This is a genomic window from Streptomyces sp. NPDC002564 (genome assembly GCF_042889645.1).
Lineage (GTDB): Bacteria > Actinomycetota > Actinomycetes > Streptomycetales > Streptomycetaceae > Streptomyces.
The window spans coordinates 560729-618399 of sequence record NZ_JBIARE010000001.1; the positions used below are offsets into that span (position 1 = coordinate 560729).

Below are 57671 nucleotides of genomic sequence, written 5' to 3' on the forward strand. Positions count from 1 at the left end.
GAACGACAAGCTGAACCGCAAGAAGAACAAGGCGGACGCCCGGGTCCAGGCGGGCGCCGCGTCCGTCGACCCCAAGACCGGCAAGGTCCTCGCCATGTACGGCGGCGAGGACTACGTGAAGCACTACACGAACAACGCCACCCGCCGCGACTACCAGTCGGCGTCCACCTTCAAGCCGCTGATCCTCGCCGCGGCCCTGGAGAACGGCTCCACCACCCAGGACGGCAAGCCGATCACCGCCGGCACGGTCTACGACGGCACCAGCGAGCGCCCCGTCAAGGGCGGCGACGTCGCCTTCGCGCCGCCCAACGAGGACGACGTCAGCTACGGACCGGTCACCGTCCAGAAGGCGATGAACAAGTCCGTCAACTCCGTCTTCGCGCAGATGGGCGTGGACGTCGGCATGCCCAAGGTGATGGAGACGGCGGGCAAGCTCGGCATGGACGTCAAGGGGCTGCCCGCCGTGCCCGCCCAGACCCTGGGCTCCATGGGCGCGAGCCCGCTGGAGATGGCCGGCGTCTACGCCACGCTCGACAACCACGGCAAGAAGGTCACCCCGGCCCTGGTCGGCTCCGTCGAGCACAAGGACCGCACGGTCGACCTGCCCGACCCGATCGGCGAGCAGGTGATCAAGCGCGGCACCGCCGACTCGATCACCTCGGTCCTGACCGGCGTGGTCGACGACGGCACCGGCCGCGCGGTGCGCAACTCCGCGCAGGACGTCGCGGGCAAGACCGGTACGTCGGACGACAACAAGTCGGCCTGGTTCACCGGCTACACGCCGAAGCTGGTCACCTCCGTCGGCCTCTTCGGCGAGGGCGCCCAGGGCACCGACGAGCAGCACAAGCAGGTGTCGATGCGCGGCGCCGCCGGCCTCCCGCGCATCAACGGCTCGGGCTTCCCCGCCGAGATCTGGTCGGCCTACACCTTCGACGTGATGGGCTCGCCGAGCGCGTTCTCCCTCGACACGGACATGGGCGCGGCCGTCGCGCCGCCCCCGGACCCGACGTCCGCGCCCCCGAAGGAGCCGACGAAGGAGCCGACGAAGGAGCCCACCAAGGAGCCGACGAAGACGCCGACGCAGACTCCGTCGAAGACGCCGACGCAGACCCCCACGCAGACGCCGACCCAGACGCCGACCCAGACCCCGACGACGGGGCCCGACCCCACGGAGTCGGGCGGCATCCCGGACGACCCGGAGGACGGTCTGCTCGGCCGCGACTGATCCCGTGGCCCGCGCCGCGTGAGCCGCGCCGCTCCGCGTACGACGAAGGCGCCCCGGACCGAAAGGGTCCGGGGCGCCTTCGCGTGCAGGTGCCGGGCGTTCAGTTCCGGTTCAGCTCGAACCAGACCACCTTGCCGGTGCTCAGCCGGGTCGCGCCCCAGCGCCGCGCCATCTTGTTGACCAGGTACAGGCCGCGGCCGCCCTCGTCCGTGGCGCGGGCCTGGCGCAGCCGGGGCAGTTGCGGCACGTCGTCGCCGACCTCGCAGCGCAGCACGTCGGTGCGCAGCAGCCGCAGCGTGATCGGCCGCGACGCGTACCGCACGGCGTTCGTCACGACCTCGCTGACCAGCAGCTCCACCGAGTCGGTCAGGTCCTCGAGGCCCCAGCGCACCAGCGCGCTGCGGGCCAGCCGGCGGGCCCGCGACGGCGTCGCGTTCTCCGGCTCCAGGAACCAGTACGCGACATCGCTCGGCGCGATGCCGTCGAAGCGGGCGGCGAGCAGCGCGATGTCGTCGTCCCGGTCGCCGGGGCCGAGCATGTCGAGCACCTCGTCACACAGCGCCTCGAGGGGCGGCGGGTGGTCGGGTCCGGTCAACTGGGCCGTGGCCGCGAGCCGTTCGCGCAGCTGCTCTATGCCGGTCCACACGTCGCGCAGCCGGGACTCGACGAGTCCGTCCGTGTACAGGAGCAGGGTGGCACCCGCGGGGGCGTCCAGCTCCACGGCCTCGAAGTCGACGCCGCCGACCCCGATCGGGGCGCCCGGCGGCACCCGGAGGACCTCGGCGCGGCCGCCCAGGTGCAGCAGGACCGGCGGCGGGTGACCGGCGTTGGCGATGGTGATGCGGTGCGAGACCGGGTCGTACACCGCGTACAGGCAGGTGGCCATGCGGTCGGAGCCGAGCCGCTGGGCCTGCTCGTCCAGGTGGTGCAGGACCTCCTGGGGCGGCAGGTCGAGGCCGGCGAGGGTCTGCGCGGTCGTCCGCAGCTGGCCCATGATCGCCGCCGACGTCATGGAGTGCCCCATCACGTCGCCCACGACCAGGGCGACGCGGCTGCCCGGCAGCGGGATCGCGTCGTACCAGTCGCCGCCGACCCGGGCCGTCTCGGCCGCCGGGAGGTAGCGCGAGGCCAGCCGCACGCCGGTCGGCCGCGGCAGCGTCTCGGGCAGCATGGTGCGCTGCAGCTCGTCGGCGATGTACGCCTCGCGGCCGTACAGGACCGCTTTGTCGATGCCGAGCGCGCTGTGCGTGGCCAGTTGGGCGGCGACCAGCAGGTCGTCCGCCTCGAACGCGGCCCGGTCCGGGCGGCGCAGGAACACGGCCGCGCCGATCACCCGGCGCCGCCCCCGCAGCGGCGCGAGGATCGCCCGGTGACCGGCGGGCAGGGTGCGGCCCTCGCCGAGCAGCTCGGGCAGCGCGGCACGGGCCGCGGCCGAGTCGGCGAAGACCGGCCGCACCCCGCGCAGCACCTCGGCGAGCGCGCCGCCCGGCCGCACCTCGCACAGCTCGGCGCTGCCCATCACGTCCGTGATGTCCGGCGGCACCACCTGCAGCGCGGGCAGCGGGGCGCCGCTCTCGGTGTCCGGCTCCTCGCCGCTCTCGTCGATGGACCGCAGCCGGTCGGTGCGGCGCAGGCGCAGCACCAGGGGTCCGGTGGGCCGCTCGTCGCCGACGGGCAGCGGGTCGCGCAGATAGACCAGGATCGCGTCGGAGAAGGTCGGCACCGTCGCCCGGCACAGCCCCATCACGATCTCGTCGAGGTCGATGCCGCGTGCGATGCGCCGGGTCGCGGCCCCCACGAAGCGCAGCCGGTCGCCGTCCCGCCGCATCGCCACCGGACCCGCGCCCGGCGGCCGCGGCTGACCCGAGCGCCGCTCGCCGGCCTCCGGGGATCCGCCCGGCTGCTGCGGCACACCGGCCTCGGGCACCGGGCGGGGCCGGTGCGGGTCGGGTTCGGCGGCCGAGAACGCCGAGGACTGGGCGTGCTCGCCGGAGGGCGTCGCGGCCGCGTCGGGGCGCGCCTCGTCCTGCGGTGCCTGCGCGGCGGGCCCCGCCCCGGCGCCCTCCCGGGGCTCGGGGGAACGCAGCAGCGCCCCGCGGGGATCCGCGGGGGCGGTCGTCCCGGCACCTGGTGCCTTGCGGCCCTCGTGGGGGGTGAGGTGCTCCGTCACGCGTTTCGAATCCGTCCGTCCGGGGCTGCGCGCCGTGCGCGCCGTCCAGCGTTGCACGTTGCTCAGCCGCGTCGGCAGTGCAGAAAGATCTGGTACTCGGGTGGTGCGTCGGTGCTCGCGGGGGCGTACGCGTACGTGTCCTCGCCGGTGATCTCGAAGCCCGCGTCCCGTACGACCTGCCGCAGTTCGTCCCGCAGGTAACCGGATACCCGGATTGTGTGCCCCAGGAACGGAATTGCCGCGTCGTCCAGATCGGCCTCGACCATGGACAGCTCCATCAGGCCGCCGGGCCGCAGGAGCCCGTGCAGCAGCCGCAGTGCCTCGGGGATCTCGGTCCGCGGCAGCATCAGGAGGGCGAAGAAGCACGCGATCCCGTCGAACCGGCCGACACCGCCCGGACCCTCGGCCCGGAGGTCCGCGATGTCCAGTTGCCGGAACTCGGCTGCCGGGACGTTCTTTCCCGCCAGTTCCAGCATGCCCGCCGAGATGTCCGTGCCGAGCACCGAGTGGCCGGATCCGGTCAGCTGGCGCGCGGTCGGCAGACCGGTGCCGCAGCCCACGTCCAGGACGCGGGAGCCGGCCGGCAGCCCCTCGGCGAGCCGGCGGCCCGCGGCGAGCTGGCCCTCCTTGTGCGGGAAGGCGTCGTCGTAGTGCTGCCCGATGGCGTCGAAGGCCTCGGCCTGCCCTCTTCGGTCCTCGCTCACGTTCCGCCGCCCCTCGATGACTTCCTGTCAGGCACCGCGCAGACCCGCGGAGTTGCTGCTGTGCGCCCTTGCGGAGGACGATCCTACGTTTGAACCACGGGGGCGCATCAAGGGTCTCATGAGGACACATGCGCGGGCGTACGGTCCCAGTCATCCGGCAGGGACGGTACGACCCAGGACGGATCGGGACGCCAGTGCTGCCAGCCGTCCGAAAAAGGCGCCCCCCAGGCGGCGATCACGTCGAGTGCCGCCCGCCCGGCCGCCCGCACCTCGGCGGCCTTTCCCGCCTCCATCAGACCCACCCTGCGGGCCTCGGCGAACTCGTCCTCGTCGTGCCAGCGCCAGCTGCGGTCCGGCCGCACGGAGATGTCCAGAAAGTGATCCTCGGAGTCGACACCTCCGGACCACCGGGCCCGCGGATCCTCCAGGTTCACGTACCAGTTCTTGAACCGCCAGCCCGGCTCCCAGAACAGCCAGACCGACCACGGCTCGCCGGGCCGGGCCAGCTTCAGGACGCCGGTGCCGGACCAGCGGCCCCTGCGGACCGCGCGCGGCTTGGTGTAGCGGGTGGCGAGCGGCTCGCGGTGCAGCGGCGTGCCGTCGGCGATGACCGGCTTCACGCACTCGGTGCCCGGCGCCATCCACACCGCCAGCACGTCCTCGTCGTCGCGCACCACGGTGACGGGACGACAGATGTGCACGCGATGGCCGGAGTTCTCCCGGTACCGCCACAGGATGTGCTCCCCGGGCGCCCACCGCGCCACTGGGCCACCGGCCGTCGTCGTCCCGTCGAGGTCTGTCATGGACAGATACTAGACGCCGCCCCGGCGCACGACCGGGGCGCGCGCTCAGGGGCGCGTCATGCGCAGCACGTCCAGCGCCTCGTCCAGTTGCTCCAGGGTGAGGTCGCCGCGCTCGACGTAGCCGGAATCGAGCACGACCTCGCGGATCGTGCGGCGCTCGGCCAGCGACTTCTTGGCGACCTTGGCCGCCTCCTCGTACCCGATGTACTTGTTCAGCGGGGTCACCACGGACGGCGACGACTCGGCGTACTCCCGGGCGCGCTCGCGGTGCGCGGTGATGCCGTCGACGGTGCGGTCGGCGAGCAGGCGCGCGACGTTGGCGAGCAGCCGGATCGACTCCAGGATGTTCTTGGCGATGACCGGCAGCATGACGTTGAGCTCGAAGTTGCCCGCGGCGCCGGCCGCGGCCACCGTCGCGTCGTTGCCGGTGACCTGCGCGGCGACCATCAGCGCGGCCTCCGGGATGACCGGGTTGACCTTGCCGGGCATGATCGAGGAGCCGGGCTGCAGGTCCGGCAGGCTGATCTCGGCGAGGCCGGTGCGCGGCCCCGACGCCATCCACCGCAGATCATTGGCGATCTTCGTCAGGCTCACGCCGATGGTCCGCAGCTGCCCGCTGGTCTCGACGATGCCGTCCCGCGCGCCCTGCGCCTCGAAGTGGTCGCGCGCCTCGGTCAGCGGCAGGCCGGTGGCCCGCGCGACCTCGGCGATGACGGCCGCGGAGAAGCCGGGCGGCGTGTTGATGCCGGTGCCCACGGCGGTGCCGCCGAGCGGCAGTTCGGCCAGCCGGGGCAGCGAGGCGCGCAGCCGCTCGACGCCGTGGCGTACCTGGGCGGCGTATCCGCCGAACTCCTGGCCCAGGGTCACCGGCGTCGCGTCCATGAGGTGGGTGCGCCCCGACTTCACGACGTCCGCGAACTCCTCGGCCTTGCGCCCGAGCGCGGCGGCGAGGTGCTCCAGGGCGGGGATCAGGTCGCCGGTGACCGCGCCGGTGGCCGCGATGTGGATCGAGGACGGGAAGACGTCGTTGGACGACTGCGAGGCGTTCACGTGGTCGTTGGGGTGGACGTCGCGGCCGAGCCGTTCCGTGGCGAGCGTGGCCAGGACCTCGTTGGTGTTCATGTTCGACGAGGTGCCGGAGCCGGTCTGGAAGACGTCGACGGGGAAGTGCGCGTCCCAGCGGCCGTCGGCGACCTCGGCGGCCGCGGCGGCGATGGCCTCGGCGACGTCCTTGTCGAGCACCCCGAGCTCCGCGTTGACCTGGGCGGCGGCGGCCTTGATCCGGGCGAGGGCGGCGATGTGGGCCCGTTCGAGGACCTGTCCGGAGATGGGGAAGTTCTCCACCGCGCGCTGGGTCTGCGCACGCCACTTGGCGTGCGCGGGGACCCGTACCTCGCCCATGGAGTCGTGCTCGATCCGGTACTCGCCGGTGCGGTCGTCGCTGGCGTCGCTGGTCATGCTCTCGAACCTACCTCTCCGTCCACACCCCGTAAAAAGTTGAGCACTTGTCTTGTTCCAGGTATTCCCAAGCGTGCTACCCACCAGTAAAAACCCTGGGTAACACCACACCGGGGAGGCGCAATGAAGCGCATCAGGCGCAGTGGCCGGGGTCGGCTGCGATGTTCGTTCGCGGCCGCCGTCGCGATGACTGCCGTGCTCGGCACGGCCGCGGCGGTACCCGCCCAGGCGGCACAGGACGACGGGGCGAAGGCGGCGCCCGCCGCGACACCGCTCCCGCCCGAGCTGGAGAAGATCAGGGCGCAGGAGGCCACCGCGCTGTACGGCAGCCCGGCGGAGCGCCCGATGGCCGAGCGCAAGACCGGGCTGATCTCGCTCGGCGACAGCGAGATCTCCGGCGAGGGCGTCGGCACGTACGAACCCGGCACCGACGGCCCCGACAACTGGTGCCACCGCTCGCCGGACGCCGCGATCCACCGCACCGGCATCCCCGCCGACGTGACGTACAACGTCGCGTGCTCGGGGGCGCAGACCGTCAACATCAGGATCGGCGGGCAGAAGCAGTACGCCGACGAGCTGGTGCAGAGCGACAACCTCGCCGTCAAGGCGCGCAACACGAAGATCAAGACGATCCTGCTCGTCATCGGCGCCAACGACGACCTGCAGTTCGCCCCGGTGATGACGGACTGCGTGACCCGCTACCTGCTCAGCCAGGGCGCCTGCGCGGGCAAGTACAACGACGGCTGGCAGGCGCGCGTCGACGCGCTCGTGCCCAAGGTCGAGCAGTCCATCCGCGACCTGAAGACCGTCATGAAGGACGCGGGCTACCAGGACGGCGACTACAAGCTCGTCGCCATGGGGTACCCGAGCCCGATCGGCCCGGACTTCCGCGACAACCCGAAGTTCCCCGGCAAGCTGGCCTGCGGCGGCCTCGGCTACGACTCCGACACCGAGTGGGGCCGCAACATCGCGGTGCCCGCCTTCGAGACCGGCATGCGCAAGGCGGCGCGGAACGCGGGCGCCACCTACCTGGACAACTCCCGCCTCTTCCACGGCCACGAGGTCTGCATGGAGGACACCTGGGCGCGCGGCCTCTACATCGAGCTGTCCAACCCGTTCCCGCCGGACTCCAACTCGGTGCGCCAGTCCTTCCACCCCAACGCGCGCGGCCACGCGGCCTTCGCGTCCTGCCTCACCCAGATCTACAACTCCGGACAGCGTGAGGGCAGTTGCGCCGACCCGGCGAGCACCGGCAGCCCCAAGCTGTACCCGGGCGCCTGGGACGACGCCTACCGGCCGCTGAAGAACGAGGCGACCGGCACCTGCGTCGACGTCGACGCGTCCAAGAGCCGCAACGGCACCAGGGTCCAGGGCTGGGACTGCACCGGCAACCGCAACCAGACCTGGTGGTACGACGGCGCCTCCGGCGGGCAGCAGTCGCTGCACACCGGGCTGACCCAGGACCGCTGCCTCGACGTGCCCGACGGCTCGTACAAGGCCGGCACCGCCGTCACGCTGTGGAACTGCCACGGCGGCGCCAACCAGAAGTTCCTGCGCCAGTCCGGCACGGTGCGCCCCGCCGCGGACAGCGGGCTCTGTCTGACCCTTGCGGGGGCCAAGGAGCCGGTGCGGCTGCAGAAGTGCGACGGGTCGGCGGGCCAGCGGTTCGCCTGACGCCCCCGCCGGTCCGAGCGGGTGCGCCGTCGCCGGTCGCGCGGTTTCCCGCGCCCCCCGGCGGGGCGCACCCGCTCGCGTCCTACGCCAGGCCCGGGCCGCGCACCGGGATGTGCGTGAACGTCGGCTCGGGGGCCGGGTCCTGGAAGAAGTCGTTGCCCTTGTCGTCGACGACGATGAAGGCCGGGAAGTCCTCGACCTCGATCTTCCAGACCGCCTCCATGCCGAGCTCCTCGTACTCGACGACCTCGACCTTCTTGATGCAGTCCTGCGCCAGGCGCGCGGCCGGGCCGCCGATCGAGCCGAGGTAGAAGCCGCCGTGCGCGTCGCACGCGTCGGTGACCTGCTTGCTCCGGTTGCCCTTGGCGAGCATCACCTTGGAGCCGCCCGCCGCCTGGAACTGCTCCACGTAGGAGTCCATGCGGCCGGCCGTCGTCGGGCCGAAGGAGCCGGACGCGTAGCCCTCGGGGGTCTTGGCGGGGCCGGCGTAGTAGACGGGGTGGTCCTTCAGGTACTGCGGCATCCCCTCGCCCGCGTCCAGGCGCTCCTTGATCTTGGCGTGTGCGATGTCGCGGGCCACGACCAGCGGGCCGGTCAGCGAGAGGCGGGTCTTGACCGGGTGCTTGGTGAGCTCGGCGAGGATCGCGTCCATCGGCTGGTTCAGGTCGATCTCGACGACGTCGCCGGACTCCTCCAGGTGGGAGTCCTCGGTCTCCGGCAGGAAGCGCGCCGGGTCCGTCTCCAGCTGCTCCAGGAAGACGCCCTCGGCGGTGATCTTCGCGGTGGCCTGGCGGTCCGCCGAGCAGGACACGGCGATGGCGACGGGCAGCGAGGCGCCGTGCCGGGGCAGGCGCACCACGCGCACGTCGTGGCAGAAGTACTTGCCGCCGAACTGCGCGCCGATGCCGATCTTCTGCGTCAGCTCGAAGACCTTGTCCTCCAGCTCCTTGTCCCGGAAGCCGTGCCCGGTCGGCGAGCCCTCGGCGGGCAGCTCGTCCAGGTAGTGCGCGGAGGCGTACTTCGCGGTCTTCAGGGCGAATTCGGCGCTGGTGCCGCCGACGACGATCGCCAGGTGGTACGGCGGGCAGGCCGCCGTGCCCAGGGAGCGGATCTTCTCCTCCAGGAACTTCATCATGGAGGCCTCGTTCAGGACGGCCTTCGTCTCCTGGTAGAGGAACGACTTGTTGGCCGAGCCGCCGCCCTTGGCCATGAAGAGGAACTTGTAGGCGCCGCCGTCGGTCGCGTACAGCTCGATCTGGGCCGGGAGGTTGGAGCCGGTGTTCTTCTCCTCCCACATGGTCAGCGGGGCCATCTGCGAGTAGCGCAGGTTCAGCTTCGTGTACGCGTCGTAGATGCCGTGCGCGAGCGCCTTCTCGTCCTCGCCCTCGGTGAGGACGTGCTGACCGCGCTTGCCCATCACGATCGCGGTGCCGGTGTCCTGGCACATGGGGAGCACGCCGGCCGCCGCGATGTTCGCGTTCTTCAGCAGGTCGAGCGCCACGAACTTGTCGTTGCCCGAGGCCTCCGGGTCGTCGACGATGCGCCGCAGCTGCGCCAGGTGCGCGGGCCGCAGGTAGTGCTGGATGTCGTGGATCGCCTCGGCGGCGAGCGTGCGCAGCGCCTCCGGGTCGACCTTGAGGAATGTCCGCCCGTCGGCCTCGAAGGTGGAGACGCCTTCGGAGGTCACCAGCCGGTACGGGGTGGTGTCCTCTCCCAGGGGAAGCAGATCGGCGTACTCGAACGCCGGGTTGGGCGGGCGGGAGCTTACAGACATTGCGGCCATTCCTCACTCGGCAGACAGCGGCGCGGCCTCCATTGGCAACGCGCCAACCAGCGTAGAACGCCCGGATCGGACCGGTCCTGTGAGGTAAGGCTCAGTAAAGGTGATCACGGCGGACGGCGGGCGGCGGCCGGATGTCCGCGGGGCTGCCGGGCGCTCGCGAAGTCGGTGCCGATGGTCGTGACAGAAGTCGGTGCCGATGGTCGCGATACAGGGGTAGTCGCGATCTATCGCGTTTGGGTACGCTGCTGTCGTGGACCTCGAAAAGCAGCCCTCAGCGCTCCGTGCCTCCGACGCCGACCGGGACCGCACCGCGGACATCCTCCGCGAGGCCCTGGCCGAGGGCCGCCTCACCGCAGAGGAGCACTCCGAGCGGATCGACGGCGTGTACCGCGCCAAGACGATGGCCGACCTGGAGCCGCTGGTCCGCGACCTGCCCGCCGCCCACCAGCGGGCGCAGGGCGCGGCGGACGCCCCCGAGCCCGCGCCCTCCCGCCCCTCCCCGGGCGTCGTCCCGCCGGTCGCCGACGAGAACCTGGTGGCGGTGCTCAGCAGCTCCGCGCGCCGGGGCCGCTGGCGCGTCGCCCGCCGCACCCATGCGTACGCGATCTTCGGCAGCGTCGAGATCGACCTGAGCGAGGCGATCTTCGAGCAGCGCCAGGTGGTCATCAAGGCGGTCGCCGTCTTCGGTTCGGTCGAGATCCGCGTCCCGGAGAACGTCTCGCTGCGCGGCCGCGGCGCCGGTGTCCTCGGCAGCTTCGAGGTCGACACGCTCGACTCCCCGGACCAGGACGCTCCGGTCGTCTATGTGGACGGCACGGCGGTGCTCGGCAGCATCGAGGCGCGGCCCCGGCGCGGCAAGATCGTCCGCGACCTGCACCGGCAACTGCGCAAGCACCTCGGCTGACCGGCGCGCGACGGCCGACGGGCGCCCCCGGAGCGGGACGGAACTTCCGAGCATCGGAACTCAGTGCATAGGCGTGCACACAGCGGGTAGAGGTTGCTGCATCGTCTCTCGCTCGCGAATCCGTCGTCAGGAGTAGACCGTGCTGCAACCGTCGCATCAGTCTCCGCAGGTGGCCGCCGTTCCGGCGCAGCGGGTGCCAGTGCGAGATCGGGACGATGACGCCCCGTGGCACACCGAGGCCGTGTGCCGTCGCGACGAGGCAGGGCTCTTTTTCGCGCCGTCCAAGGAGCCGACCGCGGCCCGGCTGTCCCGCGAGGAGGCGGCCAAGCGCGTCTGCGCCCGCTGTCCCGTGATGGTCGAGTGCCGCGAGCACGCCCTGCTGCAGCCCGAGCCGTACGGCGTCTGGGGCGGCCTGACCGCCGCCGAGCGCCGCGTGGTCCTGGCCCGCCGCCGCAGGCGTGACCTGGAGCTGAAGAAGGCCGGCCACGCGGGCATCGCCGCCGCGGGCTGACGGCGCCCCGCCCGGGCCAGCCACCGGACACGCCGAAGGGGGCGTCCCCCGCACGGGACGCCCCCTTCGTCATGCCTGCCGGGCCGCTCGGACCGCGTTCCGCCTACTTGGCGCGGTCGAAGTCGACCGCGCTGTACGCGCGCAGCTTCGAGAGCCGGTGGTCGGAGTCGATCTTGCGGATCGTGCCCGACTTGGAGCGCATGACCAGGGACGACGTCGAGGCGTTGGCCGCGCGGTAGCGGACGCCCTGGAGCAGCTCGCCGTCGGTGATGCCGGTCGCGACGAAGAAGACGTTGTCGCCCTTGACCAGGTCGTCCGTGGACAGCGTGCGGTCCAGGTCGTGGCCCGCGTCGATCGCGCGCTGCCGCTCCGCGTCGTCCTGCGGCCACAGCTTGCCCTGGATCACGCCGCCCAGGCACTTGATCGCGCAGGCCGAGATGATGCCCTCGGGGGTGCCGCCGATGCCCATGAGCAGGTCGACGCCGGTGCCCTCGCGGACGGCCATGACCGAGCCCGCGACGTCGCCGTCCGAGATGAACTTGATGCGCGCGCCGGTCTCGCGGATCTCCTTGACGATGCCCTCGTGGCGCGGGCGGTCCAGGATCATGACCGTCACGTCCTCGGGGGAGGAGTTCTTGGCCTTGGCGACGCGGCGGATGTTGACCGAGGCGGGCGCGTTGATGTCCACGTAGTCCGCGGCCTCGGGGCCGGTGACCAGCTTGTCCATGTAGAACACGGCGGACGGGTCGAACATCGCGCCGCGGTCGGCGGCGGCCAGCACGGCGATGGCGTTCGGCATGCCCTTGGCGGTCAGGGTCGTGCCGTCGATCGGGTCGACGGCGATGTCGACCTCGGCGCCGGTGCCGTCGCCGATGCGCTCTCCGTTGAAGAGCATCGGGGCCTCGTCCTTCTCGCCCTCGCCGATCACGACGACACCGTTCATCGACACGGTGGAGACGAGGGTCCGCATGGCCCGCACGGCGGCGCCGTCGGCGCCGTTCTTGTCGCCGCGGCCCACCCAGCGGCCCGCGGCCATCGCGGCGGCCTCGGTGACCCGGACGAGCTCCAGGGCGAGGTTGCGGTCGGGGGCCTCGGGGGAGACCTCGAGCTCGGACGGGAGATGATGCTCGGTCATCGAAGAGCACCTTTCTGCTGCAAAAAACGGCGGCGCGCCCGTAGGGCGTCCTTGGAAGGGCGGTGGCGAGACGGGAGGGCTGCCGGACGAGGGATTGTGCATGACTCTATCCGTAGGCCGACAAAATGAGCAGTGGGCCCCACGCATGAGCGGCCCCGGTGGCCGGGGAGAGACCGGGGGAAGGGGCGTGTCCGGCGCCTGAGACCATGGGGGCGTGGCAGGAAGACAAGGCACTCAGACCGTCAAGAACATGCTGTGGTCGTTGGTGGTGATCGCCCTCGTCGCGGGCGTGATCTACCTCTTCATCCCGCATGACGAGTCCAAGACCCCCAGCAAGCGGGTCGACTACCGCGTGGAGCTCCTGACGGCCCGGCGGGCCGCGGACTATCCGGTGGCGGCGCCCGAGGGGCTCGGCAAGGCGTGGACGCCGACCTCGGTGCGCTTCAACGGCGAGGACCACGACACCTGGCACCTGGGCTTCCTCGACCCGGACGAGCAGTACGTGGCGATCGAGCAGTCCACCGCGAAGCCGGCCGCCTTCATCAAGAAGGTCACGCACAACGCCAAGCGGACCGAGGACGCCGACGAGATCGCGGGACGCACCTGGCAGCGCTACAAGGGCCCGAAGTACGACGCCCTGGTGATCAGCGAGCAGGGCGGGACGACCGTGATCACCGGCACCGCCTCCTTCGACCAGCTGGCCAAGATGGCCGAGTCGCTGAAGATGGCCTGATCAGGATCGCCGCAGGGTCGACGCGACCCGGGCGTGCGGGCGATGCGGCCCCGGCATGCGAAAGGGCCCCCGGCAGTGTGCCGGGGGCCCTTTCGCATGCCGTCGGATCAGACCGTGGTGACGACGTCCTCGTAGGACAGGCGCGGGGAGCGGGGGAACCAGGCGTCGTCGCCCGGCTTGCCGATGTTGACGACCATCAGCGGGGTGTGGTCGTCGTCCAGGAACTCCTTCTGGAGGCCGGCCGGGTCGTAGCCCGTCATCGGGCCCGCGGCCAGACCGGCGGCGCGCACGCCCACGATGAAGTAGGCGGCCTGCAGCGAGGCGTTCAGCGCGGCGGCCTGCTCGCGGACCGGACGCTCGGTGAAGAAGGCGTCCTTGGCCTGCGGGAAGTGCGGGAACAGCGCCGGGAGCTCCTCGTGGAACTCGTTGTCGGCGGAGAGGATCGCGACGAGCGGCGCGGCCGCCGTCTTCGGGCGGTTGCCCTCGGCCATGTGCTGGACCAGGCGCTCGCGGGCCTCGGGGGAGCGGACCAGGGTGACGCGCAGCGGCGACTGGTTGAAGGCGGTCGGGCCGTACTTGACCAGGTCGTAGATCGCCTGGACCTGCTCGTCGGTGACCGGCTCGTCGGTGAAGGTGTTCGCGGTGCGGGCCTCGCGGAAGAGCAGGTCCTGGGCGGCGGGGTCAAGTGCGAGAGACATGGATCAACCTTCTTGAGCGTACGGGGGTGTCTGCCGGGCCCGTCTCCGAGCCCGCGACACGACAGTACGCCGATGCTGTTCAACTTTCAATCAAAACTGGATGTGCGTGATCCGGTTCACAAACCGCAGGTCAGCGCTGTTTCGTCGGGAGAGGGGCGCCGAGGGCCGGGGCGGGGCCGGACCTGGGCGCCGCGGAGCCCCGGGCCTTCCTAGGCGTCCGTGCCCCCGCCGTCCCCGGCGCCCCCGGCGTCCTCGGCCAGCTCCGGGCCCGCCAGGGCCGCGTCGAGCCGGGCCCGGGCGCCGTCCAGCCAGCGCCGGCAGACCTTCGCCAGCTCCTCGCCGCGCTCCCACAGCGCGAGCGACTCCTCCAGAGTCGTCCCGCCGGTCTCCAGGCGGCGTACGACCTCGATCAGCTCGTCCCGCGCCTGCTCGTAGCCGAGCGCGTCCGTGGAGCCCGTGGCCTCGTCAGTCTTGCTGGTCATGCGCCCACCCTAATGCTCGGCAATGTCATCATTCTGTGCGGTTTCCGCAGGTGCGGTATCTGCAGGTGCGGATGCCGTCGACGCGGATGCCGACGACACGGATGCCGTCGACGCGGATTCCACCGCCCGTACGGTGAAGGTGCCCTCGGCGACGCGCGCCCGCAGTTCCTCGTCGGCGGTCACGTACGCCGGGTCCCGGACCACGGAGCCGTCCGGCCGCTGCAGCACCGCGTACCCCCGCTGGAGGGTCGCGGCGGGGGAGAGCGCCACCACGCGCGCGTGGGTGTGCGTCAGCTCCGAGCCCGCCCGGTCCAGCAGGTGGCCGAGCGTGCGGCGGCTGCGGTCCACGAGCGCCGCGACCTGCTCCTCGCGCTCCTCGACCATGCGGTGCGGATGCTCCATGCACGGCCGGGCCAGCGCGTGCGCCAGACCGCGGGCCTCGCGGTCCAGGAAGGCGTCCATGCTGCGCCGGGCGCGGTCCCGCAGCCACTGCACGCGCTCGTACTCCTCGCCGACGTCCGGCACGACCTTCTTCGCGGCATCGGTCGGGGTGGAGGCGCGCAGGTCCGCCACGTAGTCGAGCAGCGGATTGTCGGGCTCGTGGCCGATCGCGGAGACCACCGGCGTCCGGCAGGAGGCGACGGCCCGTACCAACTGCTCGTCCGAGAACGGCAGCAGGTCCTCCACGCTGCCGCCGCCGCGCGCCACGATGATCACGTCGACCCCGGCCGCCGCGTCCAGGTCCTTCACGGCCTGCACCACCTGCGGGACCGCGTGCACGCCCTGCACGGGCACATTGCGCACGTCGAAGCGGACGGCCGGCCAGCGGTGCCGCGCGTTCTCCAGGACGTCGCGCTCGGCGGCCGACGCGCGGCCCGTCACCAGGCCGATGAGCTGCGGCAGGAACGGCAGCGGCTTCTTGCGCTCGGGCGCGAAGAGGCCCTCCCCGGCCAGGCTCTTCTTCAACTGCTCGATCCGCGCGAGCAGCTCACCGACGCCCACCGGCTTGATCTCCGCGGCCCGCAGCGACAACTGCCCCCGCGGCGCGTACCACTCGGGCTTGGCGTGCACCACGACACGGGCACCCTCGGCGACGACGTCCGCCACCGCGTCGAACACCTGGCGGTAGCACGTGACGCTCACGGAGATGTCGTGCGACGGATCGCGCAGCGTCAGGAAGACCACGCCGGCGCCCGGCCTGCGGGACAGCTGCGTGATCTGCCCCTCGACCCAGACCGCGCCGAGCCGGTCGATCCAGCCACCGATGAGCCGGGACACCTCGCCCACGGGGAGCGGGGCGTCCGCGGACGTGTTCAGAGCCATGCGCCGAGGGTATCGGGCGGGTCCGACAAGCCCTCGCGCCCGCGCTACGCCGCCTCCGCCCTGCCGCGCCGCTGGACGAACAGGACCACCAGACCCACCGCCAGCCACACCGCGCCGACGACCTGGGCGGAGCCCGCCGCTTCCCAGATGACCGCCACGACGATCGCCGCACCGAGGACCGGCACCAGCACGTGCCGCCACCACGCGAAGCCGTCCTCGCGGTGGCGGACCGCGAACCAGCCCACCACGCTCGCGTGCAGCAGCAGGAACGCCGTCAGCGCGCCGATGTCCACCACCGACACCAGGTGGTCCATGCCGTCGTCCCTGCGGGCCGCCCACACCGCGGCCACCATCGTCACCACGGCCGCGCACAGCAGCGCGATCCGCGGCGTCCCGGAGTCCGTCCTGGACAGCGCCTTCGGCAGCCGCCGGTCCCGGGCCATCGCGAACAGCAGCCGGCCCGCCGCGGCCTGCCCGGCCAGCGCCGCGAACGCCGCGCCGATCGCCTTGCTGACGGCCACCAGCTTCGACAGCCACTCCCCGGCCGCCGCCTCGGACGTGTCGTAGAACGCCGTCCCCTGCTTGACCGGGTCCGCGGCGAGCTGCGCCGACGACATCGGCTCCAGGAGGGCCACCAGATACGTCTGGAGGATGAAGAGGAAGCCCGCGAGCGCCAGGCAGACGAGCACCGCCCGCGCGACCTTCGCCGACCCGCCCGTCACCTCCTCCGCGAACGTCGCGATGGCGTCGAAGCCCAGATACGACAGGACGGCGATCGACACCGCGCCCACCACCGCCGACAGCGCGAACGCGCCCTGCGAACCGTCACCCGTCAGCGGCGAGAGCCAGTCGCGCTGCGCCCCGTCCCTGACCAGGACCACCACGGCCGCCACGACGAAGACGAACAGCACCACGATCTCCATGGCGAGCACCGCGAAGCCCACCCGGGCCGCCGCCCGCACGCCCCACAGGTTCAGCGCGGTCGTGATCAGCACCGCCAGCGCCGTCCACACCCACCGGGACACCGAGGGCACCAGCGAGTTCATGGCGATCCCGGAGAAGAGGTAGGCGACCGCCGGGATCAGCAGGTAGTCGAGCATCGCCATCCACCCGGCGACGAACCCGGGGCCGTTGCCGAGCCCCGCGCGCGCGTAGGCGAAGACGGACCCCGCCTGCGGGACGACCTTCACCATCTGCGCGTAACTGAACGCGGTGAACGCCATCGCGACCGTCGCGGCCAGATAGACGAGCGCGACCGCGCCGTGCGACTTCGCGTCGAGCGTCCCGAAGACGCCGACCGGCGCCATCGGGGCGATGAAGAGCAGTCCGTAGACCACGAGGTCGCGAAAGCCCAGACTGCGCCGCAGCCCCTCGCCCCCGGCGGGCTCGGCCCCCGCGGCATGGGCTCCCGTACTGGCGGACTGTCCGGACATGGTGCCTCCGTAGATCAACGCAGGCCCCCAGTCTCTCGAACCGGGCGATCTTTGACGCGCTGGACGCGGCCTTACGATGGTGTGCATGACTGCAACGCCTGGCTCCCGCCGTGTCCTGCTCGCCGCTCCCCGTGGCTACTGCGCGGGCGTGGACCGTGCCGTGATCGCCGTCGAGAAGGCCCTGGAGCAGTACGGGGCCCCGATCTACGTCCGCCACGAGATCGTGCACAACAAGTACGTCGTGCAGACCCTGGAGAAGAAGGGCGCGATCTTCGTCGACCGGACGGAGGAGGTCCCCGAGGGCTCCATCGTGATGTTCTCCGCGCACGGCGTGGCCCCGACCGTCCACGCGGAGGCGGCCGAGCGCAAGCTCGCCACCATCGACGCCACCTGCCCGCTGGTCACCAAGGTCCACAAGGAAGCCGTCCGCTTCGCCAAGGACGACTTCGACATCCTCCTCATCGGCCACGAGGGCCACGAGGAGGTCATCGGCACCTCCGGCGAGGCCCCCGACCACATCACCCTGGTCGACGGCCCCGACGACGTCGCCAACGTCGAGGTGCGCGACCCCGACAAGGTCGTCTGGCTCTCCCAGACCACGCTCTCCGTCGACGAGACGATGGAGACGGTCGACGCCCTCAAGGGCAAGTTCCCGAACCTCCTCTCGCCGCCCAGCGACGACATCTGCTACGCCACGCAGAACCGCCAGACCGCGGTGAAGAAGCTCGCCGAGGACGCCGAGCTGGTCATCGTCGTCGGCTCCAAGAACTCCTCGAACTCCATCCGGATGGTCGAGGTCGCCCTGGACGCGGGCGCCGCCGCCTCGCACCTGGTCGACGGCGCCGACGAGATCGACGAGGCCTGGCTGGAAGGCGTCACCACAGTCGGCCTGACCTCGGGCGCCTCCGTGCCGGACGTGCTGGTCGACGGCGTCATCGAGTGGCTCGCCGAGCGGGGCTACGCGGACGTGGAGACCGTCAAGACCGCCGAGGAGTCCATCACCTTCTCGCTCCCCAAGGAGCTCCGCCGCGACCTGCGCGCCGAGGCCGCCGAGCTGTCGCGGGGCTGAGCGCCCCGTACCGTTGGGTCCATGCAGATCTTCGGTGTGGACATCGGCGGATCAGGGATCAAGGGCGCGCCCGTTGACCTGGACCGTGGAGACCTGGCACAAGAGCGGCACAAGGTCCTGACCCCGCATCCGGCCACGCCGGACGCGGTGGTCGAGGGCGTGCGCGAGGTCGTCGAGCACTTCGGCTGGACCGGCCCGGTGGGCGCGACCTTCCCCGGCGTCATCACGGACGGCACGGCGCGCACCGCCGCGAACGTCGACAAGAGCTGGGTCGGCACGGACATCCGCGCGCTGGTCTCCGACCGGCTCGGCGGTGCCCCCGTCACCGTCCTGAACGACGCGGACGCGGCGGGCGTCGCCGAGATGCACTTCGGCGCGGGCCGCGACCGCACGGGCACGGTCATCCTGCTCACCCTCGGCACGGGCATCGGCAGCGCCCTGTTCACGGGCGGCCGCCTCGTCCCGAACAGCGAGCTCGGCCACTTGGAGCTGCGCGGCCACGACGCGGAGAAGAAGGCGTCGTCCAAGGCCCGCGAGGACGAGGACCTGAGCTGGGAGCACTGGGCGCGGCGCGTCCAGAAGTACCTGGCGCACGTCGAGATGCTGTTCTCGCCCGAGCTCTTCATCATCGGCGGCGGCGTGAGCCGCAAGGCGCACAAGTTCCTGCCGTTCATCGAGGGCATCTCGGCGGAGATCGTCCCGGCCCAGCTGCAGAACAACGCGGGCATCGTGGGAGCGGCGATGGCGGCGGCCGAGGAGCGGTAGGCGTGGCGGTTGCGTAGCCGTAGCCGTAGCCGTAGCCGTAGCCGTAGCGGTGCCGTGCCGTGGCGGTGGCCGTGCCGTATCCGTTCCGCCTACACCGTTCCGCCTGCACCAGCGTGCTCTCGGCGCGCTCTCGGCCTGCCCGGCTCAGGCGGTGGGCAGCCGCTTTCCGCGCGCCGCCGACGACGACGGCGCCGCTGTGGCTGCCGCCGGGGCCGGGCGGGACGCCGGGCGGGCCCGCCGCCGCTGCGCCATCAGCCGGATCTTGCGTACGGTCACGACGAGCCCGGCGACGAGCGTCCCGCCGTACAGCCAGCCCGCGTGCAGCGCCAGCGTCGTCACGAGCCCCATGACCTGTCCGCCGAACCCGCCGGTGCCCCCGGCGACGGGCAGCACCCCGGCCGCGAAGGCGATCGGCACGCCCACCGGCGCGGTGACCAGGTCGGCCGGGCGCACCCACAGGGCGGTGAGCGCGGCGACGGGCAGGAACAGCACGCCGTACGCGACGACCGAACCGTCCGCGACCAGCTGCAGCAGACAGGCGAGCAGGAACATCACCGCCGTGCAGAAGAGACCGCTGCCGAGCCCGGTCAGCCGGGGGTTCGGGATGCGGCGCAGCGTACGCAGCAGGGGCGTGCGGCGCAGCGCGCGGTAGAGCGGCGCCCGGCGCAGCGCACGGACGAACGGCGGCACGGGCCGGCGCCCGCGCGGCCCGGCGCGGTACACCGTGCCGGACTCGGCGGGCCGGCCCTGCGGGGGCAGCGGGGCGGGCCTGCGGGGCCGGTCCTGCGAGGTGGTCTTGGGGGCGGCGGACTGAGGGGGACGCGTCCTGTGTTGCTCCACTGGACCAACCTAGGCGCGCCACCGCGCCGAACCCGGCACGGGACACGCCTTTGGGCCGACCTTGGCCATGCGTTCGATGCGGGGGAGCGCTCGGTGGGTGAGGGGCGGGTGCGGGGCCGGTGCGGGGCCGGCGGTGCTCCGGCGGCGGGCGGGGGAGCGGCCCGGGAACGCCCGGAAACCGGGCGGGGGCCCGCGGGAGACGGGCAGGCGGGGGCGGCGACGGCACGCCGTAGACTGGGGGATCGCCCCACGGTCGCTCCGGCCCTCCGGGCCGTCCACCCACAGCCCTCACGTACGGGAAGTCGCAACGTGTCGCTCACGATCGGAATCGTCGGTCTGCCCAATGTCGGCAAGTCGACCCTGTTCAACGCCCTGACCAAGAACGACGTGCTGGCGGCCAACTACCCGTTCGCCACGATCGAGCCGAACGTCGGCGTGGTCGGTGTCCCCGACCCCCGCCTGACGAAGCTGGCCGAGATCTTTTCCTCGCAGAAGATCCTCCCGGCGACCGTTGACTTCGTCGACATCGCGGGCATCGTGCGCGGCGCGAGCGAGGGCGAGGGCCTGGGCAACAAGTTCCTCGCGAACATCCGCGAGTCGGACGCGATCTGCCAGGTCATCCGCGCCTTCAAGGACGAGAACGTCGTGCACGTCGACGGCAAGGTCTCGCCCAAGGACGACATCGAGACGATCAACACCGAGCTGATCCTCGCGGACCTCCAGACGATCGAGAAGGTCCTGCCGCGCCTCCAGAAGGAGTCGCGCATCAAGAAGGACATCGCGCCGAAGGTCGCCGCGGTCGAGGCGGCCAAGGAGATCCTGGAGAAGGGCGACACGCTCTTCTCCCAGGGCATCGTCCAGGGCAGCGGCAAGGAAGAACTCCTGCACGACCTCCACCTCCTCACGACGAAGCCCTTCCTCTACGTCTTCAACGTGGACGAGGACGAGCTGACGGACGACGCGTTCAAGGCGGAGCAGAGCGCGCTGGTCGCCCCCGCGGAGGCGATCTTCCTCAACGCGAAGCTGGAGTCGGACCTCGCCGAGCTGGACGAGGACGAGGCCCTCGAACTCCTCCAGTCCGTCGGCCAGGAAGAGCCCGGCCTCGCCACCCTCGCCCACGTCGGCTTCCGCACGCTCGGCCTCCAGACCTACCTGACGGCAGGCCCCAAGGAGTCCCGCGCCTGGACCATCAAGCAGGGCGCGACGGCCCCCGAGGCGGCCGGCGTCATCCACACCGACTTCCAGAAGGGCTTCATCAAGGCGGAGGTCATCTCCTTCGCCGACCTGGTGGAGACCGGCTCGGTGGCCGACGCCCGCGCGGCGGGCAAGGCGCGCATGGAGGGCAAGGAGTACGTGATGCAGGACGGGGATGTGGTGGAGTTCCGCTTCAATATTTAATTGAAGTTTAAACTACTTTCTGGGGTTTCGGAAAGCACAGGTTAGAAGGGGTTCGCCTTTGAGGTGGGCCCCTTTTCTGATGGCTTCAAGGAGCTTGCGAATGACGAAGCTTCGAGCGCGGCCTTGAGGGGCGTGTTCGTGGCCATCTAGTGACACCTGTTGTCACCTCTGGGATTCCGTACCGTGCTGGATTGCCAGTACTGCACGGCAAGCTGGCGGCAACTCGGTCTAGGCGTTGGGGCAGAGCTGCGGAACTGTTTCGACCGCCGGACTGCTATAGCCTCCATGAACTCGCGTCCATCGCGACCCGTGGTGACAAAGGCGCTGCACAAGCCCCGCGTCTGTGTTCGCTTGGCGTGCCTGGGTGGCGGGGCTGCTTTTCTGGAACCTGGCCGCGGACGGCCCCGGCATCGATCTCAGACCGGTAGGTGAGCGGTGACGGCCGTGCGCGCTAGTGCTGGACAATGCTTCCGCGTACGTGGCCAGGGCGTTAGGGGCCGTCGCCACCAGTTCGCGAAGAACGGCGTGGACCGCCATAAAGCGGAAGTATCAGGGCCTGGGGGCGTCACTTCAGGCAGAGCAAGCCCCCGATACAGCTGACAGCCAGGTGATGGACCCCCTACCGTCGACAGCCTCTACTTCTTCTGTAGCGCCGCAATCCGCTTCATCATCTCGTCGAGGTAACCAAGCGTGTCGTTGATGCCCGGCTCATAGTCGTCGGGATGCGCACACTCATTCCGCTTGGCCAGCAGCCCCTGTAGGGCCTTCATCGTGCCGTTGGTGATGAAATCCTGCTTCTTCATGACTTCGAAGAGGGTGTGATCCTTCTGGTCGCGAAAGTCCGAAGCCCGCTTGATGTTCCACGCGGTGTAGTTGGTCTGGATCACCGAGAGGCGGGAAGCGTCGTTCGCGATCCACTCATGGATGAAATCCATCAGTGCGGCGAATGACGTGACGTGCGCGGACCGGTAAAGCCCATGCTCCACGCACTGAAGTGCCTCGCGAAACAGCTTGTCCTGCTTGATGTTGAGGTTCATCAGCTTGTTGTAGGACTCGGTTACCGTCATTACGCGATACGTCGAGGTCTCCCGCTTGGCGAGAAGCCTACGCAGTTCGTCCTGCGCGTTGGCCGCCCAGTCGGCGACCTCACGCGGAGTCCTAGGCGCCGCCATCCGTCAGACCTTTGAGGTGCTTCGCCATGGCGGCGAAGAACGCGTCGTAGACGGCGGCGTCACTGGTCGCATCGACGGAGAGTGCGATGTTCACGTTGATGACCACCGAGCCTGACCCGTTGCTGCCCTGCTGGCGTTGCCGACGGCTCTTCGTCACCTCGGCCTGCTCGTTGGTATCGTCCTCGTCGCCCTCGTCTTCATTGCCTGACGCACCGGCGACCGAGTTGAAGTTGCCGAACTTGCAAACAGTCTTGAAGGTCTTGACCGCGAGTCCCACCTTCTTGTCATCCAAATCCGAGTGGCTTTTGAAGAAGGCCGCCAGTTCGGCGTCAGACCGGCTGTACGCGTCGCTATAGGTCTGGAACACGTTGTCATACCCGGCACGGATACCCGCTGCAAGCAGGGCGCGACCGCTCTCCCCGCCGCGGAGGCCCTTGGTGTAGAGCTCGGTTGGCTTGCCGGAGCCGTCCAGCAGTCCGACCTTCTTCATTAGCGGGATGAACGGACGGCTGTTCGATGACGCGAATCCCACCGCGCCTAGGTACTGCTGGTCGATCCTCGTCGGCACGCCCATGCCCTGAAGCTTTCCCAGGAATTGTTCCAGCTTCCCAGGGGTCGGCGTGTATGGGAACGAGTTATCAGCTGCCATGCGCCGCATGGTACGTGGGGCCACTGGTGGAAAGCACTAGGGCAACACAGGCTACTTTCCTGTCAACGTAAGCTCTGTGGTGCGTGGTCGCGTCGGTCAGCTTGTCGCCCAAGGCTCAATTTCGAACAGATTCTCGAACTTAACCCACACTCGCTCTGCATGCCGCCTTCCCACAGGTTGGGGAGGGCCGAGTCGGAATCGGTGGGACCGTATTCCCACCAGTGGTTCGGGTGGTTGGTGGAATCGTTGTGGCACCCTCACAGCTGGACCTTCGCCCCGTCCGGGAAGCTGGCCCTTCGAGCGGTTTTGCTGCCACGACTTCTAGTTGATCAGGCAGCTTGTGTAGCACCCGGACGTGCTCTTCCAGTGATCCCTGTTGGTGGCTGGGGCCAGTCGGCTGGAGCAGGCGTCGGAAGGGCTGCCTCGGTCTCCAACGTCCATGCCTCCGTCCCTATGCGCGGCCGTCCTGACTCCTGATGTGCTGAGGCTCTGTCTCCTTCGATGATCTCCGGGTCCCCTCGCGGGCTGGTCGTCGGAGAGCATCGGCGCTCAGACGGTGCGGATGACCGGGGCGGGTTTGATGTCCTGGGCGTCGATGAGGGTGCGGATGTCGCCTGGGTCTGAGGTCCAGATGATGGCGCCGAGGCTGGCTGCCATGGTCACGACGGTGGCGTCGACGATGTCGGAGGTGCCTGCCTTGCCGCAGAGGATGCCGGCGGTTTTGGCGGTTTCGAGGCCGACGGGTACGACGTGGCAGCCGGCGAGGAACTTGCCGAGTCTGACCTGGCGGCGGGAGTCCCGCCATGCCTGGCTGACGACGATGGACGGGACGCGGATGTCCCGGCCGTCCTCCAGGGCCAGGCTGTGTCGGGCCCACATGCGCCGGTCGTCATTGTCGATGGCGATCAGGACTCCGGCGTCGTACAGGTAGGGGATGTTCACGCGGCCGAGGCTCCCGGATTACTGAGGTACTCGGCGTCGGCGGCGGCCATATCCGCGCGGGCGGCGGCAAGCTCTTCCGGGGTGAAGGCGCCGTGCTCGGCCTGCCACTCCTGGATGACTGCGCGGCCGGCCCGCAGACGTAGCTCGCGTTCGGCTGCTCCGGCGACGAGGCGGGAGAGCGGGACGCCCTCTTCCTCGGCAGCTCCGGCCAGGGCTTCGACCAGAGATTCGTCGAGGGTGATAGTCACCTTCTTGGTAGCCATACATTAACCATACTGCGGTATGGCCTCCGCTGTCGATGTGCGCTTCACGCGCCAGCGAGTGTTGGGGAGCGAGCGCGTGCAGTGAGGGGCTCGGTGGGCCCAGGGTTGCGGGTGAGGTCGGGTCCATATTCGCTGGAAAGAGCGGATTGACGATGAATGCCTTGCTGGGACCTGGGGTGCCAGTGCACGGTTTCGAGCACGGACCGGGTGACGGATCGGGGCTTGGGTGGCGAGCGTTTTTCAGAGGTGCAAGAAGGACGTCCGGGACCGGAACTTCCCCTATGACCGTCCGCGGTGTCGGCATGGGTGGACGGTGCAGTACCGGGAGCCGGGCGGTAGGCGAGGGCGGCAGCGGGAGAGGTCGTTTGCCCGGCGGGTGGGGTCGGATGGTGCGGACGCTTTCGCCGACAAGGTCGAGAACGACAAGAAGGCCGACGTCCGCTTCGATCCTGCGCCTGGGCGGGTGTCATTGGAGGTCTGGGCTCAGGAATGGCTGGAGCGCCGGGTCATCGGTGAATCGACGCGCCGCAACTACGAAGGTTTCATCCAGAACCATCTCGTGCCGCGACTGGGACGGAAGATGGTGGCCGGGCTGGCACGGCGCGACTTCGAGGAGTTTGCCAAGCAGCTGCACTCCTCCGGTGCCGGGTTGGCGGTCTCCACGATCAATGATCGATTGGTGATGGTGGCCGCATGCTGGAGGTGGCCGTCGTTGAGAAACGCATCCCGGACAATCCCGCGCGCGGCGTCCGGGTGTCCCGTGCGGCCCCGTGCTCGGTGGACGAGGACGAGGTTCCCACGTTGGGCGAGGTTGACCTGATCGCGGAGTACATCGCCCCGCAGTACCGGCTCGCGGTTTACCTGCAGTCGGGCACCGGCCAGCGCCCCAGCGAAGCCCTCGCTTCTCCATCGAGTGCCTGCGGTCCGGCTTCGTCAGGGTCCGCTGGCAGGTCAGCGCCAAAGCGCACCGCGATGACTGCCGCACAGCGTTCGTGCCGCTCAAGCACCGGACGGAGGGTGAGTACCGGGACGTCCCGGTAGCCCCGTTCGTCGAGCAGGAAATCGATGGCCACTTGTCGCGGTGGGCGCCGGTGCCCGTGGCCTTCACAGGGCTTCGCGGCAGACGTCGGCGGCTGGAGGTCTTCTTCTCCCCGCGCCAGCGTGGCAAGGGTGTGATGCCCACCGCCTCCACCTTCGAATACCACTTCAAGAAGGCGTGCGTGGCGGCAGGCGTGGTCGACGTGGACGGCAAGGCCAAATACACGCCCAGCAGTCTGCGGCAATTCTTCGCTTCGACCGCGTTGGCGAACGGCGTGCCGATCCGCGAGGTCTCGCGCTGGCTCGGTCATAAGTCGATCAAGACGACAGTGGACATCCACGGGCACCTAGTTCCCGAGGCGTGGGGTCGTTGCCGAGACGTCATGCAGCGATGCGTCCGGCGGTCGAGGAGTCAGGCGTGTCTGTCTCCACGGCCTGACGTGCTGGATGTGCTGAATGAGTCCTGACGGTGCTGGATGTGTGCTGGATATGATCACCTGAGGGAAAGTTTCCGCAGGTGGGAGCGCTGTGTTGAAGGTTCCGGTTCAACGTGTAGCGGCTCACTCGTGACCACGTTGCTGACCTGGTAAACGTGCAGGTCAGGAAGGGTCCGACTCTTCGGGGTCGGGCCCTCCGCCCACGATTCAGCTCACGCGAGCGTGCCCTCATCCCGGTACAGGGGCACGCTCCGTCGAGAGGTGATCAGCGCATCACACGGACGTGAAGGCCATGGACTCGGTGGCCAGAGCACGAAGTTTCTCGTGGGTTTCGGGATCGGTGGAGTAGACCACCGTGCCGATCATCCCTCGCGTCAGCAGGACCTTGTACGTATGGCGAATGAGCCGGTTCACATCCGCGTCCGGTGTGGACTTCTTGAAGACCGGGTCCTTGGACGCCGAACGGTCGATGATCCAGCGGTCGCCGCGCCACACCAGGTCGGGGCCGATGATGACGCCGCTCCAGTCGTACTCGAAGCCCTGGGCCGTGTACACGCAGCCCACTTGTCCGAAGCCGGCAGGATCGGTCGCCCACAGAGCGGCGGGGGGAGCGCCCGCGACCGATCGGTCACCGAATACGTTCCAAGGCCGTGCCCACTCCCCGACGACGACGTCCGCGGGCAGCGCCTGCCCGGACGGCACCTTCTTCGTCCACTTCCAGCAGTATCCCGCGGACATGCGTGCGCTGTACCCCTGGGAGCGGCGGTCGTCGAGGAACGCTTCCATTTCCTGGGGGCTGTCTGCGACCGTGAGCTGCATCTTGTCGTCGGGTTCCCACACCACCGGGCCGCCGGGTTCAAGGTCCAATAGGCGTACCACCCAGCGGAGATACGCATCGCTCCCACCGCACCGGAACTGGCTGTCCAGCGTTACGACCCGACACTGGAGGCTCTTTTGCGCTGCGGCTTCCTTGATTTCCGCGACCGTGCCCATTTCGCCGGGCCTCACGACCTGATGCTCGTCGAGCAGGAAGACCGGAACGCGGGCGGCGTCGATGAGTTCCTCGATCTGTGCCTTGCCGGTACGGTTCGACGCCGGTGTATAGCGGTTGGCCGATGTCTCCCGGATGCGGTGGGCTTCGTCGCAGATCAGGACGTCGAGACCGTTGCGGTCTGCGGCCACGAAGCTGTTGAAGTACTTGAAGAGATCCTTCACCTCACGCTTCCGGGCGCCCGCCACCTTTCTCATGGTCGTCGTGAACGAGCTGGAACCCGTCGCGTGCAGCGCGGTGCTGCCCTGCCGGTACAGCTCACCGAGGAGCGACAGTGCGATGACGCTCTTGCCGGTGCCGGGCCCTCCGGTCACGATCACGATCTCCTTGTGATCGGATTGCTTGGCCCGGCGTACGGCGTTCAGGACCGTGCGGTAAGCGATCCGCTGCTCGTCCAGCAACACGAACTGCTCACGTTCTCGGACCTCTTGGGCGGCCACTGCCATGAGCTGCTTGGACGGGCCGATCTTCCCGTTGACCAGTTCGTCCGCGGCCGCGGCGCCGGATTCCGGACCCAGCTTCGTGCGCAGATAGTCGATGAACTCGCCGCGTCGCGCGCCGATGAAGAGCTGACCGTACTGATTCTGCTCGGCCTCGAAGAGGCCATTTACGCCGAACTCGGTGGCGTTATGTAGATATGCGACGCCGTTGATGCGTTCTGGATGCTCGGCGAGTGCTCCGTTGAAGGAGATGAGGTACTCGCAATAGCCGCGGACCTGGTCGATCGGATTGAGTACCGCCCGTGCGTAGGAGTCGATCCGGCACAGCGACGGATCCTCGTCGTCGGGTTCCGCGCTGCTCCACTGTTTCAACTCCACGACGACGTAGCTCGGGAGCCCGGTATCGGGGTGCACGCCGGCCAGGACCGCGTCGGCTCTCTTGCTGTTCAACGGCAGTCCGTATTCCAGAAGGACCTCCACCTGCCCGAGCCCGGCGTCGTTGAGCGCGCTCACGAGTACGGGAATGCTTCGCTCCCACGAGCGCACCTCGGACGGACCGGGCCGATGGCCGTGAACGTGCACGAACTGCTCCGTCAGGCGGAAGAACAGGGCGCCGGAATGGCACTCGGCAGCGACCGTTGCGGCTGAGTCGCGGAACAGCAAGACAGGCCCCCAGGCAGCACGAAGAGACTCGTGCGGGTGGGGGCGTTTCCTTCATGCATGACTCCGCCAGGCGGAGCGGAAGCCCGGCGGGCCGCAGCTACGTAGGGATCAAGGTTACCCGTGCCGTCTGCGGTAGGTCGGTGGCAGTGCTGATCCTTCGGCAGTGAGCTTCGGCTGGGCGCCGTCGTAGTGCTGCATGCCGATAGCGCCCGGGATGAGCCTGCGCAGTTCGTTGTGGGTCGCGGGGTCGACCGCATAGACAAGAGTGCCGACGACGCCTCGGGTGAGGAGTACGTGGTAGGCGTTGAGAATGCACCGAGTGACGATCGCATCGTCGATCGGACCGCGGAAGGCGGGATCGCACGAAGCGCTCCGGTTCACCTTGAATTTCCCGTCGCGGAAGAGCAGATCGGGTCCGATGATGACGCCGTTCCAGTCGTACTCAAAGGTCTGTGCCGTGTAGACGCAGCCGATCTGGTCGACACCGCGACGGTCGGTCGACCACAGGTCCGATCGCGGAGCGCCGGGGACGCTGTGCTCCGGCTTCACGTTCCAAGGCCGGTGCCAGTCCCCGATGCATACGTCGTGGATCAGTTGTTCGTCGTCCGGGTTGCTCCACGGCCAGCAGAAGCCCGCGGTGATACGGGCCGTGGCTCTTTCCGCGTGGCGTTCCCGAATGAATTGCTCCATCTGCTCGGGCGAGTCGGTCACCAGCAAAGACATCTTCCCGTCCGGTTGCCAGGAGGTCGGATCAGAGGTGTCGAGACCCAACAACTGCTGGACCCAGCGCTGGTACCGCTTGCTGCCGCCTGCTCGGAACGTGCCCTCCAGATCGGTCACTTCGACAGCGCAGCCCATGTCCTCCGCCAGCTCCTTGAGATAGGTGGCCGTGCCCACTTCGTCCGGGCGAATCGACTGATGGTCGTCGAGCAGGAAGATGGGTACCTTGGCGGCTTTGATCACCTCGGTCGCCTGAGGCCTGTCGTCGTCCCGCAGCTCTTTCGGAGTCCAGCGGTACGTCGAGCTGCGCCGCATGCGGTGGGCCTCGTCGCAAATGAGGACATCGATGCTGTCCTGTGGGGTCTCGCTGAAACTGTTGAAGTACCGGTACAGCTTGACGGCTGCACGACGCTTGTCCGCTGTCTGCCCTCTGCGAGCCGTGCTGAGCATGATCTCGCGCAGAGTTTCTGTGTACGCATGGGACCCACTGGCCAGAACGGCCTCACGGCCCTTGAGCCCGAGGGCACGCTGGAGTTCGAGGGCCACGGCGCTCTTCCCGCTACCAGGGCCGCCCCGCAGGATGTAGACGCGCTTGGCACCCGGATCGGGGCCGGGGCTGTGGGCGGCTGCGGCGTCATAGAACAATCCGACGTCGAAGCCGGTGAAGCGTGCGGTCTTCTCCAGGTGCCGCGTGATTCGGTCCACGGCGACGTACTGCTCGTCGAGGAGCGTAAGTCCTCCACCAACGACAGAGCGCTGGCGGGCGACATCGGTGACCTTGAGCAGCGGGTCCTGGCGGGCCTGCTCCAGGGCCGATGCGGCCCGCCTCCCGGACGCGGGGGAGAACCTCGACGTAAGGACTCGTCGGAAGCGGGCCAGATCGTCGAGGGTGTAGAGGAAGCCGTGGTTCGTTTCGGACAGGGCGAACAGTGCCTCCACATCCGCGTCACGCGCGTTGTGGAGGAAGGCCACGCCCATCAACTGATCCTCGTTCTGACGAAGATGGGGTAGGTAGCGCAGCATGTACTCGCAGTAGCGCTGGACCTGCCGGACCGGATGCAGTTTGTTCTTTCCGTCGCCGAACCCGAGATCGACGGCGATGGGGCACAGGGGGTCCACCGTGGCGTGCCGTACCTGCTTCAGCTCGACTGCAAGGTAGGAATCCGTCCCCGTGCCGGGATGCCGACCGCACAGCACCAGGTCGACCGCGGAGTTGGTGTGGGGCAGGTCGACCTCGACCTGCACCTCAACTTCGTCGAGGCCGCAGTCCAGCAAAGCTCTGACCACTACGGGGAGGCTGTTGTTCCAGGAAGCGATGTCACCTTTGCCGGCCGCTTCTCCTTTGATCCGGGAATGCTCTTGGATCAGTTGCTCGGTGACAGGAAGGAGCGCCGATCCGGCCGGGGCCACGATGAGTCGGCCGAGTTCGGCTGCGGACAGTTGCAGGAGCACGAAGGTTCCCCAGGCACGAGATGACTCGTGCGGGTGGGGGCATGTCCTTCGTGACTCAGCCGAAGCGGAGCGGAAGCCCGTCGGGCCGCAATGACGTTCTGCAGATTACCCGGCCGCGAAGGAAGAAGGGCGGGCCCCAGGGGCCCGCCCTCCGCCCGGCTCAGCCGAGGCGGTGCACCACGACCTGCGCCAAGGCCCACGCCAGGTTCGAGCCGAGGCTCGCCACGATGCCAACCATGACATCACGGACCCAGGTGCGACGCTTGGGCATGTACTCGACAGCAACCACGGGAATGCGTCCCCTTCGATGTGATCGGTGACGGCGCCGGATGGCTCCCGCCGGGAGCGCACCATGGGGCTGAGTCACCGGACCGAAGGGCATCGCCTGTTCCTCGGCTGCGTCGCGTAGACCCTCCGAGGAAGGAGCGCGGTGCAGGGCAACGGTAGTCCACGAGGCGGAGACACGCTCGGTCTTTTCCCGCTCGATGCGATCATCGTCACCCTCGCGGATGCCGCCCATGGAGAGGCAGTTGGTGAGCGGGTGACTTCTGGCTGAGCGAATGCGGAGGTCAGGCATCCCTGATCTGCACGACACCGAACAGTTCGCTCTGCGTGGCCCTCGTGGAGCGCTTCCCGTGCGTCCGGGCCTCCGGGAGGCCGTACGTAAAGGGAGCCGGTCCCCACGGGGACCGGCTCCCTTTACCGTATGGGGCTTGCGTGTGCGTGCTCTGTGCTCGGGTCAGACGCCCGCGTACGAGTGTTTTCCGCCGAAGAGGAAGTTCACTCCGTAGTAGTTGAAGAGGTAGGAGGCGAAGGCGGCCAGGGCGATGTAGGCCGCCTTGCGGCCCTTCCAGCCCGCTGTGGCGCGGGCGTGGAGGTAGCAGGCGTAGAAGACCCAGGTCACGAAGGACCAGACCTCCTTGGGGTCCCAGCCCCAGTAGCGGCCCCACGCGTCGCCCGCCCAGATCGCGCCCGCCACGATCGTGAACGTCCACAGCGGGAAGATCGCGGCGTTGATGCGGTACGAGAAGCGGTCCAGGGTCGTCGACGACGGCAGGCGGGACAGGATGTCGTTGCCCGCGACGCGGGCCCAGAGCACCAGGCGGGCGCCGGCCGGGCCCTTGCGGTCGCGCAGGGCGAGGGCCAGGCCCCGCTCGTTGGCGGCGACGCGGCCGCCGGTGAGGCGGGCCTCGTAGCGGTCGCGGAAGAGGTAGACCAGGGCGGACAGCGCCCCCAGGTAGAGCGTCGCGCCGCAGAAGATGGCGGTGGAGACGTGGATCCACAGCCAGTACGAGTGCAGCGCCGGGACCAGCGGGGCGCTGTCGGTGTAGAGCCAGGTGACGGCGATGCCCAGGTCCAGCAGGACCGTGGTGACCAGCGGCAGACCGATCCAGCGCACGTTCTTCTTGGCGAAGAGCAGGGCGAGGTAGACGCCGACGGCGACCGTCGCGAAGGTCGTGGAGAACTCGTACATGTTGCCCCACGGCGCCCGCTTCACGGACAGCGCGCGGCTGACCACGCCACTGGCCGCGATGAGGAAGGCGAGCGCCGTCAGGGACACCGCGATGCGGCCGTACAGGTCGCCCTGGGTGTCGTCGCCGTGCGCGCCGGGGCCGTCCGGGACGTCGCGGCGCTCGGAGCGCGAGCGTTCGACGACCTTCGGCCGGTCGAGCACCGCGGTGCCGCCGCCCTCGGCGGCCTGGGCCCGGGACGTCCCCCCGGCCGCGCCGCGGCCCTCCTCCTCCGCCACCAGCGCGGCGGCCGTGCGCCCGACCTTGCTGCGGCTACCGAAAATCCATTCGGTGATATGGGCGAGGAAGGCCAACGTGTAGACGGCCATGGCCGAATAGATCAGCACGTTACTGATATGCGCCAAGTTCTCGTTGGCGGCCAGATTCATTTCTCGACCCCTTTGGAGGATTCGGACTGCGGGCCGGGCACGCTCCGCACCCGGGGGTGAGCCTAGCCTCCGCAGTTGCCGGGAGGGCAGCCGGGGTCCGGCGGTCCCGGTGCAATGCCCGTCACATTGCGGGCAGTTGGCGCGGGCGTGCTGAAGGCGCGTGACGTACGTCAACTCGGTCCGGGCAAAGAGGTGCAGGCTATCCGCCTCCGCACGGGCCGCGCTGTGCGGGCAGGTTGACGCTCAATCAGGCCACGTGATTGAATCGATCTTGATTCGATCAACAATCGAGCGAGATGTGTCCCGTGCGCCGCGGTCGTGGCCGCGTGATCGTTTCGCGGGGACCCGTCAGCGGGGGCCGGGTTCCCATTCCGCAGTGCCGAGCGATGTGCCGTTGCCCCGTTCTGTTTTAAAGGGGGGGGAATTCGGCGGATACCGCCGAGTGCCACGCATGTCACGTACACAACGTACGCAAAGTACGCAAAGTGCGCTCGAAGAAGACTCCAGAGATGCAAAAGGCGTAGAAGGCCGAGAAGACCGAGAAGGCCGAGAAGGCCGAGAAGGCCGAGAAGGCCGAGAAGGCGCAGGGAACTTGGCGGGCGCTGAGAGCTCAGCGGGCTCGGCGAACTCGGCGCCCGCGGGCAGTCGCGCGGAGACCGGCGCCGTGCTCGACGCGCTCGGGATGCACGGCTCCCTGGACTCGCCGGTCATCGAGTCCATGAACTTCCTGAACGAGATCTCCCACCGTTTCCCGGACGCCCTCTCCATGGCCGCGGGCCGGCCCTACGAGGGGTTCTTCGACACCGAGGACGTCCACCGGTACCTGCGCGTCTTCGAGGACCACCTGCGGGCCGCGCACGGCGGCGACGAGGCCCGGGTGCGCCGCACGCTCCTGCAGTACGGGCGCACGAAGGGCATCATCCACGACCTCGTCGCCGAGAACCTCGCCGTCGACGAGGGCATCCACGTCGACCCCGAGAGCGTCGTCGTCACCGTCGGCTGCCAGGAGGCGATGTTCCTCACCCTGCGCGCGCTGCGCAGGGACGACCGGGACGTCCTGATCGCCCCGATGCCCTGCTACGTGGGGGCCACCGGCGCCGCCGAGCTGACGGACATGCGGGTGCTGCCCGTGAGGGAGAGCGCCGAGGGCATCGACCTCGACGACCTGGCCCGCGTCGTCGTCGAGGCCAGAGCCGCCGGGCTGCGGCCGCGCGCCTGCTACGTGGTGGCGGACTTCGCCAACCCCTCCGGCGCCACCCTCGGGGCCGACGCCCGCGAGGCGCTGATCCGCCTCGCCGAGGAGCACGACTTCCTCATCCTGGAGGACAACCCGTACGGGCTGTTCCACGCCCCGGGCGCCGAGCCGCTGCCCACCCTCAAGTCGCTCGACGGCGACCGGCGCAGGGTCGTCTACCTCGGGTCGTACGCCAAGACCGGACTGCCCGGCGCCCGCATCGGGTTCGTCGTGGCCGACCAGCGCGTCCGCCACGGGCAGGCGGGCGACGGCGGCGGGCGGGACGGCGCGCACGGCACCGTCCTGCTCGCCGACGAGCTGGCGAAGATCAAGAGCATGCTCACGGTGAATACGCCGCCCATCGCCCAGGCCGTCATCGGCGGCAAGCTCGTGGCGAACGGCCACAGCCTGCGGACCGCCAATGCCCGCGAACGCGCGCTCTACCAGGGCAACCTGCGGCACGTGCTCGGCGAACTGGCCCGCAATTTCCCCGAATCCGCGACACCGCGCGTGACCTGGAACACTCCGGGCGGCGGATTCTTCGTCGTCCTCACCGTTCCGTTTCCCGTCGACGACGCGCTCCTCGAACACTCGGCCCGCCACCACAAGGTGCTGTGGACACCGATGCACCACTTCTACGGCGACGGAAAGCCGCGGCCTCAGATCCGCCTTTCCTTCAGCTATCTCTCCCCGGAGGAAATCACGGTCGGCATCGACCGCCTCGCGCGCTTCATCCGCGAGCAGTCCGCCGCCTGAATTACCCCTCCCCGTCGCGCACCATCATCATCGTATTGAGAAGGAATGTCATGAGTCCCTTGGGCGATCTGTATATCGATCACGTCGGATTCGCAGTCGGTGATCTCGCCGAGGCCACCGACTTCTTCGTGCAGCACTACGGCCTGGGCGTCTACGCGCGCGACGGGCGCCCCGGGGCCACCGACGGCGCCCCGCGCACGGCCGCCGTCGGCCGCGCGGGCATACGCCTGGTCCTCACCGACGCACGCGGCACCGACCACCCGGCGGCCGCCTACGTCGGCCGGCACGGCGACGGCGTCTCCGACATCGCGCTGAGCACCCCCGACGCCGCGGCGGCCTACGCCGAGGCGGTGCGGCGCGGTGCCCGTCCGGTGGCGGAGCCGCAGGAGCGGGACTGCGTCGTCACCGCCACCATCGGCGCGTTCGGCGACGTGACGCACACCTTCGTGCAGCGCGCCGCCGGCCTGGACGCCCTCGCGCTGCCCGGCCTCACGCCGGTGGGCGACCCGGCGCCGGAGGCGCCCGCCCCGGTCGAGGTCGGCCTGCACACCATCGACCACTTCGCCGTCTGCCTCGAGGCCGGCCAACTGGACCCGACCGTCGCGTACTACGAGACCGTCCTCGACTTCGAGATGGTCTTCACCGAGCGCATCGTCGTCGGCGGCCAGGCCATGGACTCCAAGGTCGTGCAGAGCCGCTCCGGCGCCGTCACGCTCACCCTGATCGAGCCGGACACCTCGCGCGAGCCGGGCCAGATCGACAAGTTCATCAAGGAGCACGGCGGCGGCGGTGTCCAGCACATCGCCTTCGCCACCGACGACATCGTCCGTGACGTGAGCCGCCTCGGCGGCACCGGCCTCGCCTTCCTCAGCACGCCCGGCACCTACTACGAGCAGGTGCCCGACCGGCTCGACCTGCGCCGCCACTCCGTCGAGGCGCTGCGCGAGCTGAACATCCTGGTCGACGAGGACCAGGACGGCCAGCTCCTGCAGATCTTCACCAAGTCGGCGCACCCGCGCGGCACGCTGTTCTTCGAGGTCATCGAGCGGCTGGGCGCCCGCACCTTCGGCAGCGGCAACATCAAGGCCCTGTACAGCGCCGTCGAGCTGGAGATGGAGCGCGCACGGCAGGAGGAGACGGGCGCATGACCGTGCCCGCGCACGAGGGGGACCACCGGTCCGCCGCGCTGAGCATCGCCGACGTGGCGCTGCTCGCCGCGGACCGACTCCCCGCGGACGTACGGGACTTCGTCGACGGCGGCAGCGGCGACGAGTCCACCCAGGCCGCCAACCGGGCCGCGCTCGACGCCCTGCGCCCGGTGCCCAGGGTCCTCGGCGGCACGGGCGAGGCCGACACGTCCGCCACCCTGCTCGGCAGCCGGGCGGCGCTGCCGCTCGCGGTGGCCCCGATGGCGTACCAGCGGCTGCTGCACCCGGAGGGCGAGCTCGCCGCGGCGCGGGCCGCCCGCGACGCGGGCGTCCCGTACGTCATCAGCACGCTGAGCAGCTTCCCGATCGAGGAGATCACCGCGGTCGGCGGGGTCTGCTGGTTCCAGCTGTACTGGCTGCGCGACCGCGCTGTCGTCCTCGACCTGGTCCGCCGCGCGGAGGCGGCCGGGTGCGAGGCGCTCGTCGTCACCGTCGACGTCCCGCACATGGGCCGCAGGCTGCGCGACGTCCGCAACGGCTTCTCGCTGCCGGACGACGTACGGGCGGCCAATCTGGCCCCGGCGCCGGACGCGGGCCCGGCCGCCGCGGGGCGCACGGCCGCGCACGACCGGGCGTCGGGGGCCTCCGCGGTCGCCACGCACACGGCGCTGGCCTTCGACCCGGCGATCGGCTGGGACGACCTCGCCTGGCTGCGCGGGCAGACCGCGCTGCCGCTGGTCGTCAAGGGCGTCCTCGACCCGCGGGACGCCGCCCGCGCCGTCGGGATCGGCGCGGCCGGAGTGATCGTCTCCAACCACGGGGGACGGCAGTTCGCCGCGGCGCCGCCGAGCGTCACCGCGCTGGCGTCCGTGCTCGACGAGGTCGGCGGGCGGTGCGCGGTGCTGCTCGACAGCGGGGTGCGCGGCGGCACGGACATCCTGCGCGCTCTCGCGCTCGGCGCCGACGGCGCGCTCTGCGGCCGGCCCGTGCTGTGGGGCCTCGCCGCGGACGGCGAGGCCGGCGTACGGCACGTACTGCGGCTGCTGCACACCGAGTTGCGCGAGGCGCTGCTGCTGTCGGGCTGCCCGGACCTCGCGGCGGCGCGGGACCTGGACGTCGTGCGTCTGTGACCGTCGTGCGTCTGTGACCGCGGCCCGTCGCGGACCGGGCGCCCCGAGGGCTTCGGGGGCGCGGCGCGCAGGCGGGGAGGATGACGCAGAGAGGGGGGGGCGGTACGAAGTCTCGTACCGCCCCCCTCGCCGTACGGGAACGCGGTACGAGACTCCGTACCGCGGACGCCCGTTACACCTCCGCGAGCTGCGGGAACAGTGCCATGTCCGCCGCCGCCTTCAGGTAGTCCGCGCCCGCCGTGCCCCCCGTGCCCGGCACCCGGCCGATGATCTTCATCGTGACGCCCCAGTGCGTGCGCTTCATGCCGCGCCAGCCCGCGTCCAGGGCGCGCATGGCCTCTTCGAGGCGGCGCGCGTCCTCGGTCGGCCAGCCGCCGGCGCGCGCGAGGAACGCCTCCTGCAGCGTGCTGTCCAGGGTGAACAGCGGCCCCTTCTCCGGCGAGTGCGTCTCGCAGGACCGCTTCGCGCTCGCCGCCTCGACCAGCTGGTAGGGCCGGGACTGGATCGCGCTCGCGCCGTGGGTGTGGTCGCGGATCACCGCGAACGACTCCGGCGGCATCGTCGTCAGGATCCGGTACAGCGGCGACGTCGCACCCGTCAGGCGGGTCGTCGCCGTCTCCAGGAACGCCGCCGCGTCGGCCGGGCGGTCGGCGCGGACCGCCTCGACGGCGAACGTCAGCGACCTCGCCACCCGCGCGAACAGCCGCTCGAACAGCTGGATGGAGCGGACGAACATCCGCTCGTCGTGCAGCGTCGTGACCGGCAGCAGCGCGACCTCCACGGCCCGCAGCAGTACGGCCGGGGCCGCGGCACGGATCGCGGCGACCGCCCTCAGCGCGGCCGTCGCCGGGTCGCCGGCGGCGTCGCCGAGGGCGGCCCGCACCGCGTCCAGCGGCGCCCGGTCCGCGAGCGCCAGCGGCGCGTACTCCGGGAGCCGGCCGAGGGCCTGCCAGACCGCGGTGGTCCTGGCCCGCTGCCGGTCGTCCCCGCCCGCGGCCAGCGCGTCCGTCTCGCGCACGACGAGGTCGGCCAGGAGCACCGCCGTCAGCAGGTCGTCGGCGCGCTCGGTCGCCGCCGGGCTGCCGTCCGAGTCCCACTCGGCGATGCTCAGGACGTCGTTGCCCGCGTACGAGACGTAGCTCATCGGCCGGTCGGTGAAGGTCAGCGGCAGCCAGGTGTCGAACAGCCAGGCGTCCGGCGACGCCCACGGCCTGGCGCGGCCCGCGCACGCGACGCCCAGGCGGGCCCCGCGCAGCAGCGCGACCAGTTCGCCCGCGGACGCCGCCTTGCCCACCTGCTGGTAGTAGCCGACGACCTGCTCGTACGGAAAGCTCGCGAAGTCCGGCAGGCCGTCCCCGAGCACATGGTGGGACCACGCGGTCACGGCGTCGACCGCGTCCCGCAGCGCCTGCGCGCGGCCCGCCCGGGTACCGAGACCCAGGGCCGTGCCGCCGACGCCGATCCGCCGCTCCTCTTCAGGGTCGGCGGATCCCCCCACCGGCGTCTTCTCCGTCATGTTCACGCTCTCACCAATTCACCAGTCATGTGGCTGTCACTTCTCCGGGTCGGGTGTCCGAGTCGGGCGCCCCGCCCGTCACGCGTCGGCGCGGTCCGCGGCCATGGCGTCGACCAGGCTCTTGGGGCGCATGTCGGTCCAGTTCCGCTCGATGTGGTCGAGGCACGCCTGCCGGGTGTCCTCGCCGAAGGCGCGGTCCCAGCCCGCGGGGACCTCGGCGAAGGCGGGCCAGAGCGAGTGCTGGCCCTCGGCGTTGACGAGCACCAGGTAGGTGCCGTTCTCGTCCTCGAAGGGGTTGGTGGCCATGGGTGTGCCTCTCCTTGTTGCTGTTGCTGTTGCTGTTGCTGCCGGCATCGGTGCCGGGTGCCGTCAGGGCCTCGGTGCCGCCGGGGGCCGGCGGGCGGCGATCACCGGGGCGATCACGTCCAGGGCCCTCGGCGCCGTCATGTCCATGTGGGTGCAGTCCACGTCGAGTTCGCGGATCTCGCCCGTGACGTGCGCGTCCCACGCCTTGGCGGCGTACGGGTGCGCGCCGCCGGCCCGCCCGGAGCGGAAGGCCAGCACGTCGCCGCGGAAGACACCGGGCACGAACCGGCCCGCGATGCGGCGGTTGTTGGCGGCCACCCGGTGCAGCGCGCCGATGCCCTCCTCGCCGAGCCCGGACAGCGGGCTGTCGTGCGCGCGCAGCAGCGCGGCGACCCCGGCCGCCGTGAGCGGGCCGCGCGGGCGGTCCGCGGCGTCGGGCGCGGCGGGGCCCGCCGCGGCGGCGAGCACGCCGAGGATCTCCTGCAGCAGGTCGCCCTCCTCGTCCGCCCCCTGCGGCGCCTCCCAGTGCGAGGGGTAGGAGTCCAGGAGCGCGAGCAGCTCCACCTCCGCGCCCTCGGCCTGCAGCCGGACGGCGACCTCGTGCGCGACCAGACCGCCGAACGACCAGCCCACCAGCCGGTACGGGCCCTGCGGCCGTACCGCGCGGATACGCGCCGCGTAGTCGGCGGCCATCTCGGCGATGTCGGCCGCGCAGGGGTCGGCGGGGTCCAGGCCGCGCGCCTGCAGCGCGTACACCGTGGCGTCGGGGCCGAGCCGGGTGATGAAGCCGGTGTAGCACCAGCCGATGCCGACGACCGGGTGGATCAGGAAGTACGGGGCGTCGGCCGGCCGCTCCGTGGCCGCCCGGCCCTCCCGCAGCCGCAGCAGCGGCGCGAACGGGTCGTCGTCCCGGGCGCCCTCGCCGCCGTCCCCGCCCAGGCGTCCGGCGAGCGCCGCGACGGTCGGCGCCTCGAAGACGCTGCGGATCGACGCGGTGATGCCCAGCTCCGCACGGACGCGGTTCACCAGGCGGGTGGCGAGCAGCGAGTGCCCGCCGAGGTCGAAGAAGTCGTCGTCGACCCCGACCGACGCCACCCCGAGCACCTCGGCGAACAGCGCGCACAGCGCCGCCTCGCGGGGAGTGCGCGGGGCGCGCCCGCCGCCGGGCGCCGCGGTGACGCCGGGCGCGGGCAGCGCCTTGCGGTCCAGCTTCCCGTTCGGCGTGAGCGGCAGCGCGGCCAGCGCGACGACGGCCGCGGGCACCATGTAGTCCGGCAGCAGGCCGCGCACGTGCGCCCGCAACTCCTCGGCGTCCAGGCCCTGTCCGGCGTCCGCGGCCACCGCGTACGCGACGAGACGCCGGTCGCCGGGCCGGTCCTCGCGCACCACGACCACGCTCCGCGCCACCGACGCGTGCCGGGACAGCACCGCCTCGATCTCGCCCAGCTCGATGCGGTACCCGCGGATCTTCACCTGGTGGTCGGTGCGGCTCAGGTACTCCAGTGTGCCGTCCGCGGCCCAGCGGGCCACGTCGCCCGTCCGGTACATGCGCGCCCCGGCCGGGCCGTGCGGGTCGGCGACGAAGCGCCCCGAGGTGAGGCCGGGCCGCGCCAAGTACCCCCGCACCAGGCCCTCTCCGGCGAGGTACAGCTCGCCCGGGACCCCGGGCGGCACGGGCCGCAGGGCGCCGTCCAGGACGTATGCCCGGGTGTTGCGGATCGGCCGCCCGATGGAGGGGGCGCCGGGAGCGGGACGGTCCTGGCCGGGTGCGGCCCCGCCGAGGGCGGCCGCCGTCGACCACACCGTCGTCTCCGTCGGGCCGTACAGGTTGGTGACCTCCGCGCCGGTGCGCGTCATGCGCTCGGCGAGGTCCGCCGGCAGCGCCTCGCCGCCGACCAGCATCCGCAGACCTCCGGCGGCGGACGCCCGCTCGGTGATCAGCGCGTCCCACAGGGTGGGCGTCGCCTGCATGATCGTGGCGCCGCTCGCGCCGACCAGGTCGGCGAGGGCCGCCGGGTCGACGACGGCGGCCCGGTCGGCGACCACCACGGCGGCGCCGTGCAGCAGCGGCAGATGCAGTTCGAGGGCGTGGATGTCGAAGGCGACGGTGGTCACCGCCAGCATCCGGTCGGCGGTGGTCAGCGGGAACCGCTCGCCCATCGACAGCAGGAAGTTGAGCAGGCCGCGGTGCGGCACGACCACGCCCTTGGGCGCGCCCGTGGAACCCGACGTGAAGATCACGTACGCCGGGTGGTCGGGGTGCAGCGGCGTCACCCGGTCGGCGTCGGTGAGGTCCCGCCCGTCGTGCCCGGCGGCCTCCGCGCGGAACTCCGGGTCGTCCAGGCACAGCACGGCGGCGCCCGCGGGCAGCCGCGCCGCTCCGTCCCGGGTGGTGAGGACCGCCGCGGGAGCGGCGCCCGCGAGGACGGCGGCGACCCGTTCGCGGGGGTGGCCGAGGTCCACCGGCAGGTAGGCGGCGCCCGCCTTCTGCACGGCGAGCAGCGCGACGACCAGCCGCGGCGAGCGCGGCACGGCGAGGGCGACCACGCTCTCGGGGCCCACGCCACGTGTCACCAGGAGCCGGGCCACGCGGTTCGCCTCGGCGTTCAGCTGCGCGTACGTGAGTCCGGCGCCGTCCTCCTGCCACAGCGCGAGCGCGTGGGGGGTACGGGCCGCCTGCTCCTCGAAGAGGGCGGGCCAGCACCGCTGCGAGGGCTCGGCGGCGGTGTCGTTCCACTCGGTGAGGACCCGGTGGCGCTCGGCCGTACCGAGGACGTCGATCCGGCCGGCCGGGAGGTCCGGCGCGGCCACCACGGCAGCCAGCACCCGCCGCAGCCGGTCCGCCCAGCCGAGCACGTCCTCCTCGGTGAACAGGTCGGGCCGGTACGTCAGCCGGAACCGCAGCCGTTCGCCGGGCAGCACGGTCAGCGTCAGCGGGTAGTGCGCGGCGCCGCTGCCCTCCGTGCCCGCGATCTCCATGCCCCGGTAGGCGGGCGGGCCGTCGCCGGCCGGTGCCGGGTAGTTCTCGAACACGTACAGCGTGTCGAAGAGTTCGCCGCCGGTCCCGGCGAGCTGCTGGATCTCGCCGAGGCCCAGGTACTCGTGCGCGGCGAGCGCGGCGCGGTCCGACTGCAGGCGCGCCATCATCGCCGTCACGGACTCGGCGGGGTCCACCCGCAGCCGCACGGGCAGCGTGTTGGCGAACAGGCCGATCATCGACTCGACACCGGGCAGGTCCGAGGGGCGCCCGGAGACCGTCGCCCCGAAGACCACGTCGTCGCCGCCGGTGAGCGCGGCCAGGACCAGCGACCAGGCGCCCTGCACCACGGAGTTCAGGGTGAGGCCGCGGCGCCGCGCCAGGTCGGTGAGGTCCGCGGTGAGCCCGGCGTCCAGGCCCGTCTCCGTCTCCTCGGGCACGACGGTCTCGCGGCCGGCCCCGGCCGGGCCGAGCAGGGTGGGCCCGCGCAGCCCGTCGAGGTGGCGGCGCCAGGCGGTGACCGCGTCGCCGTGGTCGCGGCCCGCGAGCCACCGCAGGTAGTCGCGGTAGGGGCGGGGCGGCGCCAGGGTGTGGTCGCTGCCGCCCTGCTCGTACATCGTGAACAGCTCGTGCAGCATCAGCGGCACCGACCAGCCGTCGAGCAGGATGTGGTGGCTGGTCAGCACGAAGCGGTACTCGCCCGGCGCGAGCCGGACGAGGAGGCAGCGCACCAGCGGCGGCGTGCGCAGGTCGAAGCGGGTCGCGCGGTCGTCGGCGAGCGCCGCGTCGAGCCGTGCCCGGCGCTCGCCGGGTGCCACCGGCGCGAGGTCGAGCAGCCGCCACGGCATCCGGACGCGGTCCGGCACCACCTGCACCGGCTCGCCGCCCTTGCGCTCGCGGAAGGCGCCCCGCAGGTTGCCGTGCCGGGCGAGCAGCCCGTCGGCGGCGCGGCGCAGCGCGCTCGCGTCGAGGTCCCCGCGCAGGTCGAAGACGAACTGCAGGTGGTAGACGTCGGCGCCCTGCTCGTCGTACTGCGCGTGGAACAGGAAGCCCTCCTGCAGCGCCGTCAGCGGCAGCACGTCCTCGATGCGTGCCTTGGCGCGCGTCATCCCTGATCCCCGTTCTCGTTCCCGGCCCAGTGGCCGTCCGTGTGGTGGTCCATGACGGCGCCGAAGCCGTCGGCGTCCCCGAAGCCGTCGTCGGTGTCCCCGAAGCCGTCCGCGTCCCCGAACCCGTCCAGCGCCCCGAACTCGTCCTCGAATCCGTCGATCTCGCCCTGGTCGAGTGCCACCAGGTCGAAGTCGGAGGCCGTCGCGCCGCCCGCGTCGCCGCGCTCCGCATGGCGGGCCATCGCGGTCAGCGCGCGGATCCAGGCGTCCGCCATCGCGGCCGCCTCGGTCTCCGCGAGGACGCCGTCCGCCCAGGTCCACACGGCGCGCAGCTCGGCGCCCCCGTCCCCGGCCCTGGCCACGGCGTTGACCGTGAGCGCGGTGCGCAGCGGCATCGCGCCCGGCGGCATCCCGGCGCCGTCCGCGTCCGCCGCCTCGGGCGCGAGCGCCCAGTCGGCGGTGCGTCCGGGACCGTCGAAGCGGCCCAGGTAGTTGAAGCCGATCTGCGGCGTCGGGAGCGCGGCGAGCAGGGGCGCCGTCTCCGGGTTGAGGTAGCGCAGCAGACCGTGGCCGATGCCCTGGCCGGGCACCGCACGGAGCTGCTCCTTCGTGCGCTTGAGGACGTCCCCGACCGCGTCCCCGGCGGCCCACAGGTCGTCCCAGTCGACGTCGCCCGGTTCGATCCGCACCGGGTGCACGCCGGTGAACCAGCCGACGGTGCGCGACAGGTCGAGCCCGGCGACGAGGTCCTCGTGGCGGCCGTGGCCCTCGACCTCGACGAGCACCGGCTCGCCCCGCGGCCGGTCGCGGCCGGACAGGGAGGCGAGGGCCAGCGCGGTCAGCAGGACGTCGTCGACGCCCGCGTTGAAGGCGGCGGGCACCCGCGACAGGACCGTCTCGGTGACGTCCGCGGGCAGCGTGACCGTCAGGGACCGCGCGGTGGCGGTGGTGTCCCGTGCCGGGTCGAGCGCGCGGGCCCCGAAGGGCTGCCCGGGGCGGTCGTGCAGGCCCTGCCAGAAGGCCAGTTCGGCGGCCCGCTCCGGGGTGCGGGCCTGCTCGCCGAGGAGCGTCGCCCAGCGCCGGAAGGACGTGCCGACCCGCTCGGGGCGCGGGGCGCGGCCCGCGGCCACCTCGGCCCACGCCGAGCTCAGGTCGTGCATCAGGATCCGCCAGGACACGCCGTCGACGGCGAGGTGGTGGAGCGTGAGCAGCAGCCGCCCCGACGCGTCGTCGCCCGCGTCGAACCAGACGGCCTGGAACATCACGCCGTCCGCCGGGGAGATCCGCTCGCCCGCGGCGGCGGCCTCCTTGGCGAGCACGGAACGGGCCGACGGCCCGTCCATGTTCGTCAGGTCGACGCGGCGCAGGCAGTCGGCCGCGGACACCGCGCCGACGGACCGCACCCGCATGCTCAAGTCGCCGTCGGTGCAGCCGACTTCGAGGCGCAGCAGGTCGTGTCGGTCGACCAGTGACTGCAGGGCCGTGGCGAGACCGGACTCGGTCAGCGCGGCCGGCACCTGCAGCAGCACGGACTGCAGCAGCCCGTCGAGCGTGCCGCCGCGCGCCAGCAGGTCGTGCACGACCGGGGTGAGCGGTATCCCGCCGGTGCCGTCGTCGGCCGGGACGTCGTCGCCGGCGGTGACCGTGCCCGCGGCGGCGGCCAGCTGGGCCAGGGTCCTGGCCTGGAAGACGTCCTTCGGGGCGAGTTCGAGTCCGGCCGCGCGGGCGCGGCTCGCGAGCTGGATGGAGCCGATGCTGTCGCCGCCGAGCTCGAAGAAGTTGTCGTCGACGCCGACCTCGTCGAGGCCGAGGACCTCACCGACCAGACGGCACACGATCTCCTCGCGCGCGGTGCGCGGGGCGGTCACCGCCGCCGCCGACCGGAACACCGGGGCGGGCAGCACGGCCCGGTCCAGCTTGCCGTTGGCGGTGAGCGGCAGCTCGTCGAGCGCCACGACCGCCGCCGGGACCATGTACTCGGGCAGCGACGCGGCGACGTGGGCGCGCAGCAGCGCCGGGTCGACCCCCCGCGCCGGGTCGGCGGGAACCGCGTACGCGACGAGACGCTTGTCGCCCGGCCGGTCCTCGCGGACCACCACGGCGCTCTGCGCGACGGAGGCGTGCCGGGTCAGGGTCGCCTCGATCTCGCCGGGCTCGATGCGGAAGCCGCGGACCTTGACCTGGTCGTCGGCGCGGCCGACGAACTCCAGGGCGCCGTCGTGCCGGTGGCGCGCCAGGTCGCCGGTCCGGTACATGCGGGCGCCCGCGGGCCCGTACGGGTCGGCGACGAACCGCTCGCCGGTCAGGGCCGCCCGGTCGAGGTAGCCGCGCGCCAGCCCGGCGCCCGCGATGTACAGCTCGCCGACGGTGCCGACCGGCACCGGCGCGAGCGCCGCGTCCAGGACGTACGCACGGGTGTTGGCCATCGGACGGCCGATCGGCAGCCGGTCGGCCGACGCGTCGGCCGAGCCGACCAGATGGGTGGTGGCGCACAGGGTGATCTCCGTCGGCCCGTACAGGTGGCGCACCACGACGTGCGGCGCGGCGCGCAGCACGCTCTCGACGGCCGCGACGGACACGACGTCACCGCCGGTCAGGATCTCCCGTACACCGCCGAGCGCGTCGCCGATGTCGTCCGCGACGACCCGGAAGAGCCCGGCCGTGAAGTGCACCCCGGTGATGCCCTCCGCGACGATCAGCCGCTTCAGCTCGGCGACGTCCGGTTCCCCGGGCGGCGCGAGCACGACCCGGCCGCCCGCGAGCAGCGGCACCCACAGCTCGTAGTTCGAGATGTCGAAGGCGTACGGGGCGTGCATCAGGACGTGCGCGTGCCGGGCGCCGTCGGCCCACGACGGGTCGAGGGCGAGTTCGAGGAGGGAGCGGTGGGTGATCGCGATGCCCTTGGGCTTCCCGGTCGACCCGGAGGTGTGCATCACGTACGCGAGGGCCTCGGCCCGCTCCGGCACGGCGGGCGGGGCGGCGGCGGGCGCGACGTCCTCGGCGAGGACCACCTCGGCGGCGTTCGACGGCAGCCCGCGCGCGGACCAGGCGCGATCGGTGACCAGGACCCGCGCGCCGGAGCCCGCGAGGACCTCCCGCATCCGCTCGTCCGGGTAGCTCTCGTGCAGCGGGGCGTACGCGGCGCCCGCCTTGAGGATGCCGAGCAGCGCGACGACGAGGTCGGCGGAGCGCTCCATGAGCACGGCGACGCGCTCCTCGGGGCGCACGCCGAGGCCGGTGAGGCGGTGGGCGAGCCCGTTGGCGCGCCGGTCGAGCTCGGCGTACGTCAGGTGCCGGTCCCCGGCGGTCACGGCGACCGCGTCGGGGCGGGTGCGGGCGAGCCGCGCGAAGGTGCCGTGCACCGTCCCGTCGAGGCCGGGCACGTCCACGGCGGTGGCGTTCCACTCGGTGAGGACGCGGTGGCGTTCGGCGGCGCCGAGGATGTCGACGCGGTCGACGGGCAGGTCCGGGTCGGCGAGCACCGCGCCGAGCAGCCGCCGCAGCCGGGCCGCGATCAGCTCGGCGCTCCCGTGGTCGAAGAGGTCGGTGCTGTACTCCAGCATGCCCCGGATGCCGCGGGCGGTTCCCTGCTCGTCCGTGCGCTCCTGGAGGCTCAGCGACAGGTCGAACTTGGCGACGCCGATGTCGACCGGCTCCCCGCCGACCACGACCCCGGGCAGGTCCAGGGAGACCTCGGGGGTGTTCTGGAAGGCGAGGAGGACTTGGAAGAGGGGGTGGCGGGCTCGGGAGCGTGTGGGGTTGACGAGTTCGACGAGGCGTTCGAAGGGGGTGTCTTGGTGGGCGTAGGCATCGAGGTCGGTGGTGCGGACGCGGGTGACGAGTTCGCGGAAGGTGGGTTGTCCGGAGACGTCGGTCCTGAGGACGAGGGTGTTGGTGAAGAATCCGATGAGGTCGTCGAGGGCCTCATCCGTGCGTCCGGCGATGGGGCTGCCGATGGGGATGTCGTCGCCGGCACCGAGCCGGTTGAGGAGAGCGGCCAGGGCGGCCTGGACAACCATGAACACGGATGACGACGACTCGCGGGCGAACTCCGTGATCCGCTCGTGCAGATCGCCGTCCCACTCCAGGGCGACACGTCCGCCCACATGGCTGGACTCGGCGGGGCGCGGCCGGTCGGTGGGCAGGTCGAGCTCGTCCGGGAGGCCCGCGAGCGCCCCCTGCCAGTAGGCGGTCTGCCGCTGCGCGAGCGTCCCTTCCTCGTCCTCGTCGCCGAGGAGTTCGCGCTGCCACAGCGCGTAGTCGGCGTACTGGACCGGCAGCGGCTCCCAGCCGGGTTCCCTGCCGTCGAGGCGGGCGGCGTAGGCGGTGCCCAGGTCCCGGGCCAGCGGGCCCATCGACCAGCCGTCGCCCGCGATGTGGTGCAGCGAGATCAGCAGGACGTGCTCGGTCTCGGCGAGGGTGAACAGCGCGCCCCGCACCGGTAGTTCGCGCGCCAGGTCGAAGCCCGCGCTCGCGGCCTCCTTCAGCAGGCCCGGCAGCCCGCGCTCGTCGGCCCGTACGAGGGTCAGCGCGAACGGCGCGTCGGCGGGCGCCAGGATGCGCTGCTCCGCCTGCCCGTCGTGCTCGGGGAAGACGGTGCGCAGCGACTCGTGCCGGGCGACGACGTCGCCGAGCGCGGCCCGCAGCGCGTCGGTGTCGACGGTGCCGGTCAGGCGCAGCACCACCGGCATGTTGTACAGGGCGTCCGCGTCGTGCAGGTGCCCGAGCATCCACAGCCGGTGCTGGGCGAAGGACAGCGGCAGCGGCGCGGGCCTCTCGCGCGGCGCCAGGGCCGGTCGCGCCGACTCCGGGTCGGCGGACAGCGCGGCGAGCGCGGCGACCGTGGGCGTCTCGAAGAGCGCGGTCAGCGGCAGTTCGGTGCCGAGGGCGGTACGGACGCGGCTGACCAGACGGGTGGCGAGCAGGGAGTGGCCGCCGAGGTCGAAGAAGCTGTCGTCGATGCCGACCCGGTCGACGCCGAGGACCTCGGCGAACAGGCCGCACAGGACCTCCTCGCGCGGGGTGCGCGGCGCCCGCCCCGCGGACGTCCGGCCGTAGTCCGGCACGGGCAGCGCGTCGCGGTGCACCTTGCCGGTCGGCGAGAGCGGGATCACGTCCAGGGCGACGACGGCCGCCGGGACCATGTACTCGGGCAGCACGTCACCCACGTACGACCGGAGTGCGGCCGGATCCACGCCCCGTGCCGGGTCGGCCGGGACGGCGTACGCGACCAGGCGCTTGTCGCCGGGCCGGTCCTCGCGGACGACGACCGCGGAGTGGGAGACGGAGGGGTGCCGGTCCAGAACGGCGGCGATCTCGCCGGGTTCGATGCGGAAGCCGCGCACCTTGACCTGGTCGTCGGCGCGGCCCAGGTACTCCAGCTCGCCGTGGGCGTTCCAGCGCACGAGGTCGCCGGTGCGGTACATGCGCTCGCCGGGCGCCCCGAACGGGCAGGCCACGAACCGCTCCGAGGTCAGCCCGGCCCGGTTCAGGTAGCCGCGCGCGACACCGTCGCCCGCGAGGTAGAGCTCACCCGTGACCCCGGCCGGGACCGGGCGCAGGCCCGCCCCGAGCACGTAGGCACGGGTGCCCGTGACCGGGCGGCCGATCGGCGCGGACACCGCGCCCGTCAGCGGGCTGCTGAGCGTGGCGCACACGGTCGACTCGGTCGGGCCGTACGCGTTGAGCATCGTGCGGCCCGACGACCAGCGGGCGGTCACCTCCGGCGGGCACGCCTCGCCGCCGGTGATCAGACCGCGCAGCGTGGGCACGCTCTCCGGGTCCAGCGTGGCGACGAACGCGGGCGGCAGCATCGCGTGCGTGACGCCCGCGTCGGCGATGAGCCGCACCACGGCGTCCCCGACGACCTGCTCCGGACGCGGTACGACGAGCGCGGCACCGGCCAGCAGCGTCATCACCAGTTCCCCGGCCGACGCGTCGAAGCTGAGCGAGGCGAACTGCAGCACCCGCGAGTCGCCGTCCACGCCCAGGGCCTCCTGGTGCGACAGCGCGAGGCTCGCGAGGCCCCGGTGCGTGACCTGGACGCCCTTCGGGGCGCCGGTGGAACCCGAGGTGTAGACGACGTACGCGGGGTGGCCGACCCGCAGCGGGGACCCCCGGTCCGCGTCCGTCAGGTCCGTGCCGGACAGCGCGCGGGTCGCGGTGGCGGCGGCCGGGTCGTCGAGCCGCCAGCGCGGCACGGACTCCGGTACGCGGTCCCCGGCGCCGCCCACCGTCAGCAGGCCCATGGGCGCCGCGTCCGCGCACATGTACGCGGCGCGCTCGGCCGGGTAGTCCGGGTCGACGTTCAGATAGGCGGCGCCCGCCTTCACCACGGCGAGGGCGGCGACCACGAGGTCGGCCGAGCGCGGGATCGCCAGCGCCACCACCGTGTCGGGGCGCACGCCGTGGCCGACGAGGCGGCGGGCCAGGCGGTTGGCGCGGGCGTTGAGCTCCGCGTAGCTCACGCTCCCGCCGTCGTGCAGGACGGCGGTCGCGTCCGGCGTGCGGGCGGCCTGCGCCTCGAACAGCGCGGGCAGCGTGGCGGCTTCGGCGCGGGCGCCGTCGGCGGTGTTCCACGCGGTCAGGACGCGGTGCCGCTCGGCGTCGTCCAGGAGGTCGATGCGGCTGACCGGCACGTCCGGCGCGCCGACGGCGGCGCGCAGCAGCCGCTCCAGGCGGCGCGCGAGGCCGGCGGCGGTGTCCGCCTCGAAGAGGTCCCGGTTGAACTCCAGGACACCTTCGGCGCCCCCGTCACCGGACGGCTCCCGCACGCTGAACACCAGGTCGAACTTGGCGACGTCGGTGGTGGCGGGCTCGGCCCCGATGGTCAGCCCGGGCAGCTCCAGGGACACCTCGGGGGTGTTCTGGAGGACCAGCATGACCTGGAAGAGGGGGTGGCGGGCGCGGGAGCGTGTGGGGTTGACGAGTTCGACGAGGCGTTCGAAGGGGACGTCTTGGTGGGCGTAGGCGTCGAGGTCGGTGGTGCGGACGCGGGTGACGAGTTCGCGGAAGGTGGGTTGTCCGGATACGTCGGTCCTGAGGACGAGGGTGTTGGTGAAGAATCCGATGAGGTCGTCGAGGGCTTCGTCGGTGCGTCCGGCGATGGGGCTGCCGATGGGGATGTCGTCCCCGGCACCGAGCCGGTTGAGGAGGGCGGCGAGGGCGGCCTGGACGACCATGAAGACGGACGACGACGATTCACGGGCAAACTCCGTGATCCGCTCGTGCAGTTCGGCGTCCCAGCCGAACGGGACCATGCCGCCCCGGTGGCTCGCGGTCGACGGCCGCGGGTGGTCGGTGGGCAGGTCGAGCTCTTCCGGGAGACCGGTGAGCGCATCCTGCCAGTGGTCGAGCTGGCGTCGGGCGAGGGTGCCTTCCTCGTCCTCGTCGCCGAGGAGTTCGCGCTGCCACAGCGCGTAGTCGGCGTACTGGACGGGCAGCGGGTCCCAGCCGGGAGCGGTGCCGTCGAGCCGGGCGGCGTAGGCGGTGCCCAGGTCGCGCGCGAAGGGGGCCATCGACCAGCCGTCGCCCGCGATGTGGTGCAGCGAGACGAGCAGGACGTGCTCGGCGCCGGAGAGGGCGAACAGCTGTGCCCGCAGCGGCAGTTCGGCCCCGAGATCGAAGCCCTCGCGCACGGCCTCCCTGACCAGCTCGGGGAGGTGGTGTTCGTCGGTGTCGGTGACGGGGAGGGGGATGTCCCAGGTGTCGAGGACGTGCTGACGGGTGTCGCCGTCGATGTCGGGGAAGACGGTGCGCAGGGATTCGTGGCGTGCCACGACATCGCCCAGCGCGGCGCGCAGTGCTTCGCGGTCGAGTGCACCGGTCAGGCGCAGGACGACGGGCATGTTGTAGAGGGCGCCGGCGCTTTCGAGGCGGTTGAGGAACCACAGGCGGCGCTGGGCGAAGGACAGCGGCACGGCGTCCGGGCGCTCCGGGTGGCGGATCAGCGCGGGACGGGCCTCCTCCGCGCCGGACAGGGCGGCGATACCGGCCACGGTCGGTGTGTCGAAGAGCGCGGTCAGCGGAAGTTCGGTGCCGAGGGCGGTGCGGATGCGGCTGACGAGTCGGGTGGCGAGCAGGGAGTGGCCGCCGAGGTCGAAGAAGCTGTCGTCGATGCCGACCCGGTCGACGCCGAGGACCTCGGCGAACAGGCCGCACAGGACCTCCTCGCGCGGGGTGCGCGGCGCCCGCCCGACCGTGGCCGCGGCGTAGTCCGGGGCGGGCAGGGCGCGCCGGTCGAGCTTGCCGTTCGGCGTGAGCGGCAGGGCGTCCAGGGCGACGACGGCCGCCGGGACCATGTACTCGGGCAGGGCGTCGGCGACATGGGCGCGCAGCTCCGCCTGGTCGGTGCCCGCGGCGGCATCGGCCGGGACGGTGTACGCGACCAGGCGCTTGTCGCCGGGCCGGTCCTCCCGTACGAGCACTGTCGCCCGCGCCACCGAGGCGTGCCGTTCGAGGACGGCGGCGATCTCGCCGGGTTCGATGCGGAAGCCGCGGACCTTGACCTGGTCGTCGGCGCGGCCCAGGTACTCCAGCTCGCCGTGGGCGTTCCAGCGCACGAGGTCGCCGGTGCGGTACATGCGCTCGCCGGGTGCCCCGAACGGGCAGGCCACGAACCGCTCGGCGGTCAGCCCCGGGCGTCCCAGATAGCCGCGGGCGACACCCGCGCCCGCGACGTACAGCTCTCCGGGCACCCCGGCGGGGACCGGGCGCAGTCCCGAACCGAGTACGTAGAAGCGGGTGTTGTCCAGCGGGCGGCCGATCGGCAGCGCGCCGGGGGCCAGGACCGTGCCGGGGGCGACGCGGTGCTCGGCGCAGCTGACGGTCGTCTCCGTCGGGCCGTACACGTTGCGCACCGCGACCGCCGGGTGCGCGGCCCGCCAGGAGCCGAGCGCCCCGGCCGTCAGCGCCTCACCGGCGAGCAGCAGGTCGCCGGTCGGCGAGGCGTGACCCGGCAGGGCCGCCAGGATCGGCAGGTGGCTGGGGGTGGCCTTCAGCAGGGTCGGCGCGGTGGCGGGCAGCCCGGCGTCGTCGAGGCTGCCGACGGTGACACGGCCGCCCACGGCCAGCGGCGTGAGGAGCGCGGTGACCGTCATGTCGAAGGAGACGGACGAGTGCAGCAGCGCGGAGCCGCCCGCGCTCGGGTAGCTCGCCCCGGCCCACACCAAGTAGTCGACGAGGTTGCGCTGTTCGACGACGACACCCTTCGGGGTGCCGGTGGAGCCCGAGGTGTAGATCACGTACGCCGGGTGGTGCGGGTGCGGCGGCGCGGTCCGCCGGGCCGGGACGCCGGTCGCCGGTGCGAGGGTGTCCGCGGACAGCCGGGGCACGGCGGCGAATTCGGCGCGGCCCCGGACCGTGTCCTCGGTCGTCAGGAGCAGCGCGGGGGAGGCGTCGCCAAGCATGTACGCGATGCGGTCGGCCGGGTAGGCGGTGTCGACCGGCAGGTACGCGGTGCCCGCCTTGAGGGCGCCGAGGAGCGCGGCGAGCAGCAGCGGCGACGGGGGCAGGGCCACGGCCACCAGGTCGCCGGGGCCCGCGCCGCGGGCGGTGATCTCGCGGGCAACGGCGTCGGCGAGGGCGTGCAGTTCCGCGTAGGTCAGCCGCTCGGCGCCGTGCTCGACGGCGGTCGCGTCCGGCGTGCGGGCGGCCTGGGCCTCGAAGAGCTCGGGCACGGTCGTGGGGCGGGCGTCGGCCCCGGCGCCGTCGGGGACCGCGCCGTCGCGGACGGTGTCGTTCCACGCGGTCAGGACGAGGTGCCGCTCGGCGTCGTCCAGGAGGTCGATGCGGCTGACCGGCGCGTCCGGGTCGGCGAGCAGGGCGCGCAGGAAGCGTTCCAGGCGCGCGGCGAGCGCGGCGGCGGTCCCGTGGTCGAAGAGGTCGCCGTTGTACTCCAGGGTCCCGGCGATGCCGGCCGGCCCCTGGTCGCCGTGGCGTTCGGTGACGTTGAACGACAGGTCGAACTTGGCGACGCCCGCGTCGGCGGGCTCGACCGCGAAGGAGACCCCGGGCAGGTCCAGGGAGGCCTCGGGGGTGTTCTGGAAGGCGAGGAGGACTTGGAAGAGGGGGTGGCGGGCTCGGGAGCGTGTGGGGTTGACGAGTTCGACGAGGCGTTCGAAGGGGACGTCTTGGTGGGCGTAGGCGTCGAGGTCGGTGGTGCGGACGCGGGTGACGAGTTCGCGGAAGGTGGGTTGTCCGGAGACGTCGGTCCTGAGCACCAGGGTGTTGGTGAAGAACCCGATGAGGTCGTCGAGGGCCTCATCCGTGCGTCCGGCGATGGGGCTGCCGATGGGGATGTCGTCCCCGGCACCAAGTCGGTTGAGGAGAGCGGCGAGGGCGGCCTGGACGACCATGAAGACGGACGACGACGACTCGCGCGCGAACTCCCCTATGAGGGAATGGAGTTCGGCGTCCCAGTCGACGCCGACGCGGCCGCCGGAGTGGCTGGAGACGGCCGGCCGGGGCCGGTCGGTGGGCAGGTCCAACTCCTCGGGGAGCCCGGCGAGCGCATCCTGCCAGTGGTCGAGCTGGCGTCGGGCGAGGGTGCCTTCCTCGTCCTCGTCGCCGAGGAGTTCGCGCTGCCACAGCGCGTAGTCGGCGTACTGGACGGGCAGCGGCTCCCAGTCGGGAGCGGTGCCGTCGAGGCGGGCGGCGTAGGCGGTGCCCAGGTCCCGGGCCAGCGGGCCCATCGACCAGCCGTCGCCCGCGATGTGGTGCAGCAGCAGCGCGAGCACGTGCTCGGACTCGCCCAGCCGGAACAGAGCCGCACGCAACGGCAGTTCGCGGGAGAGGTCGAACCCTTCGCGGGCCGCTTCCTTCAGGAGCTCGGGGAGGTGCTGCTCGTCGGTGTCCGTGACAGGGAGGGAGATGTCCCAGGTGTCGAGGACGTGCTGGCGGGCGTCGCCGTCGATGTCGGGGAAGACGGTGCGCAGGGATGCGTGGCGTGCCACGACGTCATTGAGGGCGATCCGCAGGGCGTCACGGTCGAGTGCACCGGTCAGGCGCAGGACGACGGGCATGTTGTAGAGCGCGCCGTCGCTCTCGAGGCGGTTGAGGAACCACAGGCGGCGCTGCGCGAAGGACAGCGGCACGGCGTCCGGGCGCTCCGGACGGGCGACCAGCGAGGGGCGGGCCGACTCCGGCCGCGCGTCCTCGATCAGCGCCGAGAGCCCGGCGACCGTCGGCGTCTCGAAGAGCGCGGCCAGCGGCAGTTCGGCACCCAGGACGGTACGGACGCGGCTGACCAGACGGGTGGCGAGCAGGGAGTGCCCGCCGAGCTGGAAGAAGCTGTCGTCGATGCCGACCCGGTCGGCGCCGAGGACCTCGGCGAACAGGCCGCACAGGACCTCCTCGCGTGGGGTGCGCGGGGCGCGCCCGGTCGAGGCCGCGGCGAAGTCGGGGGCCGGCAGGGCGCGCCGGTCGAGCTTGCCGTTCGGCGTGAGCGGCAGGGCGTCCAGGGTCACGAACGCGGCCGGAACCATGTACGCGGGCAGCGACCCGGCCACGTCGGCGCGCAGCCGGGCGTGGTCGACGCCCCGGTCGGGTGCGGCCGGGACGACGTACGCGACCAGGCGCTTGTCGCCCGGCCGGTCCTCCCGTACGAGCACCGTCGCCCGCGCCACCGCGGGCCGGGCGGTGAGGGCCGACTCGATCTCGCCGAGCTCCACGCGCAGGCCGCGGATCTTGACCTGGTCGTCGGCGCGGCCCAGGTACTGCAGCTCGCCGTCGGCGGTCCGGCGCACGAGGTCGCCGGTGCGGTACATGCGCTCGCCGGGCGCGCCGAACGGGCAGGCCACGAACCGCTCCGAGGTCAGCCCCGGGCGGCCCAGATAGCCGCGGGCGACACCCGCGCCCGCGAGGTAGAGCTCTCCCGTGACCCCGGCGGGGACCGGGCGCAGCCACGCGTCGAGGACGTGGGCGCGCATGCCGGGCACGGACGAGCCGATGGCGGGCCGCGCGGTGCCCGACAGCGGGCCGCTCAGCGTGCCGCACACCGTGATCTCGGTCGGCCCGTACGCGTTGAGCATCGTGCGGCCCGCCGACCAGCGGGACACCAGCTCGCCGGAGGACGCCTCGCCGCCCACGAGCAGGGTGCGGACCGAGGGCAGGTCGTCCGGCGCGAGGACGTCGAGGACGGAGGGCGGCAGCAGCGTGTGGGTGATGCCCTGCGCGGCGGCGAGCCCGGCCAGCGGGGCGCCGGGGCGCAGCCGGTCCGCGGGGGCGAGCACCAGCGCGGCGCCGGAGAGCAGCGCCATGGAGATCTCCCAGAACGCCGCGTCGAAGCTGAACGAGGCGAACTGCAGCACCCGGTCGCCGGGCCCGAGCCGCCACGTCGACCGCGTCTCCAGGAGGCCGGGGACACCGGTGTGGGTGACGACGACGCCCTTGGGGCGGCCGGTGGAGCCCGAGGTGTAGATGACGTACGCCGGGTGGGTGCGGCGCAGCGGGGTGCGGCGCTCGGCGTCGGTGACGTCGTGGGCGGGCAGCCCGGACACGTCGGCGGTGTCGAGCGCGAGGTGGGCGGTGCCGGGCGGCAGGGCGCTCGCGAGACCGCTCGTGGTGAGGGTCAGCGCGGGCGCGGCGTCGCCCAGCATGTACGCGATGCGGTCGGCCGGGTAGGCGGGGTCGACCGGCAGGTAGGCGGCGCCCGCCTTGAGGACGGCGAGCACGGCGACGGGGAGTTCCGCGGTGCGGGGCAGCATCAGGGCCACCGTGTCCTCGGGGCCGATGCCGCGCCGGGTCAGGAGCCGGGCCAGGCGGTTGGCGCGCGCGTCGAGGCCGGCGTACGACAGTGTCGTGTCCTCGAAGACCACGGCGGGCGCCTCGGGGGCGCGGGCGACCTGCGCCGCGAACAGCTCGGGGAGGGTGGCGTCCGGCAGTGCGGCGCGGGTGGCGTCACCTTCGCCTTCGCCGTCGGTCAGCTCGGCGTGCTCGGCGGCGGTCAGCAGGTCGAAGTCGCCGATGCGGCGCCCGGGTGCGGCGGCCGCGTCGGCGAGGAGCCGCAGCAGCCGGGCCACCAGCCGCCCGACGGTGTCCGCGTCGAACAGGTCGGTGCTGAACTCGACGAACCCGTCGAGCCCGGCGGGTGCGCCGTCGGCGTCCCGCGTCTCGGTCAGGCTCAGGGACAGGTCGAACTTGGAGCCGCCGGGGTGCACGCCGTGGTGGTCGACCGTCAGGCCGGGCAGCGTCATCGCGGACGCCGGGGTGTTCTGCAGCGCGAGCAGGATCTGCACCAGCGGCTGACGGCCCGGGACGCGCGCCGGGTTGAGGGCCTCGACCAGGCGCTCGAAGGGCAGGTCCTGGTGGGCGTAGGCGGCCAGGTCGGTGGCGCGGACGCGGTCCACGAGCTCGCCGAAGCCGGGGTTGCCCGAGGTGTCGGTGCGCAGGACCAGGGTGTTGACGAAGAAGCCGACGAGGTCGTCGAGGGCCTCGTCGGTGCGGCCCGCGACGGGGCTGCCGACGGGGATGTCGGTGCCCGCGCCGAGTCTGCTCAGGAGCGCGGCGAGGCCCGCCTGCAGCACCATGTGCAGGGTCGCGCGGCGCTCGCCCGCCAGGGCGGTGAGGGCCCGGTGCAGGGCGGCGTCCACCCGGACGGGCAGGGCGGCGCCCGCGCTGCCGGGGACCGCGGGGCGCGGCCGGTCGGCGGGCAGTGCGAGCTCCTCCGGCAGCCCGGCGAGCGCCGAGCGCCAGAAGTCGAGCTGCTGCCGGGCCGGGCTCCCCGGCTCGCCGTCGTCGCCGAGGAGTTCGCGCTGCCACAGCGCGTAGTCGCCGTACTGGACGGGCAGCGGCTCCCAGGCGGGGGCGGTGCCGTCGAGGCGGGCGGCGTAGGCGTCGCCCAGGTCGCGGGCGAGCGGCGCCATGGACCACTCGTCGCCCGCGATGTGGTGCAGGACCAGCGCCAGGACGTGCTCGCGCGGGCCGAGGGCGAACAGCGCGGCGCGCACCGGGATCTCGCGGGCCAGGTCGAAGCCGGTGCGGGCGGCCGTGTCGAGGAGCGCGGTCAGCTCCCGCTCGTCGGTGGCGGTCACCGGGAGCGGCACGTCCCAGGTGTCGAGGACCTGCTGGCGGGCCTCGCCGTCGACGTCGGGGAAGACGGTGCGCAGCGACTCGTGGCGGCCCACGACGTCGCCGAGGGCCGCGCGCAGGGCGTCCCGGTCGAGGTCGCCGCGCAGCCGCAGCGCGAGCGGCATGTTGTACGTCGAGCCGACCCCGCCGACCTGGCGCAGGAACCACAGCCGCTGCTGGGCGAAGGACAGCGGGAGCGTCCCGGTCCTGTCCCTCGGCACGAGGGCCGGGCGCGCGGGCGCGGTCGCGCCGAGGCCGTCGGCGAGCCCGGCGACGGTCGGCGACTCGAAGAGCCTGGCCAGCTGGAACTCCGCACCGAGCTCGGCGCGCACCCGCACCGCGAGGCGGGTGGCGAGCAGTGAATGGCCGCCCAGGTCGAAGAAGTTGTCGTCGATGCCGACCTGTGCCACGCCGAGGATCTCGGCGAAGAGGCGGCACAGCGTCTCCTCGCGGGCCGAGCGCGGCGCGCGGCCGGTGCCGCCGTCGAACCGGGGCGCGGGCAGCGCGCGCCGGTCCAGCTTGCCGTTGACGGTCAGCGGCAGCGCGTCCAGGGCCACCACGGCGGCCGGGACCATGTACGAGGGCAGGGCCTCGCTCGCGTACGCCCGCAGCGCGGCGGTGTCGGGGGCGGTGGAGCGCGCCACCGTGTAGGCCACCAGGCGCTTGTCGCCGGGCCGGTCCTCGCGGACGACGACGGCGACCTCGGCGACGTCCGGGTGGCGGCCGAGGACCGCCTCGATCTCGCCGAGCTCGATGCGGAAGCCGCGGATCTTCACCTGCTGGTCGGCGCGGCCCTCGTAGGAGAGGAGCCCGTCGGCGCTCCAGCGGGCCAGGTCGCCGGTGCGGTACATGCGCTCGCCGGGTGCCCCGAACGGGCAGGCCACGAACCGCTCCGAGGTCAGGCCGGAGCGGCCCAGATAGCCGCGGGCCAGACCGGCGCCCGCGACGTACAGCTCGCCGACGGCGCCGGGCGGCGCGGGGCGCAGCCGGTCGTCCAGGACGTAGGCGCGCAGGTCGGGCAGGGCGGGGCCGACGGTGCTGCCGCTGTCGGCGGCCGCGCTCCCGCGGGTCAGGACCTGCTGGGTGACGTGCACCGTGGTCTCGGTGATGCCGTACATGTTGACGAGCGTCGGGGCGTCGTCCGCGTGCCGCTCGTACCACTCGGCGAGCCGCCCCGGCACCAGCGCCTCGCCGCCGAACACGACGTGACGCAGCGCGAGTTCGCCGCCCGTGTGGCGCCGGTCGGCCTGGATGAGCTGGTAGAACGCCGACGGGGTCTGGTTCAGGACGGTGACCCGCTGCGCGGCGAGGAGGTCGCGGAAGGCCTCGGGGGAGCGGGACACGGCGTGCGGCACGACGACGAGACGGCCGCCGTACAGCAGGGCGCCCCACAGCTCCCACACCGAGAAGTCGAAGGCGTACGAGTGGAACAGCGTCCACACGTCGTCGGGGCCGAAGCCGTACTGCTCCTCGGTCGCCGAGAACAGCCGGGTCACGTTGCGGTGGGTGACCACCACGCCCTTGGGGCGGCCCGTCGAACCGGACGTGAAGATGACGTACGCGGGGTGGTCGGCGCACAGCGGCGCCGACCGG

Annotated in this window: 35 protein-coding genes (2 of these 35 running past the window's edge); 12 read left to right on the forward strand and 23 right to left on the reverse strand. The window is 71.9% G+C overall.

Annotation, left to right across the window (positions count from 1 at the left end):
* Window positions 1-1225 carry the 3' portion of a transglycosylase domain-containing protein gene (locus ACFYXE_RS02705; RefSeq protein ID WP_389308181.1) on the forward strand. 1019 nt of this gene lie to the left of the window's left edge, so the window shows 1225 of its 2244 coding nt (coding positions 1020-2244); its start codon lies off the left edge, out of view; it ends in the stop codon at window positions 1223-1225.
* 100 nt (window positions 1226-1325) lie between these two features.
* Here ACFYXE_RS02705 and ACFYXE_RS02710 read toward each other — a convergent pair whose 3' ends face one another.
* The 4 genes from ACFYXE_RS02710 to ACFYXE_RS02725 all read right to left on the reverse strand — a co-directional run bounded on the left by ACFYXE_RS02710 (window position 1326) and on the right by ACFYXE_RS02725 (window position 6360).
* On the reverse strand, window positions 1326-3395 hold the full coding sequence (locus ACFYXE_RS02710) for a SpoIIE family protein phosphatase (protein ID WP_389308183.1): 2070 nt from the start codon (window positions 3393-3395) through the stop codon (window positions 1326-1328).
* A 62-nt stretch (window positions 3396-3457) separates the two neighbouring features.
* Complete coding sequence (locus tag ACFYXE_RS02715; protein WP_361173981.1) at window positions 3458-4099, reverse strand: class I SAM-dependent methyltransferase; 642 nt, start codon at window positions 4097-4099, stop codon at window positions 3458-3460.
* 116 nt (window positions 4100-4215) lie between these two features.
* Complete coding sequence (locus ACFYXE_RS02720) at window positions 4216-4902, reverse strand: DUF402 domain-containing protein (protein WP_389308185.1); 687 nt, start codon at window positions 4900-4902, stop codon at window positions 4216-4218.
* 45 nt (window positions 4903-4947) lie between these two features.
* The gene (locus ACFYXE_RS02725) at window positions 4948-6360 is read right to left on the reverse strand and encodes a class II fumarate hydratase (RefSeq protein WP_389308187.1); all 1413 of its coding nucleotides are present in this window, start codon (window positions 6358-6360) and stop codon (window positions 4948-4950) included.
* Window positions 6361-6483: 123 nt separating this feature from the next.
* On the opposite strand from ACFYXE_RS02725, the gene ACFYXE_RS02730 reads away from it, so the two are divergent.
* Complete coding sequence (locus ACFYXE_RS02730) at window positions 6484-8034, forward strand: ricin-type beta-trefoil lectin domain protein (protein ID WP_389308189.1); 1551 nt, start codon at window positions 6484-6486, stop codon at window positions 8032-8034.
* 82 nt (window positions 8035-8116) lie between these two features.
* Here ACFYXE_RS02730 and ACFYXE_RS02735 read toward each other — a convergent pair whose 3' ends face one another.
* Entirely contained in the window at window positions 8117-9808 is a 1692-nt protein-coding gene (locus ACFYXE_RS02735) for a fumarate hydratase (RefSeq protein ID WP_389308191.1), read from the reverse strand.
* Window positions 9809-10067: 259 nt separating this feature from the next.
* On the opposite strand from ACFYXE_RS02735, the gene ACFYXE_RS02740 reads away from it, so the two are divergent.
* On the forward strand, window positions 10068-10721 hold the full coding sequence (locus ACFYXE_RS02740) for a DUF1707 domain-containing protein (RefSeq protein WP_389308193.1): 654 nt from the start codon (window positions 10068-10070) through the stop codon (window positions 10719-10721).
* A gap of 139 nt (window positions 10722-10860) precedes the next feature.
* On the forward strand, window positions 10861-11232 hold the full coding sequence (locus tag ACFYXE_RS02745) for a WhiB family transcriptional regulator (protein WP_361173999.1): 372 nt from the start codon (window positions 10861-10863) through the stop codon (window positions 11230-11232).
* Between the two features lie 103 nt (window positions 11233-11335).
* Here ACFYXE_RS02745 and glpX read toward each other — a convergent pair whose 3' ends face one another.
* Window positions 11336-12367, reverse strand: coding sequence for a class II fructose-bisphosphatase (glpX, locus tag ACFYXE_RS02750; protein WP_361174001.1), 1032 nt, complete (start codon window positions 12365-12367; stop codon window positions 11336-11338).
* A 214-nt stretch (window positions 12368-12581) separates the two neighbouring features.
* On the opposite strand from glpX, the gene ACFYXE_RS02755 reads away from it, so the two are divergent.
* Complete coding sequence (locus ACFYXE_RS02755; RefSeq protein WP_361174004.1) at window positions 12582-13100, forward strand: DUF4245 domain-containing protein; 519 nt, start codon at window positions 12582-12584, stop codon at window positions 13098-13100.
* Between the two features lie 107 nt (window positions 13101-13207).
* Here ACFYXE_RS02755 and ACFYXE_RS02760 read toward each other — a convergent pair whose 3' ends face one another.
* The 4 genes from ACFYXE_RS02760 to ACFYXE_RS02775 all read right to left on the reverse strand — a co-directional run bounded on the left by ACFYXE_RS02760 (window position 13208) and on the right by ACFYXE_RS02775 (window position 17036).
* Window positions 13208-13798: a malonic semialdehyde reductase gene (locus ACFYXE_RS02760; protein WP_389308197.1), complete on the reverse strand. Its 591-nt coding sequence runs from the start codon at window positions 13796-13798 to the stop codon at window positions 13208-13210.
* A gap of 209 nt (window positions 13799-14007) precedes the next feature.
* Window positions 14008-14280, reverse strand: a complete 273-nt coding sequence (locus ACFYXE_RS02765; protein WP_389308199.1) for an exodeoxyribonuclease VII small subunit — start codon at window positions 14278-14280, stop codon at window positions 14008-14010.
* A 9-nt stretch (window positions 14281-14289) separates the two neighbouring features.
* Window positions 14290-15603 carry an exodeoxyribonuclease VII large subunit gene (gene xseA / locus ACFYXE_RS02770; RefSeq protein ID WP_389308201.1) on the reverse strand — a complete coding sequence of 438 codons (1314 nt, stop codon included), beginning with the start codon at window positions 15601-15603 and terminating at the stop codon, window positions 14290-14292.
* A 44-nt stretch (window positions 15604-15647) separates the two neighbouring features.
* The gene (locus tag ACFYXE_RS02775) at window positions 15648-17036 is read right to left on the reverse strand and encodes an APC family permease (RefSeq protein ID WP_389308203.1); all 1389 of its coding nucleotides are present in this window, start codon (window positions 17034-17036) and stop codon (window positions 15648-15650) included.
* A gap of 85 nt (window positions 17037-17121) precedes the next feature.
* Between ACFYXE_RS02775 and ACFYXE_RS02780 the strand changes: the two genes are divergently transcribed.
* Window positions 17122-18105, forward strand: coding sequence for a 4-hydroxy-3-methylbut-2-enyl diphosphate reductase (locus ACFYXE_RS02780; protein WP_389308204.1), 984 nt, complete (start codon window positions 17122-17124; stop codon window positions 18103-18105).
* A 21-nt stretch (window positions 18106-18126) separates the two neighbouring features.
* Window positions 18127-18870 carry a polyphosphate--glucose phosphotransferase gene (ppgK, locus tag ACFYXE_RS02785; protein WP_389308206.1) on the forward strand — a complete coding sequence of 248 codons (744 nt, stop codon included), beginning with the start codon at window positions 18127-18129 and terminating at the stop codon, window positions 18868-18870.
* Window positions 18871-19014: 144 nt separating this feature from the next.
* On the opposite strand, the gene ACFYXE_RS02790 is transcribed toward ppgK, so the two are convergent.
* Complete coding sequence (locus tag ACFYXE_RS02790) at window positions 19015-19710, reverse strand: DUF6542 domain-containing protein (protein ID WP_389308208.1); 696 nt, start codon at window positions 19708-19710, stop codon at window positions 19015-19017.
* A gap of 309 nt (window positions 19711-20019) precedes the next feature.
* Between ACFYXE_RS02790 and ychF the strand changes: the two genes are divergently transcribed.
* Window positions 20020-21108: a redox-regulated ATPase YchF gene (gene ychF / locus ACFYXE_RS02795; RefSeq protein ID WP_389308210.1), complete on the forward strand. Its 1089-nt coding sequence runs from the start codon at window positions 20020-20022 to the stop codon at window positions 21106-21108.
* A 635-nt stretch (window positions 21109-21743) separates the two neighbouring features.
* Here ychF and ACFYXE_RS02800 read toward each other — a convergent pair.
* From ACFYXE_RS02800 to ACFYXE_RS02815, 4 genes are all read right to left on the reverse strand, one after another.
* Window positions 21744-22280 (reverse strand): hypothetical protein, encoded by a 537-nt coding sequence (locus ACFYXE_RS02800; RefSeq protein WP_389308212.1) that lies wholly within the window; start codon window positions 22278-22280, stop codon window positions 21744-21746.
* A complete protein-coding gene (locus ACFYXE_RS02805) occupies window positions 22267-22929 on the reverse strand; it encodes a DUF5343 domain-containing protein (protein WP_389308214.1) in 663 nt (220 codons plus the stop codon). Before ACFYXE_RS02805 ends, ACFYXE_RS02800 begins: the two co-directional genes overlap by 14 nt.
* Window positions 22930-23478: 549 nt before the next feature.
* Window positions 23479-23871 carry a twitching motility protein PilT gene (locus ACFYXE_RS02810; RefSeq protein WP_389308216.1) on the reverse strand — a complete coding sequence of 131 codons (393 nt, stop codon included), beginning with the start codon at window positions 23869-23871 and terminating at the stop codon, window positions 23479-23481.
* On the reverse strand, window positions 23868-24134 hold the full coding sequence (locus ACFYXE_RS02815; RefSeq protein WP_032790113.1) for a hypothetical protein: 267 nt from the start codon (window positions 24132-24134) through the stop codon (window positions 23868-23870). Before ACFYXE_RS02815 ends, ACFYXE_RS02810 begins: the two co-directional genes overlap by 4 nt.
* Before the next feature lie 992 nt (window positions 24135-25126).
* Between ACFYXE_RS02815 and ACFYXE_RS02820 the strand changes: the two genes are divergently transcribed.
* Window positions 25127-25639 carry a tyrosine-type recombinase/integrase gene (locus tag ACFYXE_RS02820; RefSeq protein WP_389308219.1) on the forward strand — a complete coding sequence of 171 codons (513 nt, stop codon included), beginning with the start codon at window positions 25127-25129 and terminating at the stop codon, window positions 25637-25639.
* A 243-nt stretch (window positions 25640-25882) separates the two neighbouring features.
* On the opposite strand, the gene ACFYXE_RS02825 is transcribed toward ACFYXE_RS02820, so the two are convergent.
* The 4 genes from ACFYXE_RS02825 to ccsB form a co-directional block, all read right to left on the reverse strand.
* Window positions 25883-27763, reverse strand: a complete 1881-nt coding sequence (locus tag ACFYXE_RS02825; protein ID WP_389308221.1) for a DNA/RNA helicase domain-containing protein — start codon at window positions 27761-27763, stop codon at window positions 25883-25885.
* A 114-nt stretch (window positions 27764-27877) separates the two neighbouring features.
* Window positions 27878-29935 carry a DNA/RNA helicase domain-containing protein gene (locus ACFYXE_RS02830; protein ID WP_389308223.1) on the reverse strand — a complete coding sequence of 686 codons (2058 nt, stop codon included), beginning with the start codon at window positions 29933-29935 and terminating at the stop codon, window positions 27878-27880.
* 160 nt (window positions 29936-30095) lie between these two features.
* Window positions 30096-30224 carry a DUF6408 family protein gene (locus ACFYXE_RS02835; protein ID WP_389308225.1) on the reverse strand — a complete coding sequence of 43 codons (129 nt, stop codon included), beginning with the start codon at window positions 30222-30224 and terminating at the stop codon, window positions 30096-30098.
* 450 nt (window positions 30225-30674) lie between these two features.
* Window positions 30675-31835: a c-type cytochrome biogenesis protein CcsB gene (ccsB, locus tag ACFYXE_RS02840; protein WP_389308227.1), complete on the reverse strand. Its 1161-nt coding sequence runs from the start codon at window positions 31833-31835 to the stop codon at window positions 30675-30677.
* Window positions 31836-32517: 682 nt separating this feature from the next.
* On the opposite strand from ccsB, the gene ACFYXE_RS02845 reads away from it, so the two are divergent.
* Genes ACFYXE_RS02845 through ACFYXE_RS02855 form a run of 3 tightly spaced genes read left to right on the forward strand, consistent with a single transcriptional unit; the run spans window position 32518 to window position 36103 of the window.
* Window positions 32518-33825, forward strand: a complete 1308-nt coding sequence (locus ACFYXE_RS02845) for a PLP-dependent aminotransferase family protein (RefSeq protein ID WP_389309482.1) — start codon at window positions 32518-32520, stop codon at window positions 33823-33825.
* 50 nt (window positions 33826-33875) lie between these two features.
* Window positions 33876-34973: a 4-hydroxyphenylpyruvate dioxygenase gene (hppD, locus tag ACFYXE_RS02850; RefSeq protein ID WP_389308229.1), complete on the forward strand. Its 1098-nt coding sequence runs from the start codon at window positions 33876-33878 to the stop codon at window positions 34971-34973.
* Window positions 34970-36103, forward strand: a complete 1134-nt coding sequence (locus tag ACFYXE_RS02855) for an alpha-hydroxy acid oxidase (protein ID WP_389308231.1) — start codon at window positions 34970-34972, stop codon at window positions 36101-36103. The genes hppD and ACFYXE_RS02855 overlap by 4 nt, the downstream gene beginning before the upstream one ends.
* 172 nt (window positions 36104-36275) lie before the next feature.
* Here the strand turns inward: ACFYXE_RS02855 and ACFYXE_RS02860 are convergent, their stop codons facing one another.
* From ACFYXE_RS02860 to ACFYXE_RS02875, 4 genes are all read right to left on the reverse strand, one after another.
* Window positions 36276-37619 (reverse strand): hypothetical protein, encoded by a 1344-nt coding sequence (locus ACFYXE_RS02860; protein WP_389308233.1) that lies wholly within the window; start codon window positions 37617-37619, stop codon window positions 36276-36278.
* A 78-nt stretch (window positions 37620-37697) separates the two neighbouring features.
* Window positions 37698-37925, reverse strand: coding sequence for an MbtH family protein (locus tag ACFYXE_RS02865; RefSeq protein ID WP_389308235.1), 228 nt, complete (start codon window positions 37923-37925; stop codon window positions 37698-37700).
* Between the two features lie 63 nt (window positions 37926-37988).
* Window positions 37989-42011, reverse strand: a complete 4023-nt coding sequence (locus tag ACFYXE_RS02870) for an amino acid adenylation domain-containing protein (protein WP_389308237.1) — start codon at window positions 42009-42011, stop codon at window positions 37989-37991.
* Window positions 42008-57671 carry the 3' portion of a non-ribosomal peptide synthase/polyketide synthase gene (locus ACFYXE_RS02875; protein WP_389308239.1) on the reverse strand. Its footprint extends 1778 nt past the window's final position, so the window shows 15664 of its 17442 coding nt (coding positions 1779-17442); its start codon lies off the right edge, out of view — the gene reads right to left on this strand; it ends in the stop codon at window positions 42008-42010. The genes ACFYXE_RS02870 and ACFYXE_RS02875 overlap by 4 nt, the downstream gene beginning before the upstream one ends.

Bases quoted from the DNA above. Each gene is read 5' to 3' on its own strand.
- ccsB (WP_389308227.1), bottom strand. From the start codon at position 31,835: ATGAATCTGGCCGCCAACGAGAACTTGGCGCATATCAGTAACGTGCTG.
- ACFYXE_RS02735 (WP_389308191.1), bottom strand. From the start codon at position 9,808: ATGTCTGTAAGCTCCCGCCCGCCCAACCCGGCGTTCGAGTACGCCGAT.
- ACFYXE_RS02775 (WP_389308203.1), bottom strand. From the start codon at position 17,036: ATGTCCGGACAGTCCGCCAGTACGGGAGCCCATGCCGCGGGGGCCGAG.
- ACFYXE_RS02720 (WP_389308185.1), bottom strand. From the start codon at position 4,902: ATGACAGACCTCGACGGGACGACGACGGCCGGTGGCCCAGTGGCGCGG.
- ppgK (WP_389308206.1), top strand. From the start codon at position 18,127: ATGCAGATCTTCGGTGTGGACATCGGCGGATCAGGGATCAAGGGCGCG.
- ACFYXE_RS02800 (WP_389308212.1), bottom strand. From the start codon at position 22,280: ATGGCGGCGCCTAGGACTCCGCGTGAGGTCGCCGACTGGGCGGCCAAC.
- ACFYXE_RS02805 (WP_389308214.1), bottom strand. From the start codon at position 22,929: ATGGCAGCTGATAACTCGTTCCCATACACGCCGACCCCTGGGAAGCTG.
- ACFYXE_RS02860 (WP_389308233.1), bottom strand. From the start codon at position 37,619: ATGACGGAGAAGACGCCGGTGGGGGGATCCGCCGACCCTGAAGAGGAG.
- xseA (WP_389308201.1), bottom strand. From the start codon at position 15,603: ATGGCTCTGAACACGTCCGCGGACGCCCCGCTCCCCGTGGGCGAGGTG.
- ACFYXE_RS02780 (WP_389308204.1), top strand. From the start codon at position 17,122: ATGACTGCAACGCCTGGCTCCCGCCGTGTCCTGCTCGCCGCTCCCCGT.
- ACFYXE_RS02815 (WP_032790113.1), bottom strand. From the start codon at position 24,134: ATGGCTACCAAGAAGGTGACTATCACCCTCGACGAATCTCTGGTCGAA.
- ACFYXE_RS02765 (WP_389308199.1), bottom strand. From the start codon at position 14,280: ATGACCAGCAAGACTGACGAGGCCACGGGCTCCACGGACGCGCTCGGC.
- ACFYXE_RS02870 (WP_389308237.1), bottom strand. From the start codon at position 42,011: ATGACGCGCGCCAAGGCACGCATCGAGGACGTGCTGCCGCTGACGGCG.
- ACFYXE_RS02845 (WP_389309482.1), top strand. From the start codon at position 32,518: ATGCACGGCTCCCTGGACTCGCCGGTCATCGAGTCCATGAACTTCCTG.
- glpX (WP_361174001.1), bottom strand. From the start codon at position 12,367: ATGACCGAGCATCATCTCCCGTCCGAGCTCGAGGTCTCCCCCGAGGCC.
- ACFYXE_RS02855 (WP_389308231.1), top strand. From the start codon at position 34,970: ATGACCGTGCCCGCGCACGAGGGGGACCACCGGTCCGCCGCGCTGAGC.
- ACFYXE_RS02725 (WP_389308187.1), bottom strand. From the start codon at position 6,360: ATGACCAGCGACGCCAGCGACGACCGCACCGGCGAGTACCGGATCGAG.
- ACFYXE_RS02760 (WP_389308197.1), bottom strand. From the start codon at position 13,798: ATGTCTCTCGCACTTGACCCCGCCGCCCAGGACCTGCTCTTCCGCGAG.
- hppD (WP_389308229.1), top strand. From the start codon at position 33,876: ATGAGTCCCTTGGGCGATCTGTATATCGATCACGTCGGATTCGCAGTC.
- ACFYXE_RS02865 (WP_389308235.1), bottom strand. From the start codon at position 37,925: ATGGCCACCAACCCCTTCGAGGACGAGAACGGCACCTACCTGGTGCTC.
- ACFYXE_RS02730 (WP_389308189.1), top strand. From the start codon at position 6,484: ATGAAGCGCATCAGGCGCAGTGGCCGGGGTCGGCTGCGATGTTCGTTC.